This window comes from Parabacteroides leei, from assembly GCF_023369805.1.
Taxonomy (GTDB): Bacteria; Bacteroidota; Bacteroidia; order Bacteroidales; family Tannerellaceae; genus Parabacteroides; species Parabacteroides leei.
In genome coordinates this window covers 1-44,434 of sequence record NZ_JAMBQG010000031.1, presented here as the reverse complement: position 1 = coordinate 44,434, position 44,434 = coordinate 1, and the positions used below count along the sequence as shown (strand labels likewise).

The following is a 44,434-nucleotide window of genomic DNA, read 5'->3' as shown; positions in this document are numbered from 1 at the left end:
AACTCCTTGCTCAATAATTCTTTGGGAATCTCCATAAAATTTACATTTTTCAAATTTAATAAATAAAAAAAACTACAAGTAACAATACCTGTAGTTTTTCATTTACACAATTTTATGGACAGTGTCAATTGTAATTTCGTTATCGCTCATTAATTAAATCAGCCAGATTGTTATTTACGTTAAAACACAACCTGGCTGATCTTATTTCAGTTCTTATCAAAAGGAGTCTTTTTACAAAGGATATTCCTCAAACGCATACAACATCGTCGACAGATACCGTTCCCCTGTATCGGGCAATAAGGCCACGATTGTCTTGCCCGCATTCTCCGGCAGTTCGGCCAACTTCAATGCCGCATATACTGCTGCCCCGGAAGAGATGCCGACCAGCAAACCTTCCGTCTGTGCCAGTTCACGGCTGGTGCGGATGGCGTCGTCGTTTTCTACCTGTATGATTTCATCAACAAACTTGCCGTTATATGTTTTAGGAATGAAGCCGGCACCGATACCCTGTATCTTATGTGGACCGGGTTTGCCTCCCGAAAGAACCGGCGAGTCGCTGGGTTCTACGGCAACGATCTTGACATTCGGGTTATGTGCTTTCAGCCCTTCTCCGACACCACTGACCGTACCGCCTGTGCCTACACCGGCAACGAAGATGTCGATTTTGCCATCCGTATCCCGCCAGATCTCCTGTGCAGTTGTCTTTACATGTACGGCAGGATTTGCCGGATTTTCAAATTGTTGAAGGATAACAGATCCCGGTGTTTCGTCACGCAAGGCTTCCGCCTTGGCAATCGCACCTTTCATGCCTTCTGCTCCGGAGGTGAGGACGAGGTGTGCACCGAGTGCTTTCAGCAGGTTACGGCGTTCCAGGCTCATCGTCTCCGGCATGGTAAGTATCAGTTTGTATCCTTTAGCTGCTGAGACAAAGGCCAGGCCGACACCCGTATTGCCACTGGTCGGTTCGATAATGGTGGCTCCCGGTTTCAGGATACCTTTTTCTTCGGCGTTTTCGATCATTGCCAGGGCGATGCGGTCTTTCACACTGCCTGCCGGGTTGAAGTATTCCAGCTTTCCGATCAGTTTAGCTTTTAAACCTTTGCTTGCATTGAAATTGGAGAACTCTAACAAGGGAGTATTACCCACTAAGTCAGTTAGTTTTTGTGCTACGTTTGCCATATTCTTTCTAATTTTAGTTGTTCTTTATTTATACAACAAAGATAAGCATTGAATTGGTAGCCGGACATACCATAAATAGGGTATATTTTATTTTTGTTTATTAACGATAAAATAATTCTCTTATCTTTGTACTATTCTGAATGAAACAGATGGAAGAAAACGAACTTATTTTATTACTAAAACAGAGTAGCAAGGAGGCTTTCACGACTTTATATAAAAAGTACTGGAAGCAGGTGTACAATTTCAGCCGGCTTTACCTGACGAGTCAGAGTATCGCGGAAGAAGTTGTACAGGAGGTTTTTATAAAGGTATGGGAATCGCGTGACTTCCTGCGTGAGGAAGAAAATTTCAAAGGATTATTATTCATTATCACCCGTAATCTTATCTTTAATATACATCGTAAAAGTGTAAATGAAGATTTCTATAAGATAACCGTCCTTTCCGCCATGGAAAGTTCATATGATATAGAAGAAGAGATAGAAGCAAAGAACCTGAGCGAATATATCGATCTGTTGATTGCAGAGTTGCCGCCACGTCGCCGTGAAATATTTAATCTGAGCAGGAAAGAGAATAAAGCTTATAAGGAAATAGCGCTTTTATTGAATATCTCGGAGAAGACCGTTGAGAATCAAATTAGCGAGGCACTTAAATATCTCAGGAAGAATATTGTTTTACTATCTCTGTTCGTATAGGACAAAACCATCCCCCCTTTTTATCTTTTGAAAAAAAATTGCGACCGGATAGGGGGAAGCTATCTGTTCAGGTGTATTTATTATAAAGAGAGTAATAGAGATGGACCAGAAGGATACAAAATATATATTGAAAAAACTTATGCAGGATGCATTGGCTGAGGAAGAACAGGCTGCCCTGAACGACCGGAAGACCGTGAAGCGGAAAATGTTCAGCCAATGGGAAAATGCTCCTGATGCTGTCAGCTCTGATAGGGCCGACGGAAAACAGATATGGTACCATATCTGTCAGAGACTCTGGAGTAGAGTCTCTGACAGAAGATATCTATATTATAAAATTTACAGTATAGCAGCTTCCTTGCTGTTATTGCTGGCGGTAGGAAGTATGGCTTTCTATATAGTCGGCAATAAGAAAGAAGTTGCGATGTATATCGTAACTTCCGGTATTCAGAATATGCAGTCGGTTTCTTTGCCCGATGGTACGTTTGTGCAGTTGGGCCCCGGTAGCAGATTAACTTATCCCGCCAACTTTACCGGAGAAACCCGCGAAATACAGTTAAGTGGACAGGCTTTCTTTGATGTCTGCAAAAGTCCTGCCAAGCCATTCATCGTACATACTTCTAATATGCAGATAGAGGCACTGGGAACTGCCTTCGAAATCTTCGATTACGAAATAGAGAATAAATCGGAAACGGTTCTACTGAACGGTAGTGTCCGTATCAATCTAAACCGTACCACAGGAGATATGAAGGAGTTTATCCTATCGCCGGATGAAAAGATCGTACATGATAGATGGATCGACTCGACTTACATCCAGCCTGTCGATGCCGATAAATATACCGCCTGGCGCAAGCAGAAAATACTCAGCTTTGAGAATGAAAAACTATCGATGATTATCCCGCGCCTCGAACAATGGTACGGGCGCAAGGTGATGTGTCAGCAGGATTTAGCAGATAAATACCGTTTTACGTTTAAAGTGAGGGACGAATCATTGGAACGTATCTTATTTATAATGGGAGAATCGTCTCCGCTAGGATATCAGAAGACCACTAATGGAAATTTTGTAATAAAGCTCAAATAATTAATAACTTAAATTTATTGCCTATGAACACATGAAGGGGGTAACCTAAAAAAATTGGAAGATACCTGCAAGTATCTCCCAATCCGTGAGTTTTCGAAAAATGCAGGTCTTTTATGAGTAAGAACCAATGACTTGCATTTAGTATTTATCAAAAACAATACAAAGTTATGAAAAAAAACAATGACAGGGATTGTTGTGTCCCGTTATTTAGAAAAACAATTCGTATTATGAAAATCACAACCTTATTTTCACTCGGTGTGGCCTGTTGTATTTCTGCCTCTACCTACGCGCAGAATTACAAAGTGTCGATCAACAAAAAGAACAGTAGTATTATTGAAATCTTAAAGGATATCGAGAAGAATAGTGAATTCTCGTTTTTCTTTAACGACAATAATGTAAACGTCAACAGGAAAGCTAGTGTGAAAGCCAAGAATGCCTCTTTGGAAGAGGTGCTTGAGCAAGTGTTCGAGAATACCGGATATAATTACCAGATCATAGACCGCCAGGTACTGGTAAAAGCAGACAATTCGGTGAAAACGATGAATGGCGTTGCCGGTGTGGCACAGCAGAACAAGATGGTAAGCGGTGTCGTTACCGATGCCAGTGGTGAGCCCATCATCGGTGCGAATGTTATCATTAAAGGTACCACGACGGGTAGCATTACTGATATTGACGGTAAGTTTATGCTGGAAGCCAAAAACGGTGATGTGATCCAGTTTTCTTTTATCGGCTATCTGACTCAGGAAGTTTCTTATACCGGACAGGCAACATTATCGGTTAATCTGGTGGAAGATACACAGAAACTGGAAGAAATTGTCGTTGTAGGTTACGGTGTACAGAAGAAAGTAAATATGTCGGGTGCCGTTGCAACAGTAGACAGTAAAGTATTGGAAAGCCGTCCCGTTCAGAACGTATCGTCAGCCCTTCAGGGGATAATGCCCGGTGTGATGGTAACCTCCGGACAAGGACGTCCGGGACAGGACCAGGCAACGATCCGCGTGCGTGGTGTCGGTACATTGAATACCGCCGACCCGTATATCCTGGTGGACGGTGTCGAAACCGGTACGATGAACTCGGTCGATCCGAACGATATCGAGAGTATTTCCGTATTGAAGGATGCTGCTTCGGCTGCTATCTACGGATCGAAAGCCTCTAACGGGGTTATCCTGATCACGACGAAACGGGGGAAGACCGGTAAGCCCCGTATCTCTTATAATGGATATGTTGGTGTTCAGAAAGCAACTGAAACGATCGACCGCATGAGCTCTTACGATTATGCCCGTCTTTACAATCAGTCCTTGATTAACGAAGGTCTGAACCCACGTTTCACAGATGCGGAGATCAGTTTGTTCCAAAGCGGTACAGATCCTAATTATCCGAATACGGACTGGTATGACGAAGCTTATCAGACAGGTGTTCAGCACTCTCATAACGTGAGCATAACAGGCGGTACGGAAACTGCCAAGTACATGGGCTCTGTCGGTTACCTGCATCAGACGGGTATCCTGCCACATGCCGAAAGACAGCAGTTCAACGGACGTACTAATATGGATATGAAGCTAAATTCGCGCCTGAATGTACGCCTCAATCTGGCTTATATCAAGAATGACTATACCGACCCGAACTCATCCTATGCGAGCGGTAGCTCCGACCAGATCATCCGTCAGTTGAACCGTATCGCTCCGTGGATCGTGAACCGCTATGATGACGGTACATACGGCACAATCTCCGATGGTAACCCGATTGCCTGGCTGGATGCAGACCAGACGGTCGACCGTAAGAACCAGAACTTCTCCGGAACGCTGGCTGCCGATTATAAAATTATCGACGGACTGGTTGCCACGCTGACTGGCTCGTATGTGAATAACCAGCAACATTATAAAGCTTTCCAGAAGTTTATCCAGTATAACCCGAACAAAGCGACGGAGCCGAACAAGCTGAACGAAGAGTTCCGAGGCTGGCATCGTGCCTCTTTCGACGCTTTATTGAATTATGATAAACAGTTCGGTAAACATGGCTTGAAAGCAATGGCCGGATGGCACACTGAAAAGTACGACTATACGGAACATAAGATGGAACGTAAGAACTTCCCGACCAACGACCTGAACGACATGAATGCCGGTGATGCGGCTACTCAGAAGAATGAAGGTTTCTCACGCGAACTGGCTATGATCTCCTGGTTCGGACGTATCAACTACGACTTTATGGGGAAATATATCCTGGAAGCCAATATCCGTGCGGATGCTTCTTCCCGTTTTGCCGACGGTAATCGTTGGGGTTATTTCCCCTCTTTCTCCGGTGCATGGCGTATCAGTGAAGAAGGTTTTATGGAGAATACAAAAGACTGGTTGAACAACCTGAAAGTGCGTGCCTCATGGGGGAAACTGGGTAACCAGGATGCTTTGACCGATTATTATCCATGGATGAATACCTATAATCTGGATGCGAAGTATCCGTTGGGCGGCTCTCTGCAATCGGGTTATTATCAGAAGTCTTATAAATTGTCTACCATCACCTGGGAAAAGGCTCGTACATGGGGACTCGGTTTGGACGCAACGATCAATAACAAGATCAATTTTACGATCGATTATTACGACAGAAAGACAACCGGTATCATTATGGACGTTCCGGTTCCGCAGGAATTCGGTCTGGAAGCTTATAAAGATAACGTAGGCGAAATGGTCAACAAAGGTATCGAAATCGTATTGAGCTACAATAATAAATGGGGCGACTGGTCATTCGGTGCGACCGGTAACTTTGCTTACAACAAGAACGAAGTATTGAACCTGGGAGGAGTAACCGATATGGTAGACCCGAATAACGAAAACAAACTTCGCCGTGTAGGTGATCGTCTGAACTCGTACCGCGTCTATAAAGCCGACGGTTTCTTCAACTCAGATGAAGCTGCTCAGGCCTGGATGGATAAGTATTCAAAACAGGAAGGCTATCCGTTCGGTACCCGCAAGTTTAAAGCCGGTGATTTGATTTACCACGATACGAATAATGATGGTAAAATAACTGCCGACGACCGTATCTTAGGTGGATCGACAGATCCTTCCGTTACATTCGGCTTGAGTTTAAATGCTGGTTATAAAGGTTTCGACCTTTCCATGATGCTTTCTGGTGCTGCCGGTGTACACCGTTTGATTAACCAGGAAGTGACCGGTTACTTCAATGGTGACGACTCTCACCCTGCTACTGTATGGCTGGATGCCTGGACGCCTGATAATATGGATGCTAAAATGCCTCGTATCGCATATTCCACTACCTCTCCCAGCTTATCGTCAAATGTAATGTCGACTTTCTGGTTACAGAACTCTAGTTACCTGCGTATGAAGAACCTGCAGTTCGGGTATACGATTCCGAAGAATATTCTGAAGTCGGCCGGTATCGAGAACCTGCGCGTGTATTATTCCGTAGAAAACTTGTTTACGATCCATAACATGCTTGTTAGTGTCGATCCGGAAATCTCCAGCGAACGTGCTTCCAGCTTCCCGCTGACTCAGACACATGCTTTCGGTGTGAATATAACATTCTAATAGGAACGATTAGTTATGAATAAAATAAAAGAATATAACATGAAACGCTTATTTATATATATGCTGGCCGGAATGACATTGGCCGGAACGTCCTGTTCAGACTTTTTGGATACAGTACCTAAGGATGCACTCTCACCCGCAACCACATGGCAGACGGAAGCTGATGCTGAAAAGTTCCTGATCGGCTGTTACGACGGTTGGGGCGATGAGACTGGTATCATGTATTGGGATTGCGGTTCCGATTTCGGTTTCAACTACCATATCCATGAAAACTGGAAAAATATCGGCAACGGTAGTATGACAGCCAGTAATCAGGTGGCAGATTATTATGATTTCTCCATGATCCGCCGCTGCAATGACTTTCTGATCAATATCGAGCCGTTGGAATTTGCTGATGCTGCTAAGAAAAACAATATGATCGGCCAGGTGAAGACGATCCGCGCTTATCAATATTTCAATATGAACTGGTGGTATGGCGGTGTACCTATCATCGAGTCTTATGAGACGGCAGAGGAGGCTAAAGTAGCCCGCAATACGGAAGAAGAAGTAAAGAACTTTATTTACGATGAAATCGATGCAGCTATTCCTTTATTGAATGCTGCACCTGCGGCAAGAGGTTATATAGCCAAAGGAACGGCTATGGCTCTCAAAATGCGTTCGGCCTTGTATTATGGCGACTATCAGCGTGCCAAAGAGGCGGCAAAGGCGATTATGGATCTGGGACAATATGAATTGGATCCTAGCTTCGACAATCTTTTCACCGTAGCAGGACAAGGTTCGAAGGAAATCATCGCAGCTTTTCAGCGCGACGAGAACCTGTATGATAACTGGATGATCGGAACGATGTATAACAATGCAGACGGCGGTTGGTCGTCGATGGTTCCGACCCAGAACCTGGTAGATGCCTACGAAATGAGTAACGGTTTGACCAAGGAAGAAACCGGAAGCGGTTACGACGCTACCCATCCGTATGCAAATCGTGACCCGCGTATGGCAATGACCGTTCTTTTCCCGGGTATGGATTGGGAAGGCGGTATCCTGAATACACTGGATGCCACGATCGACGGAAGTAAGAATCCGAATAATCCGGACGATGCCGATAATGCTTCCAAGACAGGATTGACTTGGGGCAAATATCTGTTGGACAAGTCACAATATGCCGATATGTGGGCTACGAATGCCTCCGTGATTATCTTCCGGTATGCCGAAGTATTACTGAGTTATGCCGAAGCAGAAAACGAATTAAATGGTCCGTCTGCCGAAATATACGGTATGTTGGATCAGGTTCGTAACCGTGTCGGTATGCCGGCAGTAGACCGTGGTAAATATGCTACGCAAGCAAAATTGCGTGAATTGATCCGCCGTGAACGTTCTGTCGAACTGGCTGGTGAAGGCCTTCGCCGTGCCGATATCCTGCGTTGGAAAGACGATAGCGGCAAGATGCTGGCCGAAACACTGATGAACGGTCCGTTGACCCGCGTATCAGGTACCGTAAATACCGGTGAATCCGATCCGTATAAACGTGCAACGGTTTCCGGTACAAGCCTGATCGAGAACCGTTCGTTTGCTACTCATAACCGTTATCTGCCTATCAAACAGGATTACCTGGATAAGAATCCGAATCTGAAACAGAATACCGGCTATTAATTAGGTATTGACAACTATATTGATTAAGTGAAGGGATATATTGGATTATTTCTGATATATCCCTTATTTTGTATCGAAAAGACTTGAAGACATGAAATACACAAACATACTCTATTCCCTTTTCCTGCTTGCCGGCCTGCTTTCGGGATATGGCTGTAACGTTACCTCTTCCGGCCGTCAGGTATTGGATATGAATACTGACTGGGCCTTCTTCCGGGGTGAAGTGGTTGACGGTGGCAGGATGGATTTGGATGATTCCGGCTGGATACCCGTCGCCCTGCCGCATATCATGCAACTGGAAACAAAGCATTGCGGAGGAAACTCGATATATGACGGCGTCGGTTGGTATCGCCGTTATTTTAAACTTCCTGATAACGATAAGGATAAACGTGTCGTTGTCTCTTTCGAAGGAGTAATGACGAACTGCGATGTCTATTTAAACGGGAAAAAGATAACAAAACATCATGGCGGTTATATGGGATTTGTGGCTGATCTGACGGATCATGTCGACTGGAACGGTAATAATGTACTGGCAGTTCGTGTTTCTGCTGAACATGATCCGCTGACTCCTCCGGGAAAGCCGCAGGATAAGATGGACTTCTATTATTATAGCGGTATATACCGGGATGTCAGGATGGTTATTACCGATAAAATATATATAACCGATCCTTTACAGGAAGAGATAGTAGCCGGTGGCGGCCAGTTCATCACTTTTCCGGAGGTGACAAATGAAAGGGCAAGAGTTCACGTATCCACACATATCCGTAATCGATCGGATAAGAATGCAACGTTGACCTTATTCTCTCAGCTAAAAGATTCTACGGGGTGTGTGGTTGCCGAAGTGAAGACTCCGGTCGATTTGCAGAAACAGTCGGACGAAACAGTAGTGCAGGATTTGATTGTCGACAATCCCGCCTTATGGCATCCTTACGCACCCCATCTTTATACCTTGCAGACACAAGTCCTATCCGGTGAAAAAGTACTGGACGAAACAGAGGAAAAAGTCGGTATCCGTACGATCCGTTACACAGCGGAGGAGGGTTTCTTTATCAATGGAGAAAAACTGTATATGCGCGGAGCCAACCGTCACCAGGCTTTTGCCAATGTCGGTGATGCTGCTTCCAATTCGATGCAGGTACGGGATGCGATCGACCTGAAGCAGGGTGGCTACAATGCCGTCCGTGCCGCCCATTATCCGAGTGATCCGGCTTTTCTCGATGCCTGCGATAAGTATGGCCTGTTGGTTGTCGAATGTATTCTCGGCTGGCAGTTTTATAATACCGATTCCACATTTATCAAACGGCTTTATGATGTAGGACGTCGGATGATTCGCCGGGATCGGAATCATCCTTCCGTCGTACTTTGGGAAACGGCGCTGAATGAATCCCGTTATCCGGTCTCACTGGCGAGAGAAATTCAGGAACTGTCCCATGCGGAATATCCGGGTGACCAGATGTATACAGCCGGCGATTACTTCGGGCATGCCGATATGGAACCTTATTACGATGTCTTTTACAAACAGGTATCCAAATTCCCGAAAGATGGCGATGTAATGAGCAATTATCCCGAAGACTTCATTGTGGTCAAACCCTTGTTTACCCGCGAGTGGGGAGACGGTGTAGGAGAGAAGCCCCGTGTCAGTCTGAAAGAGAACGAAGAAGAACAGATGCGTCAGTGTCGCAGCCGTATCGAACAGTTGAATGGCAAAGGGTATTTCGACTGGTGCATGCTGGATGCCAATCCGCATATGGGTGGGCATTTTGTATGGAGTTACAACGATTATGCACGTGGTAGCCAGGATGAAACGATGTACAGCGGTGTGGTCGACATCAACCGTTATCCGAAGTTCAGTTATTTCATGTTGCAGAGTATGCGTGATAAGTCTGTCTCTCAGCCGGGATTGTACGATGGACCGATGGTCTTTATCGCTTCCTATAATGCATCAGTAGATTTCACCTCTTCTACAACAGATATTACGGTCTTTTCCAATTGTGATGAAGTAAAATTATACCGTAACGATCAACTGATAGGAAAACAGACACGCGAGGAAAGGACACCCTTGTATCGTCCGGTCGTTGAAAAAGGGGGCAGCCCCGTATTCATCTTCAATGCCGGAGAATATGAAGCCGGGACATTGAAAGCGGAAGCTCTTGTGGATGGAAAAGTAGTGGCTACACATCATGTGACGACACCGGAGCAGGCGGATCACCTGGTAGTAGATATCAAAACGAATGGTATTATCTCGGTGGCAGACGGTTCGGATATGATTCCTGTCTATTTTAAGGTTTGCGATAAGAATGGCACTTTAGTCTACAACTCCCAGCAGGAGATCCGGATACAGGTCTCGGGAGAAGGTTCACTGATTGGCGATACAATCAGCCGTATCGGAATCAATCCGCAAAAAGTCGAAGGCGGTATCGGTTTTGTCTTTATACGTACGACGAAAAAGGCCGGTAAGATCGTTGTGGAAGCCACCGCAGACGGTTTATCAGCCGGTAGGGCAGAGGTTATGACGGAACCTTTCCGTAACTCTTATTTGCCAGATGGAGAACATACGGTATTCAAAGGGCAGGAAGAAGATAATGTAGTCGTGAAGCCCTCTTCCTGGCAGAAGCGTATATTGGAAAGACCCCGTCTGAAGATCGGTTCCGTCCAGGTAGGCAGTAGTCAGAACGGGTATCCGTCCTCGAATATCATAGATAATGATGACCACACCTGGTGGATCGCAGGCGAAGATAAACTTCCGCAGGTAATCACGCTGGCGTTGGATCGTCCGGGCTATGTAGCAGCCAGCCGTATTCTTTTCCAGAAAGACAGTTCTTCCTATAAGCACAAAGTGGAGACGTCACAGGATGGCGAACACTGGGAACTTTTGTATGAACGGGAATGTACAGGCTGGGAATTCAAACCGATGACTGTCGACCGTGAAATAAAATATCTTCGTCTGACAATAGATAATGTTTCCGAAGGACGCGCCGGGCTGGGGGAAATATCATTGTATTAACCGGATATAAATATTCATGGTACAAACCGGAAATTTAAATCTTGCTTAAGGCCGATTTTCAGGACTCTTAGATGAGATTTAAATTTCTTCTAATTAAGGAAGCGGGTAAATAATAAGAATAAAGGCAAATAATCTTTTAGCTCTTCTCTCAGTATTTCTATGGCCCTACTTTTATATCTCTTTACCGTTCTGCTGGAAACTCCCATTATTTCAGCAATCTCTTCGATACTCTTATTTTCAAAACGGTTCATTTCGAAAGCCAGCCGGTATTCGGCAGGTAACTTTTCCAATGTCTTGTTTAAGAGGTTTTGCAGTTCCTGTAATGTATAGATATCGTCCTGGTCTTCCAGATAGAGAGGCAGTTTCTTCTGGAGCGTTGTTTCGTAGTCCTGTTTGTACCCCTGGTTCCGCAGGTGATTTAAGCTCAGATTCTTGACACATGTTATCAGGAAATTCCTGGCAGAAGTGCAGGGGGCGATGGTTTTTCTTTTTTCCCAAATAGTAAAGAATACGTCTTGTACGATATCTTCCCGTGTCTCCTGGTCGTCGATATACCGTCTGGCAAATTGGCACAACGCAACGTAATACTGTTCGAATAAAGAACGGTAAGCCACTTGGTCATCATTATTGGAGATACTCCATAAAAGATAATCTATGCTATCTGTATCAGGTCTTTCCACAATAAATATACATTGAGTCTGTTCATTTTGTCAAACAAAGATAGTAATGAGAAAATATAAACCTCACTTTTTTTATAAAAAAATAAGAAGAGAATGTCCCCTTTCCCGTGCTGGTGTGTCTATTTATAAAAGGTAATCATATACTATGGAACAGGATAAAAGAGAAATAAAAGAATATATCCGTATGGCAAAAGCTATCAACGATGATATTAGTGATTATGATAATTATGATATCGGGCAGGCTTTTATGAAGAATCAGAAAAGAATCACCAAGTATTTCTGGAAACAAAGTATTTTTAGGAGTGCAATGCGGATCGCATCCATATTGCTACTTCCTTTTATTTTATCAACGGGCATATTATCATATTTATATATGAGTCGATTACAGGAGGATAAGCATATTTCTTATCTGGAAGTTGTTTCAGCACCGGGGATTGTAACACAGATGGAGTTGCCTGATAAATCAAAAGTTTGGCTTAATGCAGGTAGTTCACTCCGTTATCCGTCCCGCTTTGTTGGTGATGAAAGAAATGTTTATTTATCAGGTGAAGGATACTTTGAAGTACAATCAGATAAGCAGCATCCCTTTTATGTATCAGTAAATGAAGAAATGAAAGTAATGGCACATGGAACCAAATTTAACGTGAATGCTTATAATGATGAGATGTGGGTAGAGACAACGTTGGAAACCGGTCTGGTCGATGTTACTATTAACAAACAAACTGTATTGTTGAAACCTAATGAACAGGCTTATTATGACAAATCGAATAAAAAAATATTGATTCGTACAGTTAATGTTGATGAGAAAATAGCCTGGAAGGATGGATACCTGATATTTAGGAATACTCCACTGGATGAAGTAATAAAACAGTTGTCACGACGGTATAACGTAGATATTGTTATGCATAAAAAGATTGATATTGATTATAAATGCAGAGCTTCATTTAGCACTGAAAGTATAAACCAGATACTTGATTATCTGAAGTTAGTAGCTCCTATGGAATGGAAGATTGTAGAAGCAAAACAACTACAGGATTCGTCTTATCCGCGTCAGCGTATAGATATTTGGTTAAAGTAAAATAAGTGGAATAAATTAGAGAAAGGAGGTCGTAAAAGAACAAACAGGTAGTCGTAAAAAGGAAAGGACAAGCATAAGCGTCAACTTATCCTTGTCCCCTAATCAAAAAATTAAGTCCGACGGCAATCGGTCCTAATTCGTTTAATTATAAAATTCAAGTACAAAGTTATGAAAATTCTAAAACAATCCAATGGGGATATCCCCCAATGTATACTTAAATCAGTGCGTGTTATGAGAGTCGGTATATTCCTACTATTTATAATAATAGCTCAGCTGCGTGCGGAAAGCCTATATTCACAAAGTACCGTTATTAATTTGAAGTTGGAGAATGTAACGGTGGAACAAGTTATTGACAGGATAGAGAAAGAGACAGAATATTCTTTTCTTTTTACAGATAAGTCAGTAGATATCGACTGGAAAGTGAATGTAAATATTCAAGGTAAGAATATTAATGAAACATTAGAGACATTATTTGGCGGAACAGATGTACAATACCGTATTCTGGATAAACAGATTGTGTTGTCCAATAGAAAACTTCTGGCTCAAAATATTAATCAGCAAAAACAAGTCAGTGGGATTATTATGGATACAAGCGGAGATCCGGTCATTGGCGCAAATGTTGTTGAAAAAGGAACTACCAACGGCACTATATCCGATGTACAAGGTAATTTCACGCTTAGTGTAGCACCAGATGCTACACTAATGATAACCTATATAGGTTATATACCGCAGGAAATAAAGGTCGAAAAGCACAGTACTTTTACAATAGTTTTGCGGGAAGACTCCGAAACGTTGGATGAAGTAGTCGTAGTAGGTTATGGCACAATGAAAAAGAAAGACTTGACAGGTGCGGTTAGTGCCATTAAAGGAGGGGATCTGGCTGCCCGTAAAACTACTCAACTCTCAACGGCTCTACAAGGTGCTGTAGCCGGAGTTTTGGTTACACGCGATAACGGAGCTCCCGGTGCTACTGCCGGAAGTATTAAAGTACGTGGCGTAACAACGATCGGAGATACCAGTCCGCTGGTTATTATAGATGGCGTACCGGGAGATATTAATCAAGTGAATCCGAATGATGTTGAAAATATGTCTGTTTTGAAAGATGCAGCCTCTTCTTCGATCTATGGTTCGCGTGCTGCTGCCGGAGTAATTCTTATTACGACAAAACGAGCCAAAGAAAATGATTTATCTTTAGGATATAATTTTGAATATGGCTGGGAGATACCGCTCAAACAACCTGAGTATGTAGGAGTACAACGCTATTTGGAAATGACTAATGAATTGCGTTATAATGACAATAATGCGGGAGGATGGTTCCAGACTTATTCGGAAGACCAGGTAAATAACTGGTTGAAATATAATCAAACAGATCCCAATAATTATCCGAATACAGATTGGACGGATTTAATCCTGAAAGGATCGGCTCCCCGTCAGACACATGCCATTAATATTGCCGGCGGTAGTAAAGCGGTACGTACAAAAGCTTCTTTTACGTATGATAAAATAGATGGCTTATATGCCGATCGTTTTTATGAACGTTTTATGGTCCGTGTTAATAATGACTTTAAGATTAATAAGTACCTGGGAGCTACACTGGATTTCAATTTCAAAAGATCAAAGGCGCACCGGCCTACATTCGAACCGTTTGACAGAATGAGGATCTCTCCACCGGTTTATGCTGCTATGTGGGATGACGGACGTATTGCTGAAGGTAAATCCGGATCAAATGTATATGGCAGGGTCATGGAAGGAGGAACTCGTGACGAGTGGAATAACCAGATCGGTGGTAAAGCCTCTTTGGATCTGACTCCGATAGAAGGGTTAAAAGTATCCGGTGTAATCGCCCCGGTGTATAATTTTGCCAAGATAAAGAATTTCAATAAGGCGGTTCCCTATACATTGGCGGATGATCCGAGCACGGTCGGTGGATATCTGGAAGGACAAACCACAACCAAACTGACTGAAAACCGGAATGATAATTATAATGTAACTATTCAGGGAATTGCAAATTATATGAAGTCATTTGGTAAACATGATCTGAACCTGATGGCCGGTTATGAAGCTTATTATGCTTTTTGGGAGAATCTGGAGGCATCCCGCGACCAGTATGAATTAAATAATTACCCGTATCTGGATTTGGGGCCTCTTTCTATGCGTGACAATAAAGGCAATGCGGAGGAAGTCTCTTATCGTTCGTGGTTTGGGCGTGTAATGTATAATTATGATAATCGTTATTTGTTGCAGGCAAATATTCGTTATGACGGCTCTTCACGTTTTCACAAAAAATTCCGCTGGGGATCTTTCCCTTCATTTTCTGCCGGATGGGTTGTAAGTGAGGAGCGATTTATGAAAGAGGCTAATCTGGGTTGGCTTTCTTTCCTGAAAGCTCGTGCCTCCTGGGGAACATTGGGTAATGAACGTATATACAAGCCAAATACAACTGACCAGAATTATTATCCGTATCAGGCTGCCATTGCCTTCAGCAATGTATTGTTCTATCAGAACGGACAACCTCTTTCGCAGCTTTCAGCAGCTCAGCAGATTTATGCTATCGAGAATATCTCGTGGGAAAAGACGGAATCTTTTGATATCGGATTAGACGCTCAGTTCTTTAATAGTCGCTTGCGCTTTACGGCTGATTATTATAAGAAAAAAACAAAAGATATGTTGTTGGCACTCGAAATTCCTGACTATGTAGGTTTTGATAATCCCCAGAAGAATACCGGGAATATGCATACAAAAGGATATGAATTCGATTTAGGTTGGAATGATCAGGTAGGCGACTGGCGTTATGGTGTATCTGTCAACTTTTCTGATTTTATATCGAAGATGGGTGATTTAGGAGGTACAGAGTTTTTAGGTGATCAGGTTAAAATGAAAGGTAGCCAGTTTAATGAATGGTACGGTTATTTAAGTGATGGTCTGTATCAAACTCAGGAAGAAGTGGATAATTTACCCAAATTGAATAACAATATAAAAGTAGGAGATGTGAAATATAAAGATATCTCTGGTCCCGATGGAGTTCCTGATGGAAAGATCTCTTCGGAATACGATCGTGTATTGTTAGGAGGTTCTCTTCCAAGATATATGTTCGGCGGAACTGTAAATGTAGGATACAAAGGATTTGACTTGTCTATGGCTTTCCAGGGAGTGGGTAGCCAGTTAGTCAGGATGAACACACAGATGGTTCAACCGTTAAGGGAAAACTTCGGTAATGTTCCGGGGTTTTTGGATGGGAACTACTGGAGTCCTTTGAATTCGGAAGCAGAAAATCTGAATGCGAAATATCCCAGGTTGACTTATGCAAATGCATCTTCTAATTATGCCATGTCGGATTTCTGGCTATTCGAAGGTCGCTACCTGCGTTTAAAAAATCTGACATTCGGATATACTATACCTGAAAGGATTGTTCAAAAGATTAGTATTAATAATCTAAGAGTATATGTAAGTGCAAACGACCTGTTCTGTTTAAGTAAATATCCGACAGGTTGGGATCCTGAAATGGGATATGATAAATATCCTATTACAACCTCTGTTTTATTTGGTGTATCTGTTAACTTTTAAAAATTGAATATTATGAAACACAATATAATAACACTTTTATTGGGTGGTTGCTGTTTGCTGAATTCCTGCTATGAGTTGGATATAAACCCTTTGGCTCAAGGCTCCAGTGAGAATTGGTATTCTTCGGAAACTGAAATTGAAATGGCTCTTAAGGATGGATACCGGATTGATTTCTGGCCAAAAGACAAGGAAGAATGGACAGACGATTATGTCTATCGTGAAACAAATTCATCTATCGTAAATGGCACATTGAACGGGCAGGATGGTTCTGTTACCGATATGTGGAAAAAACAATATAAGGCCATAGCTAGGGCTAACACCATTTTAGCCAATATGGAAAAGGCGCAATCATTAAATATTCCGCAAAATAAAATAGACCTCTATACGGCGGAAGCTTATTTTCTGAGAGCGTCGATGTATGCCCGCCTGATCTCTCATTTTGGAGATGTGGTGTATGTTACGGAAGTGATCAGTATTGAAGAGGCTTTTAAAGTAGGCCGTACTCCTAAAGCGGAGATTATTCCAGAAGTGTATAACGATTTTGATAAAGCAGCGGCAACGTTGCCTGTCTCTTATTCCGGATCGACTTCTCAGCGTGCAACTAAAGGTGCTGCTTTGGCATTGAAAGCCCGTTTTGCCCTTTATATGGGGGATTGGACGGTAGCAATGGAGGCCGCTAAGGCTTGCATCGAGCTGGATAGATATAAGCTGCATCCGGATTTCTCTGATTTGTTTTTGTCGACAACCCGGAATTCAGAAGAATCGATCTTTGTTTTACCACGTTCTGTTTCGGATAAAGTCACGCTGGGTAGTGAAGAAGTCTTGAATGTTATTTCCCGTAATTCGGGTGGTTGGTCAGCCAAAGATCCGTCATGGGATCTGCTGGCCGCATATACTTGTACGGATGGTTTACCGATCGATGAATCACCGTTGTTCGATTCGCATGACCCATTTAAGAATCGTGACCCGCGTTGTACTGCTACGATTGTAGCTTTTGGCTCCCGTCATTTGGGCTTTGATTACGATCCGCATCCGGAAGCACTGGAAGTAATGAATTACAATACAGGTAAGATGCAGAAAAATAATGATACCCGTGCCAATGCACAGTATGCTTCTTTTAATGGCTTAATATGGAAAAAAGGAGTTGATGAAACCTGGCTGGATAATGGGAAAGATGTAGACCCGGATTATATAATTATCCGTTATGCAGATGTTTTACTGATGTATGCAGAAGCTAAAATAGAACTGAATCAGATCGACCAGTCCGTTCTGGATGCTATTAATATGGTAAGGGCAAGGGCTTATGGTGTTGATAAATCAGCGACAAATTTATATCCGGCTGTTACGGTGACCGATCAATCGGAACTTCGTAAAATAGTACGTCTGGAACGTCGGATGGAATTAGCCTATGAAGGACTCCGGTATATGGATCTGGTGCGTTGGCGGCTGGCTACAAAAGCCTTGTCAAATAAGAGTTATGGATTATTATACCCAGCCTCTTTACTAATAGAGAATGTAACCGACAGAGGCGGATGGTTCTGGCCTGGTACACCAGGCATAGATGAGGATGGTATTCCTGATTTTTCGGAAATGGAGAAAGCCGGACAGATTGCTGTCCTGTCACAACGTTTATGGAATGATCGTCAATATCTATGGCCCATTCCGACTAAAGAGATTTTAATAAATGAGAACCTGAGACAAAATGAGGGTTATTAGTGATTATATTTTAATTGTATACATAGAATGAATATTAAAACAATCCTTGGGGTTTTGGCTACACTTTCTGTTGTTGGATGTACGGCCCGGAAAGATATAAAGAAAATACCTGAATCTATTTCCGGTATTTATCCCCGTCTGGCATATTATAATAATGAGGGAGAATGTGGTACCGGTGCAGTTGTTCCCTGGGCTGATCGCTTGTGGGTTATTACGTACGGACCTCATCTGCCGAATGGCTCTTCTGATAAATTGTATGAGATAACGTCTGATTACCAACAGATCGTAAGGCCGGAAAGTATCGGGGGAACTCCTGCTAACCGCATGATACATAAAGAAAGTAACCAGCTTTTCATCGGCCCGTATGCCATTGATAAAGCCCGGAATGTACGTGTAATTCCCTATGATGTCATGGCCGGACGCCATACGGGAAATGCGCGGCATCTGACCGATCCGGAAAATAAGATTTATTACGGGACAATGGAAGAAGGGTTTTATGAAGTAGATGTACATTCGCTTGCCGTAAAAGAACTATATCAGGATGGCAATAAAAAACAGCAGAAAAAGAATGATACAGATGCCGGGCCAATCAATGCTTTATTACCCGGAGTTCATGGTAAGGGCTTGTATTCCGGTCAGGGAGTAATGCTTTTCACCAACAATGGCGAAGGTACTCAGGAAGCGTTAAAGAAATTTGACGTAGAAGCCGGTGTCTTGGCTGAATGGGATGGAAAAGAATGGAAAACAGTACGGCGGAATCAGTTTGTGGAAGTAACAGGCCCCGGTGGTATTGATGGAAATGCTAATCCGGATACCGATCCGTTGTGGGCAACCGGTTGGGATTATAAATCGGTTTTATTGGGCGTACGTGATGCAAAAAAGGGTTGGTCTTTCTTCCGTCTTCCCAAAGCAAGTCATAGCTACGACGGAGCTCATGGTTGGAATACGGAATGGCCGCGTATACGCAATATAGGAACGGAGTCTGCTCCGGATTATCTTATGACAATGCATGGTTTGTTCTGGCATTTTCCCGGTTGGTTTACGGCAGATAGCAGTGCCGGAATCCGTCCGCGGTCGGCCTATCTGAAAGTTATTGGAGATTTTACCCGTTGGAATAATCAGTTGGTATTCGGTTGTGACGACTCGGCTCAGAAAGAATTTTTGAATAAGCGTAAAGCCAAAGGAGATATAGAAGGTCCCGGACAATCTAATTCCAATTTATGGTTTACCTCGCTGACAAAACCGGATGAACTGGGGCCGGCCACAGTTGGTGGCGCTGTTTGGGCAAAAGAAAAAGTAAAGGCTGATGAAGTGTCTGAACCATTTTTGTTTGCCGGATGGTCTAAACGCTGCGGTTGGATAAAAAATGAAGGTACACAGCAAGTTTCATTTACACTGGAAGTTGATGAAACCGGTACAAACAAATGGAAAACACTCAGATCCGTAACCGTTAAACCGGGTAAATCCGCCAGTGTCTTTTTTACTGCAGAGGATAAAGGAGAGTGGATCCGTGTGAGAACGGATAAAAATACGGTAGCAACAGTCAGCTTCTCTTATACAGATACAGATAATCGCTCCGTGCAACCGGCTTCTATTTATGACGGGTTAGCCTCTGTTAACGAGACAAACCTGAAGGAAGGGTTATTGTATGGCTTGGGAAACGACAGGCGGGCATTGGGATTGCTGGCCGGAACGGTAACCGATGGCAAAATCTCGGAAACCGGTTATTACGAAATGGGAGACAAGTTGGAGTTGGTTCGTAAAGAAGATAACGAAACTGCAGACTTTATCCGCAGTAGGTTTGCAATACCCCGGCAGGCTATCATCATAGAGAACAGTTCTGTTCTGATTGTTGATGACAATGGTCGTCGTTGGCGTTTACCTTTAGGGAATGAGACGTATAAAAAGCTTACAGATCAAGGAAACCTACGTGTTTGTCGTGAAGTTGCGACAGAGCGTGATTTGTTTAGTTGTATGGGAACATTCTATGAACTGCCGGCTGAGAATGCGGATGGCTATGCAAAAATCCGCCCTGTATCGTCTCACCAATATCGTATAAATGATTATGCTTCTTATCGGGGAATGCTTATCCTGACAGGTGTGAGGCCAGAAGAGGGGAAAGGAAATCCTCATATCATCATTTCGGATGATGGAAAAGCGGCAGTCTGGGTGGGTGTCATTGATGATCTGTGGCAATTGGGAAAACCCGTTGGACAAGGTGGACCCTGGAAAGACGCTGTGATAAAGGCCGGTATCCCTTCTGATCCTTATCTGATCGCTTTTTATGATAAGAAAAAACTGAGTTTGTCACATCAAAGCGATAAAGCTGTTACATTTGCAATAGAAGTAGATCCTACCGGCAACGGCGACTGGATGGAGTATGCTACTTGTACGGTAAAACCGGGAGAACAGTTTGTGCAACTGCTACCTGCTGAATTTCAAGCAAGATGGATACGGTTTGTTGCCGATAAGGATACGAAAGCAACAGCCTGGTTGGACTATAATTAAACAGATGAGTATATGAAGATTAAATTATCAGTTTTAATGATCTTATTAAACTTCCTGACTGCACAGTCGGCCGACCTTTTTGTCGAAGCCGAAAGCTTCACCCATAAAGGTGGTTGGGTAGTCGATCAGCAGTTTATGGATTTGATGGGCTCTTCCTATTTGCTGGCGCATGGAATGGGCGAACCTGTGGAAGATGCGCGAACAGAAGTTGTTTTTCCGGAGAAAGGAAAATACTATGTATATGTTCGTACATATAATTGGACTTCTCCCTGGAAAGACGGTGAAGGTCCGGGTAAGTTCAATCTGTATGTCGATAATAAAAAAATGATATCGCCGCTTGGAGCAGAAGGGAATGCCTGGATGTGGCAACTCGCCGGAAGTGTATCGGTAAAAGAACTGAAGACTGAAATCAGTCTGAAAGATCTGACCGGATTTGACGGTCGTTGTGATGCAATCTATTTTACAACGGAAAAAGATCAGATACCACCGTCGGATATGGATAAACTTTCAGCCTTCCGGCGACAGAAACTGAATTTACCAGCTGTAGCACCTTCGGCCGGGCAATTCGATCTGGTTGTTGTCGGTGCGGGTATTGCAGGCATGAGTGCTGCCGTATCAGCCGCCCGTCTGGGCTGTAAAGTAGCTTTGATCAACGACCGTCCGGTGATTGGAGGCAATAATAGTTCTGAGATCCGTGTACATTTGGGAGGACGAATAGAGGCTGGCCCTTATAAAGAGCTGGGTAATCTGCAAAAGGAATTTGGCCCGACCCGTGGAGGAAATGCTCAGCCAGCGGAATATTATGAAGACCGGAAGAAAATGGATTGGCTGGCTCAGGAAAAGAATGTAACGTTGTTTGCCAACTATCGTGCTATAAGGGTCGCAAAGGAGGGTGATAAAATCACCTCTGTAGTTGCCAAACACATAGAGAATGGTAAAGAACTGAGTTTTGAAGCTCCTGTCTTCTCCGACTGTACGGGAGACGGTACTGTCGGTTATCTGGCTGGTGCCGATTATCACATGGGGCGTGAAGCTCGCAGCGAATTCGCAGAGAGCACGGCTCCCGAAAAAGCGGATAAGATGACGATGGGGGCTTCCGTTCAATGGTATTCCGTGGATAATAAGAAACCGAGTGCCTTCCCGTATTTTAGTTACGGTATAGAATTCAATGAAAAGAACTGTGAACCTGTCACAATGGGGGAATGGACCTGGGAAACCGGGATGAACCTCGATCAGATCAAAGACTTCGAACGTATCCGTGATTATGGCCTGATGGTTGTTTACTCAAACTGGAGCTTTCTGAAAAACAGGATGAAAGAGAACAGTCAGTACAGAAACTTGAAACTGGGTTGGGTAGCCTATATTTCAGGTAAACGTGAGTCACGTCGTTTATTGGGCGATTATATTTTGAAGGAAGACGATATCCGCCGACATGTTGTACACGAAGACGGTGGAGCCGCTTCAACATGGAGTATTGACTTACATTATCCGGATCCTAAGAATACGGAGAATTTCCCCGGAGCGGAATTTAAGTCAATAGCAAAACATATCAATATCCATCCGTATCCTATACCTTATCGTTGCCTGTATTCCAGAAACGTCGATAACCTGTTTATGGCCGGACGCAATATCAGTGTTACGCATGTAGCCCTGGGCACTGTCCGTGTCATGCGTACCACCGGAATGATGGGCGAAGTCGTAGGAATGGCAGCTTCATTATGTAAGAAGTACGGAGTGCAGCCCCGTGGAGTGTACCGGTATTATCTACCCGACTTGAAAGAGTTGATGGAAAAAGGAATAGGAAAGAAGGGGCTGCCTAATAATCAGAAATATAATGAGGGCGGAACATTACAAGAAAAACCAGTGGTTGAGTGACGGTAAATATTGCAAATCCACCATAGGACTACTGTTTTGACTAACTATTCCTATTGTACTGAAAAGACAATACAACTGTACTGCGAAACCAGTACAGTTGTGCTGTTACCCTGCATAAACTACGCAAACCTTTGCGTAGTTTTTTTTCGTATAAGCGGCTGTATCCAAGCATCAAAAGTTATACATTTGATCCATTAAAAACTTAATTCTTATATACAATGAAACTCTATTCTTTCTTATTATGTGTATCTGCCGCCTTTTGTTTCGGTATTCAAAATACGCAAGCCCAGATCACCGAAAGACTACGTCCGGCAGAGTGGGATCACTTGGTTGAGGGAGCACGATTTATAGATCGTTTTCTTCCGATGCCTGTCGGAAAATTAAGTAGCGATGTCTGGGGGGCGAAAAATGTGATTCCCCGCTATGTAGATAACGGGATTGAAGATGATGTACGTTCCTATTGGGGGGGTAATATACTGAAAGATGATGCGGGGCAATTTCATTTATACGTCTGTGGCTGGCCCGAGAACTCTCCTAAAGGACATATGTTCTGGCCGAACTCTACGGTTTACCATGCGGTTTGCGACAATTCGATCGGTCCGTTTATCATCAAAGATACGATCGGTCCGGGACATAACCCGGAGGCTTTCCGGTTGAAAGACGGGCGCGTGGTAGTCTACGTCATCGACGGCTATTATCTGGCGGACGATCTGAACGGCCCGTGGACCCGTAAGAAGTTTGATTTCGACAAACGGGATCGCCCGATCATAGAAGGCCTGTCGAACCTTACCTTTGCCCAACGTGAAGATGGCTCTTACTTGATGGTCTGCCGTGGAGGTGGTTCCTGGATCAGCGAGACCGGACTTTCTCCATACAACCAGATCTCCGATAAACGGGCATATCCGCCGGTGAAAGGGGAGTTTGAAGACCCCGTTATCTGGCGCGACCATATACAATACCACCTGATTGTAAATGACTGGCTGGGACGTATCGCCTTCTATCAACGTTCGAAAGACGGTATCAACTGGGTGACGGATCCGGGCGAGGCTTACCTGCCGGGAGTCTCTTTCCATGAAGATGGTAAGGTAGAAGACTGGTTCAAATATGAACGGATCAAAATATTCCAGGATAAATACGGCCGTGCCATCCAGGCAAACTTTGCGGTAATCGACACGTTGAAGGTTGAGGATCTGCCGAACGATAACCACAGCTCCAAAAACATCAGTATCCCGCTGAATCCTGGCCTGTTACTGACCGTACTCGACACCAAACCTATCACGGATAAGACGAAAACAATACGTGTAAAGATCGCTGCTGAGGAAGGTTTTGATCCGCAGACGGATATCGATCTCAATTCCTTGCGTTTCGGTGCATCTACGGAAGTGAATTTTGGCAAAGGATGCAAAGTGCAAAATACAAAGAAAGAGGGGAAAGACCTGATCGTCACCTTTGATGCCAAAGGTCACGGAATAACTGCCGAAGAGTTCGCCCCTAAGTTACTGGGTAAAACAACTTCCGGTAAACTTCTGTACGGATATGCCCGCCTTCCCTGGGTGAGTTATAATGACCCGATCCTTTCTGCCCGGATGCCGGAATTTATCTCAGGCGGGCAGGATATAAAGATCGTCGTGGAAAACTTTGGCCAGGTAGCCTCCAAACCGGCCGTCCTCAAACTTGAACAACTTCAGGACGGGAACAGGAAGGAGATAGGACAGGCAAAGGTCGCCTCTCTTACCCCTTACGGCAAAACGAATGCGACGCTTTCCACTAAAACGAAGTTCGAGAAAGGAAAAGCATACGACTTCCTGCTGACCATCCGTACGTCGGATAATGTTGTTTCCACCTACAGCTTTCAAACATCCCCGGTGAAGTAAGCCTATCTGTAAATAATAAAATGAATACGATCATGAAAAAGTTATTCTTATGCTCCCTGGCACTGACAGCCCTGATAGCATGTAATCAGACCACATCGAAAGAACAGGCTGGAAACCCTGACGGACAGGAAGCGATTGCAGAAATAATCTCATTGAATTTTGAAAATGAAGATTTCTACACCGCAGACGGTCAGTTCGATGAGGAAGCCGCCAAGGACGCTGTCATCACGTTGATGAAATATTACAATTATCCTGTTACCGCCAAAACACGCGGACAAATCTGGGTCAGCGATTATGGCACCGGACGTTATGCTGAACTGGGATTGGCCTGTATCGGCTATGCCAACAGCCTGGATGACGGATATATGTTGCAGGACCTTTTCCTTTTACCGGGTCAGATGCTTCCCGAACACTGGCATGAAAAGATCAATAAATATCCTGCCAAACTGGAAGGCTGGCTGGTCAGGAACGGTAAAAGTTACATTGTAGGAGTGGGCGAGGATAACCTGGCGGATTACCCGGAAATCCAAATCCCTGCATGTCATGAGAACGGTACGGTCACCGTAAAGAATGTCACTCCAACCGGGGTTGGTGAGTTTGTTCCACTTAAACAGGTATTGACGCATCACTGGCAGTATGCCGGAGAAGAGGGCGCCATTATTACGGAAGTAGCCAACGGCCATGTCAACGAAGCCGTCCGTCATCTGGATAAGAAGATCAATGACCATTTCTTAAGTAAATAAGATTGATTTTAGGAAAAAGGCTTGGCAAGGAATGTTCTTTGTCAAGCCTTCTTATTTGTACCGGTATCCGATGTCCTTTCAGCTTCTTCCGCCGGGAACGTTAGTTTCCTGCCGACGGGACTGTAATTTCTGGTAGTTAGTGTTTTCTGGGCTCACCCTGCAGGTGAGGGTTTTGTGGGGCTTCAGCCGATGTCGTGGTGGTTCCCGGACGATAAGATCTTCCAGAAAGACCTGGCTAATCTGCCCGGCTTCCTGTCTCAGTTCTGTACCATGACATTGCCTTGGTATTACCTGAGCCGTCTGGAACGGGTTGCCTTTGTCGATGCCGTAGACATTTATTCCATATCCATGAATGAACCGACTCTGAAATCATCGGCAATACCTGTGGATAACGGATTTCTCAAGCTGACCTTAGGGAAAGGAGAGGCTGTTTCGATCGTTCCGGCAGGGCAGGTACTTACCCGATAAACGAATTCAAGTCCCTTTGAAGAATTCCTCTTCCCTGTAATACTGCAACCTCTCCTCGGCGGCTTCTTTCAGCTTTTGCATATAGCCGGATAGCTTTTCGCGACGGCTGATGCTGTTGAGGAAGAGTTTGTAGTATTTGACGGCATTCTTGTTGTCCTTCAGTAGATCGTAAGCATAGGCGATATGATTGAGGGTGACGGACGATTGCGGGCTATAAGACAGGGAGGTCTTCAATGCCACGATCTCTTCTTTCAACTCACGGCGCATGACGAACCCTTTAGCCAGTGTGTTATACAGAGAGAACATCAACGTACTGTCCGGCAGGATCAACTGGATCGCCTTCTCCGTAGCCTCGATCCCTTCGGTGGCATATCCCGGCATTTCAATCGCTGCGATACCCAGGTAAGTGAGTATCTGCGGATTCTTTTCCTTTGCTTTCTTATTGGCCTTGTCCAGACATTCGTAGGCTTTCTGCAGGCTGTCGTTCTTCAGGTAACAGAGACCCAGATAATAGTTTGTGTTAGCTGTGTTATCGCCCAGTTGCGAGAGGTTACGGTATTTTTCCAGGGCCTCCCGGAACTGTTCTTTCTGGAAATAGGCGAACGCATTGACTCGCTTGACAGGCAGATTCAGGGAATCCTGTCCGATGTACTTGTCGGTATAACGGATCGCTGCATCTACCGAATCCATTTCCAGATACAGGTTCGACAGGCGGAGCACTGCCGCATAGTCCGACGAATCCCTTTCCAGTGCCAGTTCGTACAGATAGAGGGCGGAATCCGGTTGTTCCGTTTTTCCGTAGCAATCGCCCAACAGGCGCAGGGCATACTGGGTGGTGTCTCCGGAAAGCATCGTTTCGGCAAGGGCTTTCGCTTCTGTGTATTGTTCGTTGCGGAAATAGAGCTGTCCCATTTTTGTCCGGATATAAGTGTTTTCGGGAGATAGCTTCAACGCCTTTCCGTATTCTTCCAACGCTTTGTTGTCGCTGTTCTGCATCAGGTAACAGTTGGCCCGTTCGATGTAGAGATTCATGTTCAGCGAATCCGCTTCGATCATTTCATCCAGCAGGCGGACTGCTTCACCGTATCGGTTCAGTTCCTTGTAGGCTGCCAGCTTCTTCCGTTGCAGGTCGGGAGAGAGTGAATCCAGTCGGCCGATAAGGTCGATTGCCTGTTGGTAGTTGTAATTGCTTATCGCTTCCTCGACGGCATGCAGAGGGGCATCCTGCGCTTGTACCGGAGAACCGTATGTGCACAGCCAGCAAAGGATAACGAATAAATAAAGGTTTCTTTGTCGCATATTTTATCAGATTTTCATGTTTCAATAATTATCAGTTTTGAATGTAGTGTCTTAGCTCAAATATGGCAGTTATTTTCACGAAAACTACTTATTCTTCTCCTTGAGATCCCCTTTTCAGGCCCTTTTACACCCGGGTTTGAACGATGCTAAGATCCGGGTGTGAAGGGTACTGGGACCCGGGTCTCAGAAAAGAAAAGTTCCTACTTCGCTGAAAATAAGTCATATACCCAGCCTGTTTTGTCAAGCTGTTTTATGATAGTATGATGGTTGAAAATGGAACTATCACACAAACTATCATAGTCTGTAAGCATTAGATTTCAATACGCAAGAAGTCAAAAATGATAGTATGACAGTTCTATTGGACAATATTCGTTTATGTATAAGTTCAATTCTTCCTATATTCGAACGCGAAGCCAAACTGTCACTTGTCACCTGTCACCTGAAAAAGGTGAAACCTTTTTCTATGTTCCGAACCGTGACGTATCCACCGCCTTTACCTTCTTCTCCTTGTAGCCGCCGAAGCTGTAACGGATCGTCAGCAAGACCGAACGATTGTCCTGAAACAGTTCCATGCGGCTCTTCTGACCCTGCCGGTCGATGTGGGTGAGCGGCTTTTGGCTGTTCAATAGGTCGTTGCCTTTGAGGGTCAGGCGGAGCTTCTGTTTGGGAAGCGTCCATACCAGGGCGGCATCCAGGCTGTAGAGCGGGTCGATATCGTAAAGGCCCTGTATTACCTTCGTACAGTAATAGCCGGTGAGGTCGAGGGAGAGGTTTTTGTCGTGGGTCAGGAAGATCGTGTTAGTCAACATGGCCCGCCCGAAGAGCTTCTTCCGGTCGAAACGGACATCGACCAGCGTCCCTTTGTCGTGGATACCGAAGCCCATCAGCGTCAGCCGCGAACTAAGCACCTCGCCGACACGGAAAGGAACGACCGCCATCAGTCCGAACATATTGTGCGTATCCAGGTTGATCGTATGGAAGACCGATTGCAGGCGGTCGGGCGACTGGTACGACATCTGTTGTATCTTATCCGGCTGGAAATTGGCGAAGGCCCCAAGCACATACTTGTTTTTGAGGATATAGGTCAGTTGCATCGAATAATTCAGCTCCGGTTTCAGTTCCGGATTACCTTTGATCACGCTGTAAACATTCATATAATAAGTATTCGGTGTAGTCGCCCAATAAGAAGGATACTTCCGGTTGCTCGATAAGGAGAACTGCAACATGTTGGATGGATCGATCCGGTAAACGACCGACAGGGCAGGGAAGAGGTCCGCCCTGTCCCATAACGTATTTTTCTTTCCCGCTGAGTCGATCGAAGCCTTATAATACCGGACGGTCAGCGAAGCATCCAGTGTCAGCTTCTTCCCGAACGACCGCGAGAAACCGCCGAAAGCGCCGACCGAATGTTCCCTCTGCGTCAGGTCGAATGTCCCTTCGCGCTCTTCCGTGTTGTCGAGCAACGCTTCCGCCTTGTTATCCGTCCCCGACAACGAAGCCTCCAGCCCGTAGGACAGTTTCCACTTGTTCGCGGTAACAACGAAATGGTTCAGGTAGATATTGGCCCGTTGCGTCTGCTGGTGGCTTTCGTTGCGCCTGTCCTGGTCGGTGTCGTCTTCAAAATTGTTGACCAGCTCCTGCAACGATTTATCTTTGTAGAAGGTATAATCGATACCCGCGTTCAGGTTCTTATGGCCGTTGTAATCGATGCGTGCACTGTGCAGGGAGGTCGGTCCGGTCGTCCGGCTGGCGGTGTTTACCGTTTCGATGCCTGTGAACTCCGTACGTCCGCCCCGGTGGGAAGCGGGGCCGTCCTGTGCATACCGTCCCGTGTAGGAAGCCGAGAGTTTGTCCTTGTTGTCGAAGTCATATTCGAAAGCACCTCGCAGGTTGTGGGCGATGCTTTTGTTCTCCGACCAGTTCTTTTGCAGGATATCATACCTCTGTCCGCCGATGGTCGGTTCCGCATGCATATCTTCCGTCGAGCGGCTGTGTCGGTAACCCGTCGAGTAGGAGAAGTCCGTCGTATATTTCTTTCCCGTGTACGACAGGTTCATCCTTCCCGAAGGAGAGAAATAATATCCTTGTTCTCCCGTCAGCGACACTTCCCCTTTCAGGATATCTTTCAGGCTTTTATCGTTCTCGATGACCAGGTTGATGGAGGCACCCTGTACACCGTATTGCGGCGGAGTACTGTACATCACTTCCACCTTTTTCACCTTATCGGAAGAGGTCGACTTCAGCATGTCGGCCAGCTGTTCCGGCGTCATGCTGCTTTTCCGGCCGTTGATGATGATCGTTGTACCCGATGTGCCGAGCAGCGAGATATTGTCGCCTTTCTTTTCCACGCCCGGCAGTTCTCCCAGGACATCGAACGCATTGTCCACCGGTTTGCTTTTCATCAGGTTGGGAATGTCGTACTGGAGTTTTCCTTCGCTCATCTTCACCAGCGGGCGTTCGGCTTTGACGAATACCTCCGGCAGTTCCAGCGTGATGCTGTCGTTCACCAGGATCGTTTCTTTGCCGTCAGTCTGCTTTTGCGCCGATAACCGGGCGGGCAGCGGGAGCAGGTTGGCTATCAATAACAGGTAATAGATTCTTTTCATGTTCTTGTGCTTTTCGTGATTTTTATACGAAAGGTAGAAAGGGCCCTGAACAGTTCCAAAAAACGCCTGCATTTGGTAAGACTAAATAACATTCGTCCGAAACTGTGTTATTTTGGTTTAAAGCGGCAGGCGGCAAGCCGGAGAATCCCTATATTTGTTTGCATGAAATCATCCATGAAATATATCATTGCACTGGTGATCGTGTCGTTATCCGGGATATTCGCCTACCAGTTGTTCTGGATCAACCGGCTGTACCATTCCCACCAGCAGCAGAACAGGGACTATATCATCGAGGCGATCCGCAATGCCGACCATATCGAACTGTTCAGCCGTGCCGACACCATCAGCCGGTTGGCGAACAAGCGTCGGGAGACCTTTTCGCAGGCCGACGACCGGGGAGGTATCGCCCTGACTACCCGTTTCCGGAGTAAGGACTCGGTACCGGCGACCGTCCGGATCGTCGAGAAAGAAGCCGGACTCCCCCTTATGCCCGAAGTGAATGCCGAGATGAAGAAAGTACTCGAAAGCGGCAAGGTCAGGGTAGGCGACGATTTCAGTTCGCTGGGCCAGCTGGGGTTGCAGATGCAACGCAGCCTCCACGAGGTGATCGATACGATCTTTCCCGTCGACCTGGCGAAGTTCGACAGCTTGCTGACCGCCGGTCTCCGGGAGAAAAACCTGCACCTCCGCCATTTCACGGAGATACGGTCTCTTGCCGACAGTACGGTGGTCGCCTCTTCCGTCCCCACTGGGGAAAACCCGGCGCATTACGACCGTTATACCTGGGAGTATACCACCTATCATCCGAAAGCCTATTATGTCTATGTGGAACCGACCCGGCTGGCTTCGCTGGCGGGAATGACGGGTATCCTGGTCTCTTCGTTTCTGATCCTGTTGATACTGGTGCTGTCGTTCGCCTACATGATCTGGTTCCTGCTCCACCAGAAGACGGTGGAGCAACTGAAAGACGACTTCACCCATAACGTGACGCACGAGTTGAAGACACCCATCGCCATATCCTATGCCGCCATCGAGTCGATCATCCATTATAACCTACTGGGAAATAAGGAGAAGGCCGATAAATACCTCCACCTTTGCCACGAGGAACTGGAACGGCTGGGCGGAATGGTCGAACAGATCCTGACCCTTAGCCTGGAAAAACGGAAAGAGATCCGCCTGGTGATGGAGGATATTTCGTTGAATGCCCTGATCGGTAAGATACTGGAACAGCAGAAGATCAAGTCGTCACGCCCTTTCCGTATCCGTGTGGAGTCTGTCCCGGAGGAAATAACTCTGAAAGCCGACCGTGTACATTTGTACAGTATCATCAGCAACCTGGTGGATAATGCCGTCAAATATGCGGACAAGGAACCGGAGATAACGATACGGGCGGAGGCTGCCGGAGGAAAGGTACAGCTGCGTGTGCAGGACAACGGCCCCGGTATTCCTGAAGAGTACCGCCGGCATCTCTTCGATAAGTTTTACCGGTTGCCTTCCAGCCGCCATTCGCAGGTGAAGGGCTACGGCATCGGACTCTTTTACGTGAAGACAATGGTGGAGAAGCATGGCGGGACGGTCACCGTAGAGAGCGTGTCCGGCCAGGGTTCCTGTTTTATAATCACATTACCGCAATAACCCCAAGCTTATGGATATTTTATTAGTAGAAGACGAAGTCTCCCTAGCCATGATCGTCAAAGACGCATTGGAAGAGGAAGGCTACGAAGTAACGGTAGCCCGCGACGGACTGGATGGGATAGAGCATTATTTCAAAGAGCATCCGGCACTGATTATTGCCGACGTGATGATGCCGGAGGTGGATGGTTTCGAGATGGTGCGCCGTATCCGCCGGATGGATAAGGAGGTGCCTGTCCTGTTCCTCAGTGCCCGTTCGTCGGTAGACGATATCGTGCAAGGGTTCGAATTGGGGGCGAACGACTACCTGCGGAAGCCTTTCAGCCTGCGCGAACTGATTGTCCGGGTGAAGGCATTGATCGTCAAGAACAAGGCTGAGCCTGTCGCCGTCGCGTATCACGAAATCGGGTTGTACACGTTTTATCCGTCTACGCAGACGTTGGAGGCAGGCGGTGAATCGGTCGAGCTTTCCTTCAAGGAGTCGGAGTTGCTCCGGTTGCTTTGCGAGAGCGGGAATCTTCCGGTCAACACCAAGGATATCCTATTGGAACTCTGGGGGAACGACAGCTTCTACAATGCCCGTAGCTTGCATGTGTTCGTCACGAAGCTCCGGCATAAACTGGAAAAAGACCCCCGGATCAAGATACTGAATGTCCGGGGGATCGGGTATAAGCTGGTCAGATGACAAGGTGTACTACGCCGGATGTTTATGAGAGATATATTTTGTACAGGTAGCCGATTATTGGTTGATGAATAAGTTGTTTGCAAGCCTGCCGGCCGACTGTCGTTGGAGCGAACAGGTTGTTATGTTCCCTGGCGAGTACGCTTTCGCCCCAGCCCGATTCGATGGCGGCCTGTGTCAGGATAACGATGGGGTTGATCTGGTATTTCCCGCCTGCCTCCGAAGCATCGGAGAGATAGAGACGGATGAATTCTTGTTTTGTCATGATCGAATGAAGTTGTTGATAGTAATTTATTGGTGATGAATGTTTCTGTTATTGTCAGAATTGGGCTATCATTGAAGCTATCCCCTTATCAAAGAGACTTCGCCATTACAGGTTCATTTGCCGTCTGCTTTAGCTGACGGATTACAAGTTGTTTATCCTTTTTTGGCTTTAGCCACATTTCTCTTAACAGAGAGTGTGTGTTTAAAATGGGACTAAAGTCCAATGAAATAGATCATTTACTAATCCGTCAGTTAAAACTGACGGCAAATAAACCTGTAACTAAGCCTGCCTTATTAAGGACAGTTAGCCGGTGGGCACATAAGCTCATATCCTGCTATAATAGCTCAATTATTTCTAACATCCGAGCGCGAAGCCCAATTATTCATTATTAATTATTAATTGAAAAGGTTTCACATTTTTCTATAACTTCTCTATCTCCTCTACCGGCAATCCTGTACACTTACCGATATCGGATATACTTATCCCCATACGCTTCATGTTGCCTGCTGTTTGGCTTTGCCTTTGGCAAGTCCTTCGAGCCGTCCTTCCCACTTGGCGGTATCGAGGACATCATTCTGGATCATGATCGCGTTCAGATGTTCATCGTATGCATGGCGCTCACTCGACGACATGGAGTAGTTGTATCGGGACGGATCGTGCCGTCTTTCAGGTATGTGATCCATTCGTCGAGCGGTGTTGTAGCCACTTTGTCGAATTCGTTTACGCGGATCAAGATATATTCCGGAAAGATTTCTGCCGGCAGGCGAGTGATGACAGCGTCACGATCGCGCGCGTTGATACGCAGACAGTCGCCGGTATGCACACCGGTGAAGTGGTTCTGACCATGATAGATATAATCCGTTCCCACGCCGAGGTCGAAATAAAGGATACTGATGGAGTAGACTTTTTTCACATTCAAATTAAATTTATATCCCTTCAACAGTAGCTTGAATAATCTCGCTTAGTAACGGTTTATTTTGTATCGCTCCATTTCCGGATATTCGGTATCCTTTTCCTTGTTTCTTTTTTCTTCGGATGGAGATGGAGCAAAGCCTTTTAAGAAGGATTTATCTCCTGCAAGCGTAAATTTCAATAAAATTAGGGCATAATCGACAAATAGTTTGTAGTTTTGTGCTTCATAGTTGATCATAAATAATTCGTATATGTCAGACAGTATTGTAATTATTCCTACTTATAACGAGAAAGAGAATGTTGAGAATATTATCCGTGCGGTGTTTGGGTTGGAAAAAGAGTTTCATATTTTGATTATAGATGATGGTTCTCCCGACGGTACGGCGGATATTGTGAAGCGTTTGCAGAAAGAATTTCCCGAACGTCTTTTTATGGTGGAAAGACAAGGTAAGTTGGGATTGGGTACTGCTTACATCTGTGGTTTTAAATGGGCGATCGAACATAAGTACGATTTCATCTTCGAAATGGATGCCGACTTTAGTCATAACCCGAATGATCTTCCTAAATTATATGCTGCCTGCACGGAGCAGGGAGGCGATGTCGCTATCGGTTCGCGTTACAGCAATGGCGTAAACGTGGTGAACTGGCCGCTCGGTCGCGTTCTGATGTCTTATTATGCATCTGTATATGTCCGTTTCGTTACCGGGATGAAGGTGCAGGATACGACAGCCGGTTTCAAATGTTACCGTCGCGAAGTGCTTGAAACGATTGATCTCGATCATATTCATTTTAAAGGATATGCTTTCCAGATCGAGATGAAGTTTACCGCTTATAAGTGCGGTTTCAAATTGGTGGAAGTACCTATTATCTTCATTAACCGTGTATTGGGAACGTCGAAAATGAACTCTTCCATCTTCGGGGAGGCGTTGTTCGGTGTGCTTAAGCTGAAGTGGTGGAGCCTGTTTCGTAAGTATCCGCAGAAGAAATAGGAGGATACTCATGAAACTCTTTAGAAACACCTTATTGTTATCCGCACTTTTGTTTTTGTCTGTGAATGTGTTTTCGCAGACATCCGGTGAAGAGCTGGAACATATCCGGCAAAACTATATCCAATCTTTAATCGACTCCAACGATGATTCCGACCTGTTGAACCGTATCCTGGCAGGTATTCCGCCTGAGACGGAAATGTCGGACCAGGTGGTTATTGAACTGCATCAGCGGTATCCCTTCAACATGGAGGAGATAAAAGGCTATATGGAACAGATCAATGAAGACGGCTCCTGGCCGGATATCAATTATGCGGATACAAAACGTAGCGGATGGGATGCAAAGAAGCATGCCGACCGTGTGTTGGAACTGGCTAAATTATATCATGCCGAAGGACCATCCTGCACCTGGTCGCCCCGTTTTTCGACAGTGATCCATCAGGCACTCGATTATTGGTTTCGTACGAAGCCGGTCTGTAAGAACTGGTGGTATAATGAGATCGGTATTCCCAAGACTTTCGGTCCGGCTTTTATCCTGCTTCGTACGCAGATGACACCAGCCGAACAGAAGGAGGCTGTCAAGGTGATGGACAACGCACGCTTCGGTATGACAGGACAAAATAAAGTATGGCTGGCCGGAAACGTATTGATGAAAGGGCTTTTGCTGGACGATTATGAATTGGTGAAGGCTGCCCGCGATACGATCGTTTCCGAAATAACCACCGGACGCGAGGAGGGGATCAAGGGAGACTGGAGTTTCCACCAGCACGGGCCGCAGCAGCAATTCGGCAACTATGGGTTGGCCTATCTTTCGGAGATGAGTTTCTATTCGGGACTGTTTGCCGGGACATCATTTGCCTTGAATGCCGAACAGCAATCTATCCTGAATAACCTGCTGACGGAAGGTTACCGCTGGATCATCTGGCGTGGCTATATGGATGTGAATGCGCTCGACCGCCAGTTGTTCCATAATGCTCCCATCCACAAGGCTCTTGCTATGGGGAATGCTGCAAACTCGCTCCGGAGAGGAAGTTCTCCTGCCGATGCAGGGAAGCTACAAGCTTTCCTCGACGATAATTTCCCTCCGCAACAACCCCGGGGAACAGCCTTTACCGGACAGAAACATTTCTGGGACTCGGACCAGACCATTCACCGTGCACCGAAGTGGATGGCTTCCATAAAGATGGCTTCTGAGCGGGTGATCGGGACGGAGCTTGTCAACGAAGACAATCTGAAAGGTTTCTATATGGGCGACGGTGCCACTTATATCTATCGTAACGGGGATGAATATATGAATGTTTTCCCTTTCTGGGATTGGCGTAAAATACCGGGTATAACTTCTTACGAGAGTGACGCACCGGTTCCGTCTCCACGTAGCTATGGTGCACATACTCGTAATGAAACGGCTTTTGTCGGAGGCGTTACCGATGGCTGCACAGGTATGACGGCTATGATCTTGAACCGTGACGGCCTTAACGCCCGTAAATCGTGGGTGATTACCGATGATTTCATGTTATGCCTGGGAGCCGGTATCCAGTCGGACAGTACGCTGAATATAACAACTTCCATCGATCAGCGGAAGAAGCGGGGAGATTTGTCTTACTTCGAGAACAACCGCTGGAACCCGGTGAACGGTACGATTACCGCCAGCGGAAAGGCGTTGCGTTTCTTCCACGATAGCATTGGTTATATCCTGATGCAACCGGAGAACTGTGTGGCAATCTCAGAAAAGCGTTCCGGACGCTGGGCTGACTTTATGGGTTCATACACGCCGCAGACGGTGGAAGGAGAGGTGATATCTCTGTATATTCGTCACCAAAAGCAGGCTCCGGCCTCTTACCAATACCTTGTCCTGCCGGCTTCTTCCGCCGAACGAACGGCTTCTTTCCGCACGGAAGATATCCGTATACTTCGTAACGATGCCTCTATACAGGCTGTGGCAATACCTGGTTATTATTATATTACCGCTTACGAAGAAGGGACGATCTGTCTGGCTGTCGATCTGTCGCTGGAAATAAAAACACCGGGTATTTACAAGATCGAAGAGAAAGACGGTAATATTCGTATCGATGCTGCCGATCCTACCCATACACAATCCTCTTTCTCTGTGAAGATCAACGATTATGACCTGAAGATAATCGTGCCATCCGGTCATGCTCCGGGGCAAAGTATCTCCGTAACCTATGCGGCGACAAGGACCTTGGCTCAATGTCAGAATTGAAAGATATATTGTCATTTTTATAAGCAGTCAGGGAGGATATAAGGTTTATTTTTGTCTGTATAAATGCTCTCCGGAGTTTATTGTTATCTGTAAATTGATGGACTATGACGAAAATAACACTTCTATCCTCCCTTGCCATTGGGGCTTGTCTGAGTTTTCTTTCCTGTAATAAAGGAGATATATCGGAGAACTATGCTTCTTTTGCCGATATCGAACAAGGTTTCCGTACGATCCCCGACAGCACACAGATCGGTGTTTACTGGTACTGGATCTCAGACAATATATCAAAAGAAGGTGTCGAACGGGATCTGGAAGCGATGAAGGTAGCCGGGATAAACCGTGCGTTTATCGGTAACATCGGTATAGACGGCATTGATTATGGCGATAATAAATTGTTAAGTTCCGAGTGGTGGGAGATATTGCATGCGGCATTGAAGAAGGCCACGGAGCTGGATATCGAGATAGGGATATTTAATAGTCCGGGATGGAGCCAGTCCGGGGGGCCTTGGGTGAAAAGTTCACAAGCCATGCGTTATCTTACCTCTGCCGATACGATTGTAACCGGGCCTAAGCGTATGCAACTGGTTTTACCCTCTGTGGGAAAAGACGAACAGGATGTATGCGTTATCGCTTATCCTTCGTCGGGTAAGGCAGTAACGGAAAAGAGTTGGACCATAAATAAGAAGTCCGGGCAGCAGACTTCCTCCGTCTTGATCTTCGATGGAGAAGAAACTATACGTACGTTAATCTATCAGGCTAACACTCCTTTTAAAACAACCGCAAAACTGTGGGTTAAAAAGGGAGGGCAGGAAAAACTGGTACGGCAGTTCACCATCGACCGGAGTAATCCGGCTCTAAATGTGGGCTTTATTCCTTACGCTCCCGTCGTTATCTCTCTTCCGGAAATCACCGCTTCGCAGTTTCGTCTGGAGATGTCCGCCGAGGGAGACGGTGCAGGGGAAGTGACACTTTCTTCTTCTTCGATGGTAGAGCGTTATCCAGAAAAGTCGTTGGCCAAGATGTTCCAAACCCCACTGCCTATGTGGGATGATTATCTCTGGGAGAAACAGCCGGCTGTGAACGATGCTTCTTTACTGGTTTCTCCGGAGGCGATCAAAGACTTGACCGCTTTCGCCCGAGAAGGGGTATTGGACTGGGAAGTACCTGAAGGAGACTGGGTGATCCGCCGGATGGTTATGCTGCCGACAGGTGTAACGAACTCCCCGGCAGCTCCCGAAGCAACCGGGCCTGAGATCGATAAGATGAGCCGGGAACATGTGGCTTTCCATTTCGACGCCTTTATCGGCGAGATATTGAAACGTATCCCGGAAGCCGACCGGAAAAGTTTTAAAGTCGTAGTACAGGATAGTTATGAAACCGGAGGACAAAACTGGACAGATGATATGATTGCTGTTTTCAAAGAACGCTACGGATATGATCCGGTTCCTTACCTTCCGGCCTTGAATGGGGTCGTAGTTGGAAGTCCCGATATATCAGACCGTTTCCTATGGGACTTGCGGCGGTTGGTGGCCGACCGCGTTTCTTACGATTATGTAGGTGGCTTGCGAGATGTTTGCCATCAATACGGATTGACAACCTGGCTGGAGAATTACGGGCATTGGGGATTCCCGGGTGAATTCCTGCAATATGGCGGACAGTCTGACGAGATAGCCGGAGAGTTCTGGAGTGAAGGTTCGCTGGGAGATATCGAGAACCGGGCTGCCTCTTCCTGCGGACATATCTATGGGAAGAAACGGATCTGGGCCGAGTCGTTTACCAGCGGTGGGCCAGCCTTCAGCCGTTATCCTTACCTGATGAAGCAACGTGGGGACCGTTTCTTTACGGAAGGAATAAACAGTACTTTATTGCATCTGTTTATTCATCAGCCGTTTGAAGACCGTGAACCGGGATTGGATGCCTGGTTCGGAAACGAATTTAACCGGAAGAATACCTGGTTCAGCCAGATGGATGTTTTCATCGAATATCTGAAAAGATGTAATTTCATGCTGCAACAAGGCCAATATGTAGCAGATGTAGCCTATTTCATCGGAGAAGATGCTCCCAAGATGACCGGCGTTTGTACACCGGAACTCCCGACAGGGTATTCGTTCGACTATATCAATGGAGAAGTTCTGTTGGAACGTGCAACAGTGGAAGGTGGCAACATCGTTTTACCGGGTGGAATGAAATATCGTCTGCTTGTTTTGCCTCGGTTGGAAACAATGCGTCCGGAAGTACTACGGAAGATAAAGGAGTTGTTGTTGGCCGGAGCCTGCATCATGGGACCTGCCCCTGCCTGTTCTCCCAGCCTGAGTAATTATCCGGCAGCCGACCGGGAAGTAAAATCTTTGGCTGCTGAACTTTGGGGCAGCCAAACGGAACCAGTGCGTACTATCGGAAAGGGACGTTTATTTATGCCGTCCACCTCTTTACAGCCTGTATTGGATGCTCTGGATATAAAAGCCGATTTAAGCGTTGCTTCGGATAGTCCTGTTTTGTTTATTCATCGTGCGACACAGGCAGGTGATATTTATTTCATTTCTAACCAGAGTGAAAACCCGATTGAGATAAGTCCTTCCTTCCGTGTGACCGGTAAAATACCGGAACTTTGGAATCCGTTGACGGCAGAGATACGTAGCCTGCCTGAGTTTACTTGTTCCGGTGGAGCTACAACTGTCCCTATACGTCTGGATGGTTATGAAAGTTCATTTATTGTTTTCCGTAAGAAAGGTGCTCCCGGGGAAACGACTGCCCGGAATTATCCGCGTAAAGAGATACTTGCCGCAATAACTTCTCCCTGGCAAGTCGCTTTTGAAAAGGGGAAAAGAGGACCGGAAGGAACTGTTGCTTTCCCGGAACTACAGGACTGGGCAATGCATGCCGACCCTTCTATCCGTTATTTCTCAGGAAAAGCAGTCTACACCAACCGGATCACACTGGATGAATTACCCCAGAAAGCACTTTACCTGGATCTGGGAAAAGTGATGGTGATGGCGAAAGTAAAGATCAACGGACAATATGCCGGTGGTGTCTGGACAACGCCTTACCGCCTGCCTGTCGGGGAGTTTCTGCAAAAAGGAGAAAACCTGATCGAAGTGGAAGTGGTGAATAACTGGATGAATCGTTTGATCGGCGATGATGCATTACCTGAAAAAGAACGTGCAACCTGGACAAACGTGAATCCCTGGAAATCCGACTCACCTCTGCAATCGTCCGGTTTGCTCGGTCCGGTAGAAATTCAGGCTTATTCTTATGAATAACCGCTCCGGCTTGTATTGTTTTTGAATAGAATCATGTACATTTGTGACAATAAACACAAAATATATGAATAAAATTCTGATAAAAAACGCTTGCATCATTAACGAGGGACGCATGTTTAAGGGATCAGTCCTCATTGATGGAGATAAGATAGCCGAAGTTGTTGAAGGAACTGTTCCTGAAACGACAGGAAACGTACAGGTAATCGATGCCGAAGGAAAACTTCTGTTGCCGGGCGCTATCGACGACCAGGTGCATTTCCGCGAACCGGGCCTGACGCACAAGGGAGACATCTCCAGTGAAAGCCGTGCCGCCGTAGCCGGTGGTATAACGACCTTTATGGATATGCCCAACACCAAGCCGCAGACAACTACCGTCGCCGATCTGGAATGGAAGTTACAACGAGGTGCGGAAACCTCGGCTGCCAACTATTCTTTCTTCTTCGGAGGGACGAACGATAACATGGATGAGATCCGTAAACTGGATCGTAGCCGTGTACCGGGATTGAAGCTCTTTCTCGGTTCCTCAACGGGAAATATGCTGGTAGATAAAAAAGAAAGTCTCGAACGTATCTTCGGCGAAGCGGATATGCTGATTGCCATCCATGCGGAAAAAGAGGAAGTGATCAAACGCAACCTGACCTATTACACCGGACTGTTTGGCGAGGATCTCGATATATCCTACCATAGCAAGATCAGAAGCGAAGAGGCTTGTTATGCATCCTCTTCGGAAGCGGTAGAATTGGCAACGCGCCTGAATTCACGTTTACATATTCTCCATCTGTCTACCGCCAAAGAGTTGACATTGCTGAGTAACGCAATTCCTTTGAGTGAAAAGAGAATTACAGGTGAGGTATGTGTGCACCATCTCTGGTTTCACGATGGCGATTATGCTAAGTACGGTAACCGGATCAAATGGAACCCTTCCATCAAGACGCTGGCCGACCGTATCGCTTTGCGTGATGCCGTTAAGAATAATACGATCGATATCGTGGCAACCGATCATGCTCCGCATTTATTGTCGGAGAAGGAGGGAAGTTGCCTGAAAGCTGCTTCGGGTGGTCCGTTGGTACAACATTCACTGGTGGCTATGCTCGAAATGGTAGCTGAAGGTTGCTTTACGTATGAAAAGGTGGTGGAGAAGATGGCGCATATGCCGGCAGAACTATTCCATATCGACCGTCGCGGATATATTCGTCCGGGTTATTATGCCGACCTTGTACTGGTCGATCCGGATAAGAGCTGGACAGTTGCTCCCGAAAATATAATGTATAAATGCGGCTGGTCGCCTTTTGAAGGAACGACGTTCCATCACAGTGTTTCCCAAACATTCGTGAACGGAGAGCTGGTTTATGACAATGGCAACATCAATGATGCCGTTCGGGGAATGGAAGTCCGGTATATTTGATTCATGAATAATATATACGAAGAGCGGCTGGGTACCGATAGGATGTTGCCGCTTGTTTTCCGGATGGCACTTCCTGCGGTAATTGCCCAGATGGTCAATTTGCTTTATAATATAGTAGACCGCATTTATATCGGCCATATTCCCGGAATAGGAACTCCGGCGTTAGCCGGTATCGGTGTGGCAGGTTCTATTATTATCCTGATCTCCGCTTTTTCTGCTATCGTGGCCGGTGGAGGTGCTCCGCTTGCTGCTATTGCACTCGGGCAGGGGAATCGTCAGCAGGCCGGAAGGATACTCGGGAATGGTTTTGTCCTGTTATTATTATTCACCGTCCTGACATCCAGTCTGTCATATATATTCATGGAGCCGATACTGTTGTTTACCGGCGCATCCGAACAAACGCTGGGGTATGCGACAGACTATCTTTCGATCTATCTTATCGGTACCTTGTTTGTCGAGATATCGGTCGGTTTGAATACTTTTATCAATACGCAGGGACGTCCTGCCATAGCGATGTGGTCGGTGGTGATTGGTGCCATACTCAATATCCTGCTCGATCCGCTTTTCATTTTTGTATTCAATATGGGGGTGAAAGGTGCAGCCCTGGCCACTATTATCTCGCAGGCCGCCACTGCTATCTGGGTATTGTCGTTCCTGACTTCTTCCCGTGCTTCCCTGCGGCTTGAAGTCAATTATATGAAACCGGATAAAAAGGTGATCGGGGCTATACTGGCACTCGGCGTTTCCCCTTTTATTATGGCAAGTACCGAAAGCCTGGTCGGTTTCGTTCTGAACGGGACACTTAAGACGTTTGGGGATATTTATGTGAGTGCATTGACTGTCATGCAGAGCTCCATGCTTTTTGTAAGTGTGCCGCTTACCGGGTTTGCCTTGGGTTTTGTACCCATAGTGAGTTATAATTACGGACATGGAAACAAGAAGCGGGTAAAGGAATGTTTCAAGATAGCGATGATCTTTATGTTTCTGTTCAACTTAATTTTGATGTTGATGATGATCTTGTTCCCGTCGGTTATCGCTTCTGCTTTTACGTCAGACCAGGAACTGATACAAACAGTAACGGAAGTGATGCCTGTCTTTTTAGCGGGAATGACCATTTTCGGTTTGCAACGTGCCTGTCAGAATATGTTCGTTGCCCTTGGGCAGGCCAAGATTTCTATCTTTATCGCATTACTTCGTAAGGTCTTTCTACTTGTCCCGCTGGCCCTGATCTTACCACGTTTCATGGGGATGATCGGCGTTTATTCGGCGGAGGCTATATCAGATGCGACGGCAGCTATTTGTTGTACGATTATTTTTGCCATACAGTTTCCGAAGATATTGAATAAGATGGCTGTATAGTAAGAAAATGTTTTGAATTTGTTTTTTTGTTCGGTTTTTGACAGATGTGAATGTTTCAATTATTGTCAGATATGAATGTAGTGTCGTTTTCCCCATCGAAGGACGTCCGGCCAGTACCTGCCGGCTCACGTCGCCTGCCTCGCGGGTGGTACTGCTTACGGCGAAAAAGTCTTCCAGCTTCTGCACCCCTTTGTGGATGCCGCCCAGGAGCGACACCACATCGACTGCCGGGTCGTGCGCCTTCAACGTATGCTCCTGCATGTCCGCACAAAGGCGGCGCAACACCCAACAGCGGATCACCGAGGCGGCATAGGTACGGATATGTGCTGCGTTGCGAACGGTCAGCATCCGGTCGGCAATAAATTCCAGCCCGTTCAGTTCCGTAGCCCGTGTAGGGTCGAGCAGGCGCATTTCCTCTTCGATACTCAATATGTCGATATCGGCTTCGTGGTCGTACAGGGCCGTCATGGCACGGTACACCAGGCGGTAGGAGGGGTTGGTGAACATATCCGGCAAAAGGCGTTGTGTCACGTCGGCAATGGCTCCGCTCTGGGCGATAACGGCCATGATGACGGCCAGTTCCATCTCTTCCGATGCCGGTACGGGGGGAGGAAGGGGGTGTTGAAATGTGTTTTCCTGTTTTATGATTGTCTTTTATTTAGGTTCCACATGCTGTTTATTTCCCGAACGATCTCAGAATGATCTTTCGAACGCTCTCTTTAATATAATAAGACTTATCTCTTTATTAAGACATAAAGGAGTTTACGCTTTTCATTTACAAACATACAACAGGGGAGGGTAATCCGTATAACCGTATTTTGGGGTGTCAAGGAGCTGATAATAAGTGCTGTATTGTTTGGAAAATGTCCTCATACTGCGGATTTTTGTTTTTAAGCCGGTTGATCATCCCTGCCTGGTCGTAATTAGTATCGAGGATGCAGACCAATATGCGGGCAAGTCGTTTGATGGTCATCTTGCCCAGGTAGCCCGATAAGCGTGCGGCGTTCATCATTTCGATCAGGAATTGTTCCCATCCCTTGGTTTGTATGCGCAGATGATCGGGTAGAACCTCACTGCACCCGGAATTGTCGGCCAGTTCGTGGGCGAAAGTCTCGAAAAAATTATTTTTAAAGGCTAACATCCTCTTTTCTGGATATTTAAGGCTTAATAGATAGCTGGCAGTCTCGTTAAGTACCTTTTTTCTGTCAGTTTGATGTTTCAGGTATTGTTTGTAGGCTTTAAATGATACCTTGTTTTCATCAAAAAAAGTTTGCTGTTTTTGCGTTGTTTATGATTTTGTAAAATTGATGGGAGAGGTGTTTGGTATGGATATGTTATTCTGTCGACAAAAGTTCGAATACCGGTTCTGGTATGCTATAAGCCTGTTTAAGACAATTGTGTCACCGATTTGTCACTAAAGTGATAGGGACACAACGCTACTATGCTGTCGAAATGAATACCATATATTGTTGCTTATTATTTGCAGAGAGGAGACTTTGAGGAACGGAATGTCCGTTGCAAATATAATTTATTTTTATTATCCGTAAAAAAAAACGAACTACGAAAAATACTGCCGAAAGGGGAGGTTGAACGTTTAAAAAAAGGGAGAAGTCTTAGAAGAACTATGTTCATTCAAAAAGAAGAGATCCTTGCAACGATCAGCATTTAATATATATTCACACCCGGATGGGAAAGTCTTATTGCATATATAAGAATGAATAGGAAGTGGTGAAATGTTATTACTCAGTCGATAATAATATCAAATTATTTCCTGAAAGACTTGTTTATTTCATAATTTTCATTTATATTTGCATTGTTATATAAAATATTAATCTATCGGTAAAATGATTTTATCTGCTATTCTGAGAGAGGAAAAGCTAATTTACCGATAAACTAAGCATCAAATTCTGGATCATATTTCAATTAAAAGATACTTAGTTTATACCCTACTTTTAATTAGGGTTATATATATACATGGTAAGATTGTGATAATCAACAGTTTTGGTATATATATTATTATATATCAAAAAAGTGTCATAGTTCTTCTAAGACTATGTCGATAAAATAAAAACAGCATAAATATCTAGTTAATCTAAATTAAAACAAGTGTGTCTATGAAGAAGCGATTTACAATTACTATGCTATTCTTCTTTGCAAGTATA

At 45.5% G+C, this 44,434-nt stretch carries 28 protein-coding genes and 1 pseudogene; 20 read left to right on the top strand and 9 right to left on the bottom strand.

Translation table 11 applies throughout. The annotated features are described in order from the left end of the window. Positions 1 to 231: 231 nt before the first annotated feature. Entirely contained in the window at positions 232 to 1,179 is a 948-nt protein-coding gene (cysK, locus tag M1P97_RS25350; protein ID WP_249390529.1) for a cysteine synthase A, read from the bottom strand. A gap of 149 nt (positions 1,180 to 1,328) precedes the next feature. Between cysK and M1P97_RS25345 the strand changes: the two genes are divergently transcribed. The 5 genes from M1P97_RS25345 (at position 1,329) to M1P97_RS25325 (ending at position 11,139) form a co-directional block, all read left to right on the top strand. Then, positions 1,329 to 1,871 (top strand): RNA polymerase sigma-70 factor, encoded by a 543-nt coding sequence (locus tag M1P97_RS25345; RefSeq protein WP_249390531.1) that lies wholly within the window; start codon positions 1,329 to 1,331, stop codon positions 1,869 to 1,871. Between the two features lie 100 nt (positions 1,872 to 1,971). Beyond that, complete coding sequence (locus tag M1P97_RS25340; protein WP_249390528.1) at positions 1,972 to 2,949, top strand: FecR family protein; 978 nt, start codon at positions 1,972 to 1,974, stop codon at positions 2,947 to 2,949. Between the two features lie 227 nt (positions 2,950 to 3,176). Continuing rightward, positions 3,177 to 6,488 (top strand): TonB-dependent receptor, encoded by a 3,312-nt coding sequence (locus M1P97_RS25335; RefSeq protein ID WP_249390527.1) that lies wholly within the window; start codon positions 3,177 to 3,179, stop codon positions 6,486 to 6,488. A gap of 39 nt (positions 6,489 to 6,527) precedes the next feature. Continuing rightward, entirely contained in the window at positions 6,528 to 8,135 is a 1,608-nt protein-coding gene (locus M1P97_RS25330; RefSeq protein WP_195373507.1) for a RagB/SusD family nutrient uptake outer membrane protein, read from the top strand. A gap of 91 nt (positions 8,136 to 8,226) precedes the next feature. Further along, a complete protein-coding gene (locus M1P97_RS25325) occupies positions 8,227 to 11,139 on the top strand; it encodes a glycoside hydrolase family 2 TIM barrel-domain containing protein (protein ID WP_394803951.1) in 2,913 nt (970 codons plus the stop codon). Between the two features lie 89 nt (positions 11,140 to 11,228). On the opposite strand, the gene M1P97_RS25320 is transcribed toward M1P97_RS25325, so the two are convergent. Next, the gene (locus M1P97_RS25320; protein WP_195373505.1) at positions 11,229 to 11,819 is read right to left on the bottom strand and encodes an RNA polymerase sigma-70 factor; all 591 of its coding nucleotides are present in this window, start codon (positions 11,817 to 11,819) and stop codon (positions 11,229 to 11,231) included. A gap of 145 nt (positions 11,820 to 11,964) precedes the next feature. On the opposite strand from M1P97_RS25320, the gene M1P97_RS25315 reads away from it, so the two are divergent. The 8 genes from M1P97_RS25315 to M1P97_RS25280 all read left to right on the top strand — a co-directional run bounded on the left by M1P97_RS25315 (position 11,965) and on the right by M1P97_RS25280 (position 25,645). After that, positions 11,965 to 12,897: a FecR family protein gene (locus M1P97_RS25315; protein WP_249390526.1), complete on the top strand. Its 933-nt coding sequence runs from the start codon at positions 11,965 to 11,967 to the stop codon at positions 12,895 to 12,897. A 168-nt stretch (positions 12,898 to 13,065) separates the two neighbouring features. Next, positions 13,066 to 16,461 (top strand): TonB-dependent receptor, encoded by a 3,396-nt coding sequence (locus M1P97_RS25310; protein ID WP_249390525.1) that lies wholly within the window; start codon positions 13,066 to 13,068, stop codon positions 16,459 to 16,461. Between the two features lie 12 nt (positions 16,462 to 16,473). Continuing rightward, entirely contained in the window at positions 16,474 to 18,177 is a 1,704-nt protein-coding gene (locus M1P97_RS25305; RefSeq protein ID WP_249390524.1) for a RagB/SusD family nutrient uptake outer membrane protein, read from the top strand. A gap of 27 nt (positions 18,178 to 18,204) precedes the next feature. Continuing rightward, a complete protein-coding gene (locus M1P97_RS25300) occupies positions 18,205 to 20,685 on the top strand; it encodes a hypothetical protein (RefSeq protein WP_249390523.1) in 2,481 nt (826 codons plus the stop codon). A 12-nt stretch (positions 20,686 to 20,697) separates the two neighbouring features. Continuing rightward, entirely contained in the window at positions 20,698 to 22,560 is a 1,863-nt protein-coding gene (locus tag M1P97_RS25295; RefSeq protein WP_249390522.1) for an FAD-dependent oxidoreductase, read from the top strand. A 218-nt stretch (positions 22,561 to 22,778) separates the two neighbouring features. Further along, entirely contained in the window at positions 22,779 to 24,434 is a 1,656-nt protein-coding gene (locus M1P97_RS25290; RefSeq protein ID WP_249390521.1) for a glycoside hydrolase family protein, read from the top strand. 32 nt (positions 24,435 to 24,466) lie between these two features. Beyond that, on the top strand, positions 24,467 to 25,177 hold the full coding sequence (locus M1P97_RS25285; protein ID WP_249390520.1) for a cupin domain-containing protein: 711 nt from the start codon (positions 24,467 to 24,469) through the stop codon (positions 25,175 to 25,177). Positions 25,178 to 25,366: 189 nt separating this feature from the next. Continuing rightward, entirely contained in the window at positions 25,367 to 25,645 is a 279-nt protein-coding gene (locus M1P97_RS25280) for a hypothetical protein (protein ID WP_229058556.1), read from the top strand. A 6-nt stretch (positions 25,646 to 25,651) separates the two neighbouring features. On the opposite strand, the gene M1P97_RS25275 is transcribed toward M1P97_RS25280, so the two are convergent. Both M1P97_RS25275 and M1P97_RS25270 read right to left on the bottom strand, forming a co-directional pair. After that, the gene (locus tag M1P97_RS25275) at positions 25,652 to 26,944 is read right to left on the bottom strand and encodes a tetratricopeptide repeat protein (protein ID WP_249390519.1); all 1,293 of its coding nucleotides are present in this window, start codon (positions 26,942 to 26,944) and stop codon (positions 25,652 to 25,654) included. 461 nt (positions 26,945 to 27,405) lie between these two features. Then, positions 27,406 to 29,550 carry an outer membrane beta-barrel family protein gene (locus M1P97_RS25270; RefSeq protein WP_249390518.1) on the bottom strand — a complete coding sequence of 715 codons (2,145 nt, stop codon included), beginning with the start codon at positions 29,548 to 29,550 and terminating at the stop codon, positions 27,406 to 27,408. A 174-nt stretch (positions 29,551 to 29,724) separates the two neighbouring features. On the opposite strand from M1P97_RS25270, the gene M1P97_RS25265 reads away from it, so the two are divergent. Both M1P97_RS25265 and M1P97_RS25260 read left to right on the top strand, forming a co-directional pair. Then, the gene (locus tag M1P97_RS25265) at positions 29,725 to 31,185 is read left to right on the top strand and encodes a sensor histidine kinase (protein WP_249390517.1); all 1,461 of its coding nucleotides are present in this window, start codon (positions 29,725 to 29,727) and stop codon (positions 31,183 to 31,185) included. Between the two features lie 10 nt (positions 31,186 to 31,195). After that, positions 31,196 to 31,867, top strand: coding sequence for a response regulator transcription factor (locus M1P97_RS25260; RefSeq protein ID WP_195373494.1), 672 nt, complete (start codon positions 31,196 to 31,198; stop codon positions 31,865 to 31,867). 22 nt (positions 31,868 to 31,889) lie between these two features. Here the strand turns inward: M1P97_RS25260 and M1P97_RS25255 are convergent, their stop codons facing one another. The 3 genes and pseudogenes from M1P97_RS25255 to M1P97_RS25245 form a co-directional block, all read right to left on the bottom strand. After that, positions 31,890 to 32,129 carry a glucosaminidase domain-containing protein gene (locus M1P97_RS25255; protein ID WP_249390516.1) on the bottom strand — a complete coding sequence of 80 codons (240 nt, stop codon included), beginning with the start codon at positions 32,127 to 32,129 and terminating at the stop codon, positions 31,890 to 31,892. 420 nt (positions 32,130 to 32,549) lie between these two features. Further along, positions 32,550 to 33,042: pseudogene (locus M1P97_RS25250) on the bottom strand (hypothetical protein); the annotation flags it as partial. A gap of 48 nt (positions 33,043 to 33,090) precedes the next feature. Beyond that, complete coding sequence (locus tag M1P97_RS25245) at positions 33,091 to 33,279, bottom strand: hypothetical protein (RefSeq protein ID WP_249390515.1); 189 nt, start codon at positions 33,277 to 33,279, stop codon at positions 33,091 to 33,093. A 13-nt stretch (positions 33,280 to 33,292) separates the two neighbouring features. Here M1P97_RS25245 and M1P97_RS25240 point away from each other — a divergent pair, with 13 nt between their 5' ends. The 5 genes from M1P97_RS25240 to M1P97_RS25220 all read left to right on the top strand — a co-directional run bounded on the left by M1P97_RS25240 (position 33,293) and on the right by M1P97_RS25220 (position 42,272). After that, the gene (locus tag M1P97_RS25240; protein ID WP_129734095.1) at positions 33,293 to 34,030 is read left to right on the top strand and encodes a polyprenol monophosphomannose synthase; all 738 of its coding nucleotides are present in this window, start codon (positions 33,293 to 33,295) and stop codon (positions 34,028 to 34,030) included. A gap of 10 nt (positions 34,031 to 34,040) precedes the next feature. Further along, positions 34,041 to 36,248 (top strand): polysaccharide lyase 8 family protein, encoded by a 2,208-nt coding sequence (locus M1P97_RS25235; RefSeq protein WP_249390514.1) that lies wholly within the window; start codon positions 34,041 to 34,043, stop codon positions 36,246 to 36,248. A gap of 104 nt (positions 36,249 to 36,352) precedes the next feature. Further along, positions 36,353 to 39,508, top strand: coding sequence for a glycosyl hydrolase (locus M1P97_RS25230; RefSeq protein WP_249390513.1), 3,156 nt, complete (start codon positions 36,353 to 36,355; stop codon positions 39,506 to 39,508). Positions 39,509 to 39,572: 64 nt separating this feature from the next. Further along, the gene (locus tag M1P97_RS25225; RefSeq protein ID WP_249390512.1) at positions 39,573 to 40,913 is read left to right on the top strand and encodes a dihydroorotase; all 1,341 of its coding nucleotides are present in this window, start codon (positions 39,573 to 39,575) and stop codon (positions 40,911 to 40,913) included. Positions 40,914 to 40,916: 3 nt separating this feature from the next. Continuing rightward, the gene (locus M1P97_RS25220) at positions 40,917 to 42,272 is read left to right on the top strand and encodes an MATE family efflux transporter (protein ID WP_249390511.1); all 1,356 of its coding nucleotides are present in this window, start codon (positions 40,917 to 40,919) and stop codon (positions 42,270 to 42,272) included. Here M1P97_RS25220 and M1P97_RS25215 read toward each other — a convergent pair. Both M1P97_RS25215 and M1P97_RS25210 read right to left on the bottom strand, forming a co-directional pair. Continuing rightward, on the bottom strand, positions 42,192 to 42,917 hold the full coding sequence (locus tag M1P97_RS25215) for a DnaB-like helicase N-terminal domain-containing protein (protein WP_317243603.1): 726 nt from the start codon (positions 42,915 to 42,917) through the stop codon (positions 42,192 to 42,194). The genes M1P97_RS25220 and M1P97_RS25215 overlap by 81 nt on opposite strands. A gap of 181 nt (positions 42,918 to 43,098) precedes the next feature. After that, entirely contained in the window at positions 43,099 to 43,413 is a 315-nt protein-coding gene (locus tag M1P97_RS25210) for a hypothetical protein (protein WP_249390509.1), read from the bottom strand. Positions 43,414 to 44,434 lie beyond the last annotated feature (1,021 nt).

Bases quoted from the DNA above. Each gene is read 5' to 3' on its own strand.
- M1P97_RS25325 (WP_394803951.1), top strand. From the start codon at position 8,227: ATGAAATACACAAACATACTCTATTCCCTTTTCCTGCTTGCCGGCCTG.
- M1P97_RS25260 (WP_195373494.1), top strand. From the start codon at position 31,196: ATGGATATTTTATTAGTAGAAGACGAAGTCTCCCTAGCCATGATCGTC.
- M1P97_RS25300 (WP_249390523.1), top strand. From the start codon at position 18,205: ATGAATATTAAAACAATCCTTGGGGTTTTGGCTACACTTTCTGTTGTT.
- M1P97_RS25305 (WP_249390524.1), top strand. From the start codon at position 16,474: ATGAAACACAATATAATAACACTTTTATTGGGTGGTTGCTGTTTGCTG.
- M1P97_RS25290 (WP_249390521.1), top strand. From the start codon at position 22,779: ATGAAACTCTATTCTTTCTTATTATGTGTATCTGCCGCCTTTTGTTTC.
- M1P97_RS25345 (WP_249390531.1), top strand. From the start codon at position 1,329: ATGGAAGAAAACGAACTTATTTTATTACTAAAACAGAGTAGCAAGGAG.
- M1P97_RS25280 (WP_229058556.1), top strand. From the start codon at position 25,367: ATGTCGTGGTGGTTCCCGGACGATAAGATCTTCCAGAAAGACCTGGCT.
- M1P97_RS25310 (WP_249390525.1), top strand. From the start codon at position 13,066: ATGAAAATTCTAAAACAATCCAATGGGGATATCCCCCAATGTATACTT.
- M1P97_RS25245 (WP_249390515.1), bottom strand. From the start codon at position 33,279: ATGATCAACTATGAAGCACAAAACTACAAACTATTTGTCGATTATGCC.
- M1P97_RS25265 (WP_249390517.1), top strand. From the start codon at position 29,725: ATGAAATATATCATTGCACTGGTGATCGTGTCGTTATCCGGGATATTC.
- M1P97_RS25275 (WP_249390519.1), bottom strand. From the start codon at position 26,944: ATGCGACAAAGAAACCTTTATTTATTCGTTATCCTTTGCTGGCTGTGC.
- M1P97_RS25225 (WP_249390512.1), top strand. From the start codon at position 39,573: ATGAATAAAATTCTGATAAAAAACGCTTGCATCATTAACGAGGGACGC.
- cysK (WP_249390529.1), bottom strand. From the start codon at position 1,179: ATGGCAAACGTAGCACAAAAACTAACTGACTTAGTGGGTAATACTCCC.
- M1P97_RS25270 (WP_249390518.1), bottom strand. From the start codon at position 29,550: ATGAAAAGAATCTATTACCTGTTATTGATAGCCAACCTGCTCCCGCTG.
- M1P97_RS25240 (WP_129734095.1), top strand. From the start codon at position 33,293: ATGTCAGACAGTATTGTAATTATTCCTACTTATAACGAGAAAGAGAAT.
- M1P97_RS25210 (WP_249390509.1), bottom strand. From the start codon at position 43,413: ATGTTAGCCTTTAAAAATAATTTTTTCGAGACTTTCGCCCACGAACTG.
- M1P97_RS25295 (WP_249390522.1), top strand. From the start codon at position 20,698: ATGAAGATTAAATTATCAGTTTTAATGATCTTATTAAACTTCCTGACT.
- M1P97_RS25285 (WP_249390520.1), top strand. From the start codon at position 24,467: ATGAAAAAGTTATTCTTATGCTCCCTGGCACTGACAGCCCTGATAGCA.
- M1P97_RS25315 (WP_249390526.1), top strand. From the start codon at position 11,965: ATGGAACAGGATAAAAGAGAAATAAAAGAATATATCCGTATGGCAAAA.
- M1P97_RS25335 (WP_249390527.1), top strand. From the start codon at position 3,177: ATGAAAATCACAACCTTATTTTCACTCGGTGTGGCCTGTTGTATTTCT.
- M1P97_RS25255 (WP_249390516.1), bottom strand. From the start codon at position 32,129: ATGACAAAACAAGAATTCATCCGTCTCTATCTCTCCGATGCTTCGGAG.
- M1P97_RS25235 (WP_249390514.1), top strand. From the start codon at position 34,041: ATGAAACTCTTTAGAAACACCTTATTGTTATCCGCACTTTTGTTTTTG.
- M1P97_RS25330 (WP_195373507.1), top strand. From the start codon at position 6,528: ATGAAACGCTTATTTATATATATGCTGGCCGGAATGACATTGGCCGGA.
- M1P97_RS25340 (WP_249390528.1), top strand. From the start codon at position 1,972: ATGGACCAGAAGGATACAAAATATATATTGAAAAAACTTATGCAGGAT.
- M1P97_RS25220 (WP_249390511.1), top strand. From the start codon at position 40,917: ATGAATAATATATACGAAGAGCGGCTGGGTACCGATAGGATGTTGCCG.
- M1P97_RS25230 (WP_249390513.1), top strand. From the start codon at position 36,353: ATGACGAAAATAACACTTCTATCCTCCCTTGCCATTGGGGCTTGTCTG.